Below are 57,671 nucleotides of genomic sequence, written 5' to 3'. Positions count from 1 at the left end.
GGGAGTAGGATTTTCTAATTTTACAACTAATGTCTCTGGATCTACTGCAATGATCCCTACCTCATCAATAGAACATTTACCTTCACGAGCTTGCTTAGCATTTTTTATTGGATAAAGTATGTAAGAATAATCTGTTCGGAAATTAGGGTCCAAGACGCTTTTCCATGCATATATAAAATCATAAGCAGTTACAGGTTCTCCATTTGTCCAATAGGTTTTATTAAGATAAAATGTATAAGTCATAAGATCATCTGAAATCTCTACCTGTTTAGCTAATGCAGGTTGTGGTATTCCATTGGCGTCAACACGCATTAATCCATCAAAAAGATGCTTCACTATTGTAATATCTTTTATGCTTCTTACAATTCGAGGATCAAGTGAGATAGGATCATCTACTATATTTAAGCGCAAAATCTTCTCATTAGAATGACATTCTTCTTTATGCTTACAACTTGCTAAGCTAAGTAAGACAAGAAAAATCAAGATAAATCTCATGATATACAACTCCTTTCTTAAAACACGAGATGAGCAGTTAAAGAGATGCGCCAGGATTTGCTTTCATATCTTTTGATTGACCATGCTTAAGAAAGACATGGTAACCAAGACCTGCAATCATTGCTCCATTATCTAGGCAAAGATCTTGTGAAGGCCACAAGATGGGGAGCGATGATTTTTGTTCAAGAAGATCACGAAAACAGTGGTTGATACTGACTCCACCTCCTACTAAAATACTTTTGCAAGAATACAGTTTTGCACTAGAACAGATTTTTTTTACAAGATCAGAAAAAGCTACATATTGAAAACTTGCAGCTGCATCTTGCCTATCTTTCTCAGAAAGAAGCAAGGGAGAATTCTGGTTTGCATTCTGCCCCTTAGCAAGGTAAAGAAGGGCTGTTTTTAATCCACTAAAAGAAAAGTCAAAAGGACGTCCTTTGATTTTACCAGCTTTAAAACGAAATCGATGTGGGTCGCCCTGCAGAGCAAGTTTTTCAATATGTGCACCCCCTGGATAAGGGAGACCGAGAATTTTAGCGACTTTATCAAAAGCTTCTCCTATTGCATCATCTTGAGTTTGCCCAATAAGAGTATAAGTACCTATCTTTTCAATAAATGCTAATAAGGTATGTCCTCCAGATATGACTACGCCAAGAGAGGGAAGTGGTGGAGACAACCCCATCAGAGCTGAATAGAGATGAGCTTCAACATGATTCACTCCTACAAGGGGCTTGTTTGATGAAAAAGCCAATCCTTTTGCAAAGTTAATCCCAATTAAAAGTGGGCCAATTAAACCTGGCCCATTTGCTACAGCTATCAAATCAATTGCATCAAAAGAATCAAAAAGGGCTTTTTCAAGCAAAGGTAGAAGTACATCAATATGACGTCTTGATGCAATTTCTGGAACAACTCCTCCATAGCTACTATGGAGTTCATCCTGAGTGGCTACTACATTTGATAAAATCTCATGACCTTTTGAAACAAGAGCTATTCCTGTCTCATCACATGTTGTTTCAATTCCAAGTACTAACATTTGTAAATAAATTATGATCGAAAGAGAGAATTTCGTCGATTGATTTATCTAAATCTGTTTTCTAAAAAATCATGAGTTTTATTCAAATTTAGTGTCTTTTAATAAATTAGCTTTTTGTTTAATACAAATAGATTTTTTTACTTGCCTCTTTATCTAAAATCCATAGGGAAGGGTTAAGTTTCGTTCCGATATTTTGTGCTGGATAATTTTTATAATTGTAGTCAGAGGTTAAAATTTTCTCTATGATTTTAATTTTTTTTGATCCTAAAACATACATACAAGTATGGCGTGCGCTATTAATACATTTATATGTCATGGTCATTCTCCACGTATTTTTTTGTGGAATGTAATTTGCCACGATCAGTTGGTCTTTAGCTATTAAACCTTGAGTATTTGGAAAAAGTGAAGCTGTATGTCCATCATCTCCTAGTCCAAGCATAATCAGATCAAATGGATGCGTTCCAAGTACTCTTTGAATGATCTTTTCATAATTAGTCGCATTTCTTTCAATATCAGATTCAGCCACCATTCTATATATTTGATTTTTAGGAATAGGTAATTTTTCCAATCCACTTTCTTCCATTGCCATTCGGTAATTGCTTTCAGGATGACAGGGTAATACACTACGTTCATCACTCCAAAAAACATAAATTTTTGACCAGTCAATAAGATGAGCTTGGTTTACAAGCTTTTGAAAGATTGCTTTTGGAGTTGTTCCTCCTGATAGCGCAACAGAGAAAAAATTATGATCTTTAATTGATTCGTTTGCATATTCAATCCATTTATCTACAGCAAAGAGAATGGTTTGATCGTAGTTTCCAGGAATCTGAATCAAGCGGCGTTCATCGCATACAATGTTTTTTTTCATATTAACTTTCCCAAGAAATTGATTGTAAAAGCTGCAGGATTTCGTAGTAGTGAAAATCTACTGAAGGATGAAAAATTTCTTCAATAATTTCTTGACCTTCAGAAACTTCTGGAAGATACATACAAATAGGAATATCACAGTAGTTTTGATCAGCATATTCGATAAAAACTTGGCGAGTCTCAGGATGATGTTTAAAGATATAACGAGATTGATTCTTTACAGATTCTATCTCAATTTTAGTAATCATTCCAGGAGCAAGTACAGGAAGATACTCAGGAATCATGATGATTGTGACTATCTTTCCCTGATTAAAATAAGTAAGGTAAATTTGATTCTTTTTTATTTCAATTGCTTGAAATTTCCAGTTAAGCCTTGTGGCTATCCAGGCTTGTAAATAGGCGGCTTCGATTTCCGTATGTTCTTGATATTCAGATTTTTTTTTATTATAAAAAATCTGAATAACTTTACTTTCTAAAAGCTTTTTTAAAGCATCTGAGTGATCAAAAACTTGTACAAAAAGATGTCGCCAACCTGAAATTTTACTCCATTTGAGATCACCGATTCTACAATGAAATTGGTTTAAAAAAGATGAGACTACTTGAGCATATCTTTGCAGATGATAAGTTGATTCAGGATCAAATATAATTCGATCAGCAATCCGTTCTAGAGCAGGAAGGATGAGATTTTCTATGGCTGGGTTGTATCTCCATAAAAGATAAACAGGCAAATCAGGAAGAATCTGTGGAGTAATAATAAAAGCCACCCTTTCTATTAAAGGCCCAGCAACTTCAATCTTAATGATTTCACAAAAAATTTGAAATTCACCTTGACTGACTGTTTCTGAAGCAATGCTTGTACGTAGATAGGTTTCTTTTTGATCATCACTTCTTATGACTAGGATAATACGACAAGGAAATTTACTAATTACAGATTTAATTAAAGTCTCAGAAGAATTTAATTTTGTATTTTTTGAAACATAGACAATTAAGGTAAATAATGAGGCACGAGTGGTATTTTTACCTTGTTCCTTATCCCAAAGTTGATTGAGTTCTTGATTGATATCGGTAAGCTCAATTGGATTTTTGCTCACTACCATATTAGATCAATCTCCACCTATGACCATCATGTGTCATCATCTCATCAGATTCTTTTGGCCCCCAAGATCCTGATGGATAATTTGGAAAATCTGTCGGTGGATTTTCGCTCCATCTTTCAAGTATAGGAGTGATCCATTTCCATGACGTAAGGACTTCATCTCCCCTTGCAAAAAGGGTACCATCTCCTAGCATACAGTCACAAATCAAGCGTTCGTATGCTTCAGGAGGGGTTAAACCAAAATAAGAGCCGTAGCGAAAATCCATTTTTACTGGTTGAATTGGGCTGCTTGGTCCAGGCACTTTGCAATTTATCCTAAGAGCAATTCCTTCATTAGGCTGAATACGAATAATTAAGACATTATTAGTATTTATTGATCCTTCCTGTGAGAAAAGAATTCTTGGTACCTTTTTAAAATTCACAGCAATTTCAGTTGTACGTTTTGGTAATCTTTTTCCTGCTCTTAGGTAAAAAGGCACTCCTCCCCATCGCCAATTATCGATATAAAGTTTCAAAGCCACATAAGTTTCAATATGAGATTTAGGACTGACATTATTTTCTTCGCGGTATCCTGGAGCACAAATACCATTGATATAACCTGACCCATATTGTCCACGAACGACATAGTTGTTAAAATTATTCATGTCAATAGGACGTAGAGCCTTCAATATTTTTACTTTTTCATCTCTAATTGCTTCTGTACTGAGAACAGCAGGAGGTTCCATTGCTGTTAAACAAATTAACTGCATGAGATGGTTTTGTACAATATCTCTTAAAATTCCCGCTTCTTCATAAAATGCTCCACGCGATCCAATTCCAATTTCTTCAGCGACGGTAATTTGAACATGATCAATATAATGATTATTCCAAAGAGCTTCGAAAATAGAATTAGCAAATCGAAACACTAGGATATTTTGTACAGTTTCTTTTCCAAGATAATGATCAATACGATAGATTTGATCTTCTACTAAATGGTTTAGAATAAACTCTTGAAGTGCAATACCTGATTTATAGTCATGACCAAATGGTTTTTCAATAATGACGCGAGAGAACTTTTCCTTTTCTTTATTAGAATCATAAATTAAGCGATGGAGGCTCAAATTTTTAATGATTTTTGGAAAAAAACTTGGTTGAGTAGAGAGATAAAAAACACGATTTCCTTGTGTTCCTAATTTTTTATCAAGATGCAGAAGTAGTTGACTTAATGATTCGTATCCAGCCTCTTCGTCAAAATTAGATGTAAGATAAAAAATCTGATTCATAAATGAAGACCACAGGTCTTCATCCAATGGTTTGACACGTGAGAATTGGCTTACTGCATCGTGCATCTCTTTACGAAATGTTTCGTTGCTCTTTTTTCTTCTAGCAAAACCTACACATGCAAAGTGCATAGGAAGTTGTCCTTCTCTTTTAAGATTATAAAGGGCAGGGAAAAGTTTGCGAGCTGTTAAATCACCCGTTGCACCAAAAATCACTATAATACAGGGATCAATAATCCTTTCAGATTTTGTTTCTGATAATAAAGGATTTGTAAATATTAACTCTTTATTTTGATTAAATAAGAGAGGTCTCGTTTGTGAAATAATTGAAGAATCTTTTGCCATAATTACCTAGAAATCCCTAATGATGATAGTGATAAAATCTTTTTCGTTTACTATTCATCACCATATAAAAAAAAATGCATTTAAATATAATATTTTTTTATTCAACCCTTAAAAGCTCTTTATTTTTTGATATGAGCAACCTAATTGAATAAGAAATTTAAACTAATAAAAATAATCCATACTAAAAACAGATCTTTTTATTTATTTTTCTTTTTGAAAGAAAAGAAAGAATTCACTTTCCTCGTCATTGATTTTGATCGCTTAACCAATTATATAAAGAGTAAAGCTATATATCAATATAGATATAAATGAAAAAATTGTTCTTACTAATACCCCAGATGACTTTGAAGTAAGACAGCAGCAGACATGGCATCTATGATTTTGACTCTTTTTTTCCGACTCATCCCTCTGTCTTTCATCAAACGCTCTGCCTGTAGAGTTGATAAGCGCTCATCTATTCTGGTAACCGGAGAATTAACTACTTCTTTAAGTAAAACGATAAAAAGATTCACTTGATCAGTTAAGGTGCTACTTTTACCATTGAGATGAAGGGGGTAACCAACTAAAAATTTTTCGATTTCATAGCTCTTCAATTTTTCTAAGATCCTATCAATGGTTTCTCTAATATCACTAGTCGCGAGAATCAGGCCAATTGGCATAGCAATAATTTGATTTTCATCTGAAATTGCTAATCCAATGCGTTTGAGGCCATAGTCAATGCTTACTATGCGTTTTTTCATGATACTTAATCATTGATTTCATAAAATCTAGAAATAAAGGATGAGGTTTTGTTGGTCGAGATTTGAATTCTGGATGAAATTGAACACCAATCATCCATGGGTGATTTTGAATTTCAACAGCTTCGCAAAGATTTTCTTTTTCAAAAATTCCAGAAACAAGTAGACCATGTTTTTCCGCTAGGTTTTTATACTGATTATTAAATTCATAACGATGACGATGTCTTTCGAAGATTTTTTTTTCTCCATAAGCCTGATAGGTTTTTGATCCTTCTTTAAGAGAGCATGGGTAGGATCCCAAACGCATCGTCCCTCCTAAATGGTCTTTAGTCTTCTGTTCATTTAATAGAGAAATAATAGGATCTTTTGTCAAGGGGTCTATTTCAACTGAATTTGCTTCAATTAACCCAAGAACATGACGAGCAAATTCAACAACAAGAACTTGCATACCAAAACAAATTCCAAAAAAGGGAATGTTTTTCTCTCGACAGTATTTTGCAGCCAAGATTTTTCCTTCCCAACCCCTCGGACCAAACCCACCAGGGACAAGATAACCATCACATCCTTCAAATTCAGTAATTCTATCTGCTTCAATTGTTTGGATTTTTAAATTATATTCCACTGCGATTGCTGCATGATGAAGTGCTTCAAAAAGAGATTTATAGGCATCTTGATGCTGTAAATATTTACCAACGATGCCTACAGTGAGAGTTTCTTTTGTTTTTTTGACTTTTTTAATAATTTTTTCCCAATCACAAAGATCGATTTTAGGGGATTCTAAGTTTAGCTTCCGACATATAATTTCTGTAACTCCTTGTTTATGAAGCATAATAGGAACTTCATAGATAGTGTTTTTTACATCTACTTCGTCAAAAACTGCTCCATAAGGAATATTACAGAACAAACTGATTTTTTCTTTAATTTCGGATGAAAGTGGATTTTCACAACGACAGAGAATAAGATCCGGTAAAATTCCAATACCACGGAGTGTTTGAACTGAATGTTGAGTTGGTTTAGTTTTTACTTCTCCAGCTGCTTTAAGATAGGGGACATAAGTCATATGAATATTAAGACAATCATTTTGATAATCATACCGAAATTGTCTTATTGCTTCTAGAAAAGGCAGAGATTCAATATCTCCAACTGTGCCTCCAATTTCTATAAGTACAACTTGAGCACCAGCGACTTGTCCGCAATTTTTAATACGTTTTTTGATTTCTTCTGTAATATGAGGAATCACTTGAACTGTTCTACCAAGATAGTCCCCCTGTCTTTCTTGTTTGATCACTGTGTCATAAATCTGCCCGGTGGTTGCAGTCGAATCACGTGAAAGTAAAGCATTAGTATAACGGTAGTAGTGGCCCAAATCAAGATCAGCTTCCGTCCCATCATCTGTGACATAGACTTCACCATGCTCAAAAGGATTCATGGTGCCTGGGTCAACATTAAGATAGGGGTCTAGTTTAAGCATAGCAATTTGAAGACCTTTTTTCTCTAAAAGCATAGCAATTGAAGCCAGTGTTAAACCTTTCCCTAAAGAGGAAACAACACCACCTGTTATAAAGATATATTTGCGCATAAAATTTCTTTAATCCTTTTTAAGTCTTTCGGGGTATCAACTCCAATTCCCTGGTCTTTAACTATTGAAACATAAATTTGGTGTCCCATTTCAAGAATTTTTAGTTGCTCTAAATCCTCAATGTTTTGAAGACGAGAATTTTTTATCTTCACATAGTGCTCTAGAAAAGAGCCTCTAAAACAATAAATCCCAATATGACGATAATAGTTATCGACTGTTCTCGATTTTACTGAGAAAGGAATTGGTGCTCGACTAAAATAAAGTGCTCGATTTAAGTAGTCAAACACACATTTCACTATTCCTGAATTCAAGATGTCATGCGGATTAGTAATTTTCGTAACTGGCGTAGTTACCACAGCATCATCAGTTTTTTGCATTTGTTCGATAAGAGTATCAATAGTTGTAGGATCGAAACAAGGCTCATCTCCTTGAATGCTTACAACAATGGAAGGATTAGACTGAGATATTTTAATAGCTTCGCTTACTCTATCCGTCCCTGTAGGACAAGATATAGAAGTCATACAGACATTCCCTCCAAAATCTTTTACATGGTCATAAATTCTATGATCATCAGTGGCTACAAGCAAACTGTTAAGTCGACTACTTTTTAACGCCTTTTCATAAGTTCTTTTAATTAAAGATTTTCCTAAAATATCAATCAGAGGTTTGCCTGGAAATCGAGTACTATTCCATCGTGCAGGAATTATTCCAACTACTTGATTACTAGTCATATACTTCCTTTTTTTTGTGAAGAAAGTATTTTATATAAAAATATTATTCATCGCAAGGAGAAGAGTTTTTATTTTTAATAAAAGTATTTTTTTAAAAAACTTTTTAAAGTAGAATTATTTATATAATAAAAATCATATTCTAAGGATTAATATGAGTATTTTTTTAAACAAGTTGTTATTAGCTATATTTGTGCTTGGATTATTTTTTTCATCTCCTCTTCAAGGAGCTCATCTAATTCCAATTAATGATCTCAAAAATGAATCTTTAAAGGAAGAGTGGGTAAAGTTTGATTCAAAAAAAGATGGTTTTTCGGTTAATTTACCGAAAAAACCTGAACATGTTGAACAAACAATCGATGTTCCAAATACTGATTTGAAAATTAGCTATGATACTTATCTAAGTGAGCCAAACGAAAATATTGTTTATGTCATTTCTGTTTGGCACTATCCGGTTCAAGTCGATATGTCAAAGCCTGAAGTGAATTTGCAAGATGGGTTTACTGGAATGCTCTCAGCTCTTCCTGGCTCTGAAATACTTAATATAAAAATGTCAGAACTGCAGGGGTATAAATCACTTGAGTTTTTAGTAGAAAATGAAGACGTGTATTTTCAAGGCATGCTAATTTTAGTGCACAATACTCTTTATCAAGTATTTACTGTTTATAAAAACACTATTGATGTAAAGAATGATTGCATGCATTTTATTGAGTCATTCAATTTAGTAAATCCAGAACAGCAAAAATTGAACGGACAAAGAAATGGAGAAGTGAATTTCTGAAGATATTCAATAATTAAAATTTAAAAGACTTAGGATTGATTGATTGATTTTATCTTTCCTGGCTTTTTTTCGATCCAATAATCGATCGAAATAAAGCCAGGGCCAAAACAGCATATAATTAGTGTAGAATAAAGATAAAGGAATGGTTCTTCGTGAATAAAAAGGCTTGGATTAGAAAAGATTGTCATTAGGGCCTCTTGATAGGCAACAAGATATATTCCAATAAAGAGAAAGATCATAAAAATAGCAGAAATTCGACTAAAGCAACCAATAAATAAAGAAATTCCTCCAATGATCTCGAAACTTGCAATAAGATAAGCAATAAATAGAGGAGCTGGAATAGAAAATAAACTAAGAAAATCTGCAAATATCACAGGATTTGTGAATTTTCCAAATCCCATTAATGTTAGTAAACCGCCCCAGTAGAAGCGGATAATAAACAATAACAAATGACCAAGAAAATTTTCTGCTTGAATGATTCCATAATAAAGATGTTTAAACCATATTTTTTTAGTTTTTTTTCCCATAGACTTTAGATATATTTATTGTAATTTTATCCCAAAAGATAGAAGAATTCTCTCTTCTTCTTAAGAAAAAATGAGAGATTTGTTAATCTAATAACCACTGTTGTTAATTTACTATATTTCTATATTTTGTCTATTGAATTCATTAAACAAGCAGCTGCTTTATTGCTAGAAGATCAACTTGTTGCTTTTCCAACAGAAACTGTCTATGGACTTGGAGCTCGCCTATTTTCTCCTAAAGCTATCCAAAGAATTTTTGAGATAAAAAAGCGCCCACAAGATAATCCTCTTATTGTTCATATATCAAGTTTTGATCAAATAGATAGGGTAGTTGATGATTTTCCTGAAAAATTAGCTGCTCATTTTTGGCCAGGTCCTTTGACATTGATTCTTCCGAAAAAAAAATATGTTCCTGATGCTGCTTCAGCAGGATTAGATAAGATTGGAATACGCATGCCCTCTCATCCCTTGGCATTAGAATTAATAGAAACTGTAGGAGAGCCTCTTGTAGCTCCTTCAGCGAATTTATCTGGACGTCCCAGTAGTACAACCGCAGAACATGTTCGTGATGATTTTGGAGATAAAATTATGGTCCTGGAAGGAGGAGCATCTCCTCAAGGAATTGAGTCAACAATTCTTGCATTTGATCCACCGACTATTTTAAGACCAGGTAATATCTCCAAAGAGGAAATTGAAGCGGTCATCGGACAAAAAGTATTGACGGTATATGAAAAAACAAGCAAACCTCTTGCTCCCGGTATGAAATATAAACACTATGCTCCTCAAGCCAAAATACATCTTACTGAAACATATCCATCTATTTCCTGTTCCTCTAAACAACTATTCCTTGAATCGATTAAACCAGAAGAGTTGTATGCTGTTTTACGTGAAGCAGATAAAAAAGGAATTGAAGAGATTATTATTTATTGTAGTCCTGCAGTTAAGGCGAATGCTGCTCTTTTTAATAGGTTATTTCGTGCTGCAGAATAATGTATATTTTGCTACCTTCTGCTTTTCGTAAGGAGGATAAGAATGGGTTTGAATGTTGCGCAGAAATTGATTAAAAATCACCTTATAGAAGGGGAGATGAAAGTAGGAGAAGAGATCGGCTTAAAAATAGACCAAACCTTAATGCAAGATGCAACAGGCACAATGGTGATGTTAGAACTCGAAGCCATGAACATCACTACTGCTAAAACTGAAGTTTCTGTTCAATATATTGACCATAATACTCTTCAAAATGATTTCAGAAATGCTGAAGATCATTTATTTTTGAGAAGTGCCTGTCAGCGTTTTGGTATTCATTATAGTCGAGCTGGAAATGGAGTCAGTCATCCTATTCACATGGAGCGTTTTGGTATTCCAGGAAAAACATTGCTTGGATCAGATAGCCATACTTGTGCTGCTGGTTGTATGGGGATGTTAGCCATAGGTGCTGGTGGACTTGAGGTGGCATTTGCAATTGCAGGAGAGGTGTTTCATATTCAGATGCCAAAAATATGGGGAGTTAAACTTATTGGTAAACTACCTAATTGGGTGAGTGCAAAGGATGTAATTTTAGAAATGCTACGTCGTCATGATGTCACAGGAGGGGTGGGAAAGATTATCGAATATTATGGACCTGGATTAGATTGTCTTTCAGCGATGGATAGACATGTGATTGCAAATATGGGTGCAGAACTAGGTGCCTCAACAACTGTTTTCCCTTCTGATAAAGCGATATACCGCTTTATGCGTAGTCAGCGTCGTGAAAGCCAGTGGATAGAAATTCTTCCAGATAAAGATTGCTCTTATGATTTACATGAAGAAATTAATCTTTCTGAATTAGAGCCATTGATTGCTTGCCCTAGTAGCCCTGGAAATGTGGTACCCGTGAGCCAAGTTGAAGGAAAAGATGTTTATCAGGTGATGGTAGGTTCTTCAGCGAATCCTGGTTATCGAGACTTCGCAATTGTTGCTGAAATTATGGAGGGGAAAAAAGCACATAATCAAGTATCTTTTGATATCAATCCAACTTCACGACAAATTTTAGAAAATCTTGCACGCAACGGTCATCTAGAAAAACTGATTTTCTCAGGTGCTCGCATTCATCAAGCTGGATGTAATGGGTGCATTGGTATGGGACAAGCCCCTGCAAATGGGAGACCTTCCTTGCGGACTGTTCCTCGAAATTTCCCAGGTCGCTCGGGAACAAAAGAAGATTCTGTCTATCTCTGTAGCCCAGAAACTGCTGCAGCAGCTGCTATTACAGGAAAAATTACTGACCCGCGAAAACTTGAAATTGAATACCCAGTTGTTGCTGAACCTGATCAACTTCTTATTGATGCTGAAGCAGTTTTTCCCCCTCGTTTAGATGGCAGAGAAACTCCACTTGATAAAGGAAAAAATATTCAACCATTGCCTAATTTTCATGAGCTTCCTATCAAGCTTCAAGGCCCCGTTTTAATTAAAGTTAAAGATAACATATCGACTGATGAAATTATGCCAGCAGGTTCAAAAGTTCTTCCTTTTCGAAGTAATATTCCAGCAATTAGTCAATTTGTTTTTGACCAAATTGATGAAACTTATTCGGATCGAGCAAAAGTATATCAGGATTCTGGACATTTTATTGTTGGAGGGAAAAATTATGGTCAAGGATCGAGTCGAGAACATGCTGCACTTGCACCGCGTTATTTAGGAGTAAAAGCTGTTATAGTACAAAGTTTTGCTCGCATTCATCGAGCAAATTTATGCAATTTTGGTATTGTTCCTTTAATATTTTGTGAATCAGGGGACTGGGAAAGGATTCATCAAGAGGATCTATGCTCTTTTCCTGATATTCATCAGGAGATTCAAAGAGGCAATCAAGTCACTGTAAAAAATCTAACTCAAAACTATGTCTTTTTTGTGAAGCACGATATGAGTCAGCGTGAGGTTCAAAGTGTTTTAGCAGGAGGAATGATTGGACGTTATCGTAAGCTAGGTAATAGATGATTCCTATCATTGATTTTCATTGTGACTTGCTATACTACTTAGCACAAAATAAAAAAAGAGTTGCTGAAAATGATGAATCACGCTGTTCTCTTCAACAGCTTTCTAAAGGTCACGTTCTACTTCAGACTTTAGCTATTTTTACTATGACTAAGAAACAGTCGGTAGATTTAGCTAAAAAAGAAATCGAAATTTTTTATTATTTACCTAATCTTTATCCTAGATCTATTGAACATCTAAAAGCTTTTGAAATCTCTAAATCAAATAATAAGATCTATATTGTTGCGGGAATTGAAAATGCATCTGGTTTATGTGAGGAAGATGAAGATCTGGAACAGACTTTTTTGCGTTTAGATGAGTATTCTAAAACTATTGGACCAATTCTCTATATTAGTTTGACATGGAATGATGAAAATCGGTTTGGTGGAGGGAATAACTCAAAAACTGGCTTAAAGCGTGATGGGGCACTTTTGTTAGAATATCTTAGTGGTAAGAAAATTGCGATTGATTTAAGTCATACATCAGATCGGCTTGCATATGATATTCTCGAATATTTAGATGCTAAAAACTTAGACATTCTTCCTATTGCTAGCCATTCCAATTTCAGATTCATTGCTAATCACCCACGTAATTTACCTGATGAAATTGCAAAGGAGATTATTCGTCGAAAAGGTTTAATTGGTTTGAATTTTGTAAAAGATTTTATAGGAAAAACATTTCCTGATGATTTTATTAAGCAAGTTTCTCACGCTATTTCCATAGGTGGATTAGATACTCTTTGTTTTGGAGCTGATTTTTTCTACGAGGGCGATTTCGATAAGAAACTTCCAACATCTTTTTACTCATCTTTTGATAATTCAGCTTCTTATCCAAAACTGATTGACTATTTAAGTAGAGTGTTTACAAAACAAGAGATTGAAAAAATTGCTCATATAAATTTTAGAAATTTTTTATCACGGATAAATCGATGATTTTAGCTGGTGATGTTGGGGGCACAAAAGTAAACCTTGCTTTTTTTAAACAACCCCTCCTTGAATATGAAGGTATAAACCTTGCAACATTTTCTAGTCAGAAATATGAAAATTTAAATCTCATTATTCGAGATTATTTAAATAATACAAAAGAAAATTTTAAAATAGAAGCAGCTTGTTTCGCTGTTGCAGGTCCTATTGAAGAGAAAAAATGCTATGCTACAAATCTACCTTGGATTATTGATACCAAAGCTCTTGTTAATGAATTAAATATTCCAAATGTCTATCTCATTAATGATTTAGAAGCAAATGCCTATTCGATTCAAATCTTACCTACTGATAGTATTTTACAAATTCACTCTAAAGTAATACATCCCGAAGGAAATCGTTGTATTGTCTCTCCAGGGACAGGTTTAGGAGAAGCTGGATTATATTGGGATGGAAAATCCTATTACCCATTTGCAAGTGAAGGTGGGCATTGTGATTTTGCTCCTTGTAATCAATTACAAATGGACTTTTTGTCTTATCTCTATGATCATTTTAATCATATATCCTATGAGCGTATCCTATCTGGACCTGGTTTACTCAATATTTATCATTTTTTTCGTGATAAAATATGTCTTAATGAGCCTCTTTGGTTATCTGAAAAGATCCAAAAAGGGGATCCAGCTGAAATAATTACGATCCATGCTTTAGAAAAAAAATCTATACTTTGTGAAAAAACTCTCGATTTATTTGTTTCAATACTTGGAGCGGAATGTAGTAATTCTGTTTTAAAGTATATGGCTATAGGAGGTGTTTATCTTGGAGGAGGCATTCCTCCTAAAATCCTACCTAAGCTAAAAGAAAGGATCTTCTATGAGGCATTTCTCAATAAAGGGCGTTTTCGTCAATTGTTAAAAGAAGTCCCAGTCCAAATTATTTTAGATGATAAAGCTAGTTTAAAAGGGGCTGCTTATTATTGCTTGCTTCATTCAAAAAAAAATTAAATACTGTTTCTTTGTCTTAGTCCTTTTATAAAGCGATAACAGAATAAACCAGCCATGTAAATCAATACACCAAGAATACCAAGAGTGACAACACTTAGGAGAGCTGAGGCAATAAGTACCTCACCTGCGATTACCATACATGATATAGCCAAAAATTTGATAGATAGAATATTATACAAACCTAAAAACCCTATTGATATCAATCCAATTGAAAATATCAATTCAACTTTTGATCCATTATTGGACATTTGTATCATGGTGTTAAGACACGATAGGGCAATCATTGAATAGGAAAGTGTAGAAAGAGAAACTGATCCAGAAAGAGCAAGAATTGAGATTACAACAAATGTAATTTTGGTTAGGAATTTCATGAATAAAAAATTTCGTTTGATTTCCTCCCAATTCCTAGGAAGGAAGCTAGAAGAATTCCTAGGAAGGAAGCTAGAAGAAGAGGCAATAGAATGAATCATAAGTAGCGATCTTAATAGAAATAAAATTCTATGTCAAGTTGGATATAAATATTTACATGAAATCACAACATAAGATAAATTATCAGACGTTGAATTAACTACTCTCAAGCACTCTTAAAGCCCCTATTTGACTCAAGTACCCATTGAATGGATTGTCAGAACTTAACATGGGGGCTTTATGCTTTATCATTTAATCTCTCTTTCCATTTTGTCTTTGGTTTTATCAGGATGCTCTCAAATGCTTCCCGGGCTTTTTACGGCTATCGAGGATATCGAGACGCAGGAAGCAATCAGCCTGACTGTAGACAAAGAGGCGTTTCAAAAAGACACCGACGTTAAGATTTCCGTCGAGGTCATCAATAAGGATCCAGCGCTTCCTGCGCCGGCTCCTTTGTCTCCTGCAAAATAGCTTAAGCGGTTTGCCGTCAAGCTTTCGGAGGGCGCGGACAAGGCTGCTGCAATTGAATGAGTCGGCCTATGACCTGAACGCTTTAATGACCTTATGATATAAAGATCTTATTTCAAAGGATTTATTAGATGTTTTCCGAGATGAAAATGTAATAGAAAAACCCAGTTGCGCTTAATGGGTTTTTCTGTTACATTATGGGTATGATAAGATCAAAGTATTCAGAAGCTTTCAGGGCGCTTTCTAAGAAGGCGGTTTTCTCCTCCGCGGAAGGCAGGGAGGCTGGAATCCCTCCCCGCATGCTGGCTTATTTCTGCCAAAAAGGACAGATCGAGAAAGTCAGCCGGGGGATGTATAAAATCAAGGACATTGATTTCCATTCGGCATTTGAATGGGAGGATTTGGCAATAACCGCTTTAAGCATTCCGAATGGCGTCATCTGCCTTATCTCCGCCCTTTGCTATTACGGGCTGACGGATGAAATCATGAGGGAGTTTTGGATCGCCATTCCGCACGCCACCACCTCGCCTTCAAGAGAAAACGCCCGCATTGTCCGGATGCGGAATATTTCTTTCGGCCAGACAACCGTCAAAATCGGCAGCAGAAAGATCAAGATCTTTGATCGGGAAAGGACCGTTGTAGATTCTTTCCGCTATCTAGACAAGGAAACCGCTTTGAAGGCTCTGCAAGCTTATTTGAAAGCAAGCAAGGATAGAAAACCAGACATCGACAAGCTCCTCAAGTATGCAAAGAAGCTTAGAGTTGACTTAACCCCTTATATATCGGCATTTACATTATGAAATCTGCAATTGAACAATCAATCAAAGAAAAAATCAAAGCATTGGCGAAGGAGCGTGAAACCACCTTTGCAGAACTTTGGAGGAATCTGATCCTGGAGAGATTTCTTACGCGCTTAGCAAAGTCTTCATACAAAGAAAAATTCATCTTAAAAGGAGGAACGCTTCTGGCGAAGTACATTCATCTTGGAAGAGAAACGCAGGATCTTGATTTCTTTATTCAAAAGCTGTCGAACACCGAACAGTCTTTAAGATCAGTTCTGCAAGCGATTTGCGATGTCGATGCCGATGACAGCTTTTCTTTCGAAGTGGCTAAAATCAAAATTCTCGACCACTCGCAGCTTGCATACACAGGGGCTGAGATCACCTTGCAGGCGCTATTCGGGGCCACAAAAACGGTCATCCGCATGGATTTGGGATTCGGAGACCGCGTCGAGCCGATCGAGTATCCGATAGATTTGACAGCCACTTCGAAAGGCCTGCTCTTTGAAAGCCGAATTTCTTTGCATTGCTATCCAAAGGAATTCATTTTCGCAGAGAAGCTTGAAACAATTGTTTTCCGAGGAGGAGGCAATACCAGAATGAAGGATTTCCATGATCTTTACTCTTTGGTCCGTTTGGATGTTTTAGACAGCGCTTTAGCGAAAAAAGCGGTCGAGCTTGTTTTCCATCATAGAAAGACTCCCCTCAAGAAGCTGCCAGCCTCAGTCGTCGTGCCATCGGTTCCTGCTTCTATGAACTCAGGCGACTCGATTGTCATAAATACGAACGCATCGATGGCAACGCAATGGGTCTATATGACTTACGAGGAAAAATTTCAGCCTTAGCAATTACAACTATGCTTTTTTTCTTTATTTTTGGGAAAATTAACCTTTGGATTGTATTTCTTCCAATTCCATTTATTTATTTTGGCATATTTCTAGTTTTTAATAATGCATCGAGTTTTGCTATGGATTGTATGGAAGATAAGTCAAATGGTTCTGCAATTATGAGCTTTATCAATATGATAGTTGGAGCTACAGCTGTGCTTATAGCTCAGTCTATCAATTCACTAATGCCAATTCTTATGCCCTTAGGTTTTCTAATTTCTATATTGTTTATATTATTTTTACAAAAAAATCTCAAAGTTATAAATTAATTTTTTTTCATATTGCTTCAGAGACTTTTGTTGCTATAACATCTTTTAACTCATTGAGTTTTGCTTTTTCAGATATAGAAGCTCTTGAATTTAGTTTTATTTTTTCTTCTTTAAATCAAAAAGAAGGCAAAATGGATCCCCTATACTTTTCTTCAATAAATAAGCGAAGTTTATCTGTATTAAGGGCTTGTTTTAATTTTTGAAAATTTTCCTTATTTAAGTCTTTTGGTTTTATCACAACAATATTTGCATACCGATGATCAATACATTCTACAGCGATCGGATCTCGAAGCGGATTTAATTTCCCTTGCAAAGCAAAATTAGAAGGAATAATTGATAGATCAACGTCTGATAATCCTCTTACTAAATAAGAAGCATCTAATTCTTCAAATTTTAAGTGTTGAGGATTTTCGATAATATCTAATGGTGTTATGCAGTTTAAGTTTGCGATACTCTTTCGTATTTTAATTAAACCAATATCTTGTAATAGAAGCAAAGCACGTGCCTCATTTGTTGGATCTTGAGGAATAGCGACTTTACTTCCATTTTTGATGGCATCGATAGATCTATAGACAAGAGAATAGATGCCTAAGGGTTCTATATGAACTGCTGTCAAAGGCATCAAGTCGTAACCATGCATGCGAATTTCTTCATCAAGAAAGGATTGATGTTGAAAAAAATTTGCATCAACATCCCCCTCTTGAACCATTCGGTTAGGAAGTGTGTAGTCATCGACTTCAATAATTTTAAGATTAACTCCCTGATGAATCAAATCTTCCTGAATAAATCTAAGTAATTCAGCATGAGGTATAGTAGTTGCTGCAATTTTCAAAGTTGTATCAGGAGTTCTACATGAGTAAGCTAGTAAAATTAACCCTATTCCTAAAACCCATTTTCTCATCCTAGTCCTCTTTTTTTTAGTATAGTTCTTGAAATCTTATTTCCAGTCCATTGGATCGTTTCAACAAGCAAGAGGATGATGAATAGGGTAAAAACCATTAAAAATCCATTAAAACGCTGGTAACCATATTGTATGGCAATTTTTCCTAACCCCCCTCCTCCAACTAAACCAGCCATAGCACTATACCCTATCAAATTGACAATAGTAAGCGTAATCCCATTAATAATAGATGGAAGTGCTTCTGGAATAAAAATTTTACTTACTATTTGTAAAGTTGTTGAACCCATGACTAAAGAGGCTTCAATCACTGCTTTTTCAATTTCTTTAAATGCTCCTTCAATCATGCGTGCTAAAAAAGGAGCTGCAGCTAATGTTAAAGGAACGATAGAAGCTGTTGTACCAATACTAGTACCCACAATCCAGCGTGTAAGAGGAAAAATCGTAATAATTAAAATAGCAAAGGGAATTGAACGCCCAATATTCACGATTGTTCCTAAAGTCTGATAAATGAGTTTATTTTCTTTAAGTCCTTTATAATCAGTTAAACGTAATATAATTGCTATAGGTAATCCAAGGAAAAGTGCAAAAAAAGTTGATACTCCAACCATATAGACAGTGTGCCAAAGTTCTATAGGGATCAATTTCCAGATGAGAAGGAAGTTCTCAGTGAATCTCATCACAAAATACCCCTTGAGATTCTAAAAAATTGCGAGCCAAAGAACATTCTTCTTGCTCTCCTGATAAATTGATAATAAGGTTACCAATCATTTCAGTTTTTAAAATATCAATACCACCAAGAAGAATATTGATTTCAACTTTATATTTCTGCAAAAGACGTGAAATAATAGGTTCTCCAACTGTTTTTTGATTAAAAGAAAGGCGAAGTAAAATAGCTCCTTTCTTTTTAAAATTTGGTGGAAGATCATGATGGATATTTTGCAATAACCTTTGTGTCATAGGATGTTGAGGTTTAGCAAAGAGATCTGCTACCCTACCCTGTTCTATTATTTCCCCATTTTCAAGCACTGCCACGTGTGTGCAAATTTGTTTAATGACTTCCATTTCGTGGGTGATAAGAAAAATTGTTAAACCAAGCTCTTCATTTAGCTTATTTAGAAGACTTAAAATCTCATAAGTTGTTTTTGGATCAAGAGCAGATGTTGCTTCATCACAAAACAAAATATCTGGATTGTTAGCTAAAGCACGAGCTATAGCGACTCTTTGTCGCTCTCCTCCACTGATTTGGGCTGGATAAGCATGTGCTTTATCTATTAATCCTACAAGCTCTAAAAGCTCACGAGCTTTTCTCATACGTTTTTCATAAGACATACCTTCTAAAAGAAGTGGGTAGGCAATGTTATTTAAAACAGTATATGAAGAAAATAAGTTAAAATTCTGAAAGATCATACCAATTTTTCTACGAGCCAAACGTATTTGGGTATGATCAAAAAGAGTAATTTCTGCGTCTCCAATTCTTATCACCCCATGAGTCGGACGCTCTAAACCAACTAGGCAACGGATTAAAGTTGTTTTCCCTGCTCCGCTAGGTCCGATCATTCCAAAGATCTCTCGCTTATTTATCACCAAATTAATATTTTTAATTGCAGAGTAAGGAGATTTATTAGTTTGAGTCTTATAGGTTTTTGTTAAATTTTTGATACAAACAATTTTTTCTTTCACGTAGACACTCAAGATAAAAACAGAATCTTATAATAAATTGGAAAATATTTGTAAAAAATTTATCAGTATGAAATGGTTTAGTTTAGGTTCACGATTATTTTTTTATCATTAACTTGAGTTTTCTTTTTTTAAGTAGGTACGCTAGGGAGGTATAAATGGGAGTGGGAAATCTAGATCTAAAAGCATCGCAAATTGAGGAGATACTTGGTGACGAAGCAGATTTCTTACTCAACCATATCTGTCAAACTATCCCAAAAGAAAAACTACATCTACCTAGTAAAGATTGGGTGGATCGAATCTTTAGTCAATCTGATAGAAATAATAGAGTATTGCGTAACCTGCAAACTATTTTTAATTCAGGGACGCTTGCCCGATCGGGGTATCTTTCTATTCTTCCTGTGGATCAAGGAGTTGAACATTCTGCAGGGGGGTCTTTTTCATTAAATCCGGAATATTTTGATCCGGAAAATATCATTTTGCTTGCAATTGAAGGAGGGTGCAATGCTGTTGCATCAACGTACGGAGTATTGAGTATATTAGCTAGACGCTATGCTCATAAAATTCCTTTTATTTTAAAGCTCAATCATAATGAACTTTTGAGTTACCCAAATACATTTGACCAAATCTTTTTTGCTAATATTCATCAGGCATATGAAATGGGTGCAGTCGCTGTAGGAGCTACCATTTATTTTGGTTCTTCTGAAAGCTCTCGACAAATTATTGAAGTTAGCAAAGCCTTTTCCTATGCTCATGAACTCGGAATGGCAACAATACTTTGGTGTTATTTACGTAATCCTGCTTTTAAAACAACGAATATAGATTTCCATAGTGCCGCTGACTTAACCGGTCAAGCGAATCACCTTGGTGCAACACTTGGTGCAGATATTGTCAAACAAAAACTTCCAACAAATAATGGTGGTTTTCAAACTCTTAATTTTGGACACACTAATGATCAAGTGTATTCTAAATTATCTTCAGATCATCCCATTGACTTATGTCGTTATCAAGTTGTCAATAGCTATATGGGGCGAATTGGTTTAATCAATTCTGGAGGACCATCGGGAAAAGAAGATTTTGCTGCTGCTGCTCGCACAGCTGTGATTAATAAACGAGCAGGAGGGATGGGTTTAATTTCAGGCAGAAAAGCCTTTCAACGTTCAATGAAAAGTGGAATACAACTTCTGAATATGATTCAATCTATTTATCTAAATTCTAGAATAACAATAGCATAAAATCCATGAATTTAAAACCTCTTAAACCACGCCGAACGCTTAATGTATTTCTATTAGGAATGCTTTCTCTTGCTGTTGTCATTAGTTTACGCAATCTTCCATTCACAGCGGCTTATGGATTTAGTTCTATCTTTTTTTATTCTGCCGCTGCTTTATTTTTCATGATTCCTTATGCCCTGATATCAGCAGAGCTTGCTTCTGGATGGCCAAAAGAAGGAGGAATTTATGTATGGGTGAAGACAGCCTTAGGTAATCGATGGGGGTTTTTTGCTATTTGGATGCAGTGGTTTCATAATATGACTTGGTATCCTGCTATGCTAGCTTTCGTTGGAGCCATTCTTGCTCAATTTATTGATCCAGAGCTTGCTAAAAGTAAATTTTTTCTTTTATCAGTGATAATAATTGGATTTTGGGGAATTACATTTACAAATTTTCTAGGCATAAAAACCTCTGCCTTGGTAAGTGCAATTTGTGTAATTTTTGGCGCTATTTTACCTGGATTAATTCTAATTGGGATGGCCCTACACTGGGTGATCACCAAAGGCATGGTGGCTTTTGAATCCATGCAATTTGTCCCTGACTTAAATCCAACTAATCTGGTTTTTCTCAGTGGAGTTTTTCTTGCACTGAGTGGATTAGAAGCCAATGCGAACTTAGCTCGAGAAGTTAAAGACCCCCAAAAAAATTATCCGCGTGCAATGTTGATGGCAACCTTTCTTATCCTTGCAATCTTGATTCTAGGTTCTTTGGCCATTGCTATAGTCATTCCCCCTGAAAAAATTAGTCTAGTCTCTGGCCTTTTAGATGCTTTTCGCTTTTTTTTCGATCTCTATCATCTACAGTGGATTATACCGATTGTCTTTTTAATGACTATTTTAGGAAGTATTGGAGAGATAAATGCTTGGGTGATTGCAGGTGTAAAAGGGTTATTTGTCACCACTGAATATGGCTGCCTTCCTCCTATTTTCCATAGAACTAATGATCGACATATACCGGTTAACTTGATGCTTTTTCAGGCGATTGCTGTCACAATCTCTGCTTTTATTTTTTTGTACATCCCTAATGTAAGCATCGCTTATTGGTTACTAAGTGCTTTAAGTGCACAAATGTATTTGCTAATGTATATTTTGTTATTTATTTCTGGGATTGTTTTGCGCTATCGCTACCCAAATGTGCGACGCGTTTACAAAATTCCTTTCAAAAATTTAGGAATCTGGATTGCAGGATTGATGGGAATTGGTAGCGCTCTTTTGGCTCTTTTTCTTAGTTTTACCCCTCCAGTTAAATATTTTAAGATGGAAATATTACCTTTTGAAATCGTCGTGATTACTGGGTTTTTAATTAATTTTTCTATTCCTCTAATTATATTTTCAATGCGCAAACCCCATTGGAAACTTTTAGTCCTTAAAGAAATTAAAGAAGAAATTTACAAAAATACCCACGAATAGATTTCAAAAAAAAACCATATCTGTATAGTCCTCTCCATTAACAAATTCTTAAAGGAGCTAGAGGACATGTCTAGTGAGTATTTATCTAATCAACTTTTTCAATATCAACGGCCTAAACTTCAACCTTTACCTTATTCGCATCAAAGACAAAAGAGTCATTCTCAAAAAAAAACTTACTTTACTTATCTCTCAAAATGGCGAGTATATTTAAGTGGTCTATTTTTTATTGCATCTAAAGTTTCTCTTATCTGGTCTGTGTTTGTTAATAACTATCCTTTTATTGTTTTTTTTGGATTAAGCTCTATTAGTTCATGCTACATGATTTATATCAGCTATAAATTTCAGCATTTAAAAAAATTTGAAACAAATAATATAGAACTTCAGCAATCTATCAAAAAAATACAAAAAAGTGAGACTCATCTAAAAAATGAAGTAGTAGCTATGAAACATAACAATGGGCAAATGAAGCAATCAATCTTGACATTTAAAAGCTTATTAGAAAAAACAACACAAGATAATAAAGAATACGAAACTCTCATTGAGAGAATGAGTTCAGAAATCACGAACTTAAAAAATATGAAAAGCAATATTGAATCAATGATTCATGATTTTCAATCTGCCAATAAAAGTCTTTTGTCTACTTCTCAAGCTACAAATAAGAGTTATGAAGTGTTTGAAAAACACTTGGCTTGTTTTGAAAAACATTTAGTCGATCTAAATACTGAGAAAAATCAATTGCAAGGTGAAGTAACTAATCTATTCAATTCATGGAAAATAAGCATGTATACTGTAAAAAATCTTTTTGATGATATCAAAGAATTAAAATTTTCAGAGTGCAGTAAACACCTAATGTCACTTATAGCTACATTGAAAGAAGAAAAATGCAGCTTATTGTTAGAAGTTGCCAAGTTAGAAGGACAGTTGAAAATTAACGATGAGAACATGACCCTTCAAAAAGAAACATTAAAAAAAATTACTGATGAGGTCAAAGGCCTCGAGGAGATTAAAAATCAAATATCGATTCAGTTGCGTTCTATAACAGAAGAATTTTCTGATTTTAAAGAAGATAATGGAAGGTTTAACAAGCTCGTGGAAAAGATGTCTAAATTATCTAAAGACTTTAAAAAATACCACCGTATTCAACAAAAAATTTAGAAAGATATAGTCATAGTAATGCGATGTCTTTCTATTTCTGATTTTTTAAGATGATTATAAATTCAAAATATTATATATTTAAATATATAATATCTATTGGTAATCAATATCATTAATTAATGATATTGATTACCAATGAAATAAACTAGTTTTAAGATCAACAAAAAATCACATATGGATATATGGTCGATTCGAACACTGACAAAAAAGATATGGTCTACCGATCTAAAATCTCTTTCAAAAATACAGGCTCATTGGATGCGTTTTGTGCGTATTCTATTACTAAGTATTGAAGGATTTACAAAAAAACAGATTCAACAAGGTGCTTCTGCTCTTACATATTATTCTTGTCTTGGGATTGTTCCAATTTTTGCTGTCCTTATAGAAATAGCACGTGGATTAAAATTTGAATCAGCTTTTAAAAGCTGGTTATTTAATCGATTCATTGAACAAAAAATTGTGATTGAAAAGATTTTTCAATTTGCAAATACCTCTTTAGAAAAGACTCATCGAGGATTAATTACTGGAATTGGTATCTTAATTTTGCTTTGGACAGGATTTAAAATTTTTCTTTATCTTGAAACAAGCTTGAATACTATCTGGGAAGCAAAAGAAAAAAAACTCTTGATAAGAAGAATCACAGATTACTTTTTTATGATTTTTCTTTGCCCTATAACTGTATTGATATCTAGTGGGATAACTTTACACTTATCTACTGCATTTGAAATTTTTATCCAAGAACATTTTTTTAAAAATTTGACAGTTTATTTTCTTCCTTTTTTAAATTTCACCCCTTTTTTCCTTAATTCCTTTATATTTACTTTTATCTATATTTTTATTCCTAATACACGCGTGGCGCTGATTCCTGCTCTTATAGCAGGGATCATTGTTAGTGGTATATATCAACTGATCCAATGGATCTATTTTCATTTTCAGATCGGTGTCACTAATTACAATGCGATTTATGGAACATTTGCAGCGTTTCCTTTATTCCTTATCTGGATCCATATTAGCTGGATTATTATCCTCTTAGGTGCCAAATTATCATTTGCTATTCAACATGTAAATTCGTCAATGTTTTTCATAAAAGAAAGTGATCTTAGTTATCATTTTCGCATGGTTCTTTTGATTAGGATCACCCACTTATCAGTTAAATTTTTTTTAGAAAAAAAATCTCCTATACCTATTACTCAAATAACTAATAAACTTACCATTCCCCTATCGTTAACAAAAAGTCTGCTTAATCAATTAATCGAAGCAAAAATTCTTTCTAAAGTGATTGGAAATAAATATAGTACAATTGGTTTTCAACCAGCTGATAATATCGATAAACTAACAATTAAATCAGTGATTGATAAGGTCAATGCAAGAGGTGAGCAGATGGAATTAACCTCTTCTCTAGAGGTTAATTCCATCTTAAATAGTTTAAAAAAATTTGACAGGATTATGGAGGAATCAGATGCGAACATTCTCTTAAAAAAGATCAACTAATCCTCTTTTATGTCTTATTTTTTTAAAAACATTCTCTGGACCTTTACTTTTTTATTGATTCTTGGACTCTTTTTTATTCTTTTATTACCTACATTTATTTCTAGCTCATATGGAATGAAAAAAGGACTTGAATGGTTTAATACCTATAATTCTGGAACTCTTTCTATTGATAAGATCCATCTAAGCTGGTTTGGATCTCAGCAAATCAATAATTTTTCATACAAGGATAAAGATTTCATTTTTACAATAAAAGAATTAGAGACAAAAACTCCGCTTTTTTATCTCATTTTTGGCGGGAAAAAAATAGGATTTACAACGGTTAATGAACCAATTTTATCTTTTAAAAGAGAGGAGGAAACACTAAAAAAAGACGAAAGATGCAGAAAAAAGAAATGGAGAGATTATAGATTTTTAATTAATGAAAATTTCTCCATTTTCAATGGAAGAATAGATTTTCAAATAAATCAAGAAGAAATGATTACTATATCGGAAATTCATAGTGAGTATTTTAGACAATCAAACTTATATTCTATTAAAGCTCATACAAAACAAGGAATGGTAGAAGGAATTTCTGAAATCCAGATCTCCTATGATCTGAAAACTCAAGCAGAAGGCCAATTAAAGAATTTTCCTTCACGAATAATTAATTGGATTAACAATTGGACAGATTATACTGAACTCCTCGGGAAAACAATAGATGTTAGTTTTAATTGTACAGAATTTAAAAAAAATGAATTTTGTTTTGCATCTGAAATTCATTCTCAAAATCTTAATGGGGTGATTAAAGGAGAAATTAAAGAAAAAAAATTCTTTATTGATACCCCTATTCAATTCAGCCTCATGGTTTCTCCTAAATTTTTTCATTCTATTTTACCAGAGAATAAGAAAGAGAGCTATTCTCTAGCACATCATGTCAATATTCAATTAGAAATACAAAAAGGAGTTTTCCCTCTTAGTTTTCAACAATCTATCTATTCTAACATGATATTAGAAGCGAATGGAAAAATTGATCAAGCTGAGATTAAGATTGAAAATTCTAAGCATTACTTATTTAAAGACTTATCTATTTTCATTACTCATTCAAATCAGACAGAAGTATCTTATCAAGGAAAAATTGAAAGAAATAATCAGTCGGGATCATTATCCGGTAATATTGTCATCAAAGGGAAAGAGAGTATTGGATTTAGCTCAAATTTTCAAAATATTCCATTTGCATTTATAAATGATCTCTCCAATGCAATTGAAAAAAATATGCAAATGGTGATTGATAATCATTTAGACTTGGAAATAGAGGGAGCCTATGAACAGGGAAAATTGTCTTCAGTTATTAAAGTAACTATTCCTAGTTTAGAGATCAAAGGGATCCTTAAAGGAAAATTAAATCATCTCAATTTTGATATTTCAGGTTATAGCCATTCAGAAGAGAACTTAGCTATTTATTTAGGTGAAATCATTGAATTTAAGATATCAGGTCTTATTGAGACTGTGAATGGGAGTACTACAATTTCTATGTTAAACGGCACAATTTCAAATTCTGATTATCAAATTAAAATCCAAGGAATAGAGAATAAGAAATTTAGTAAAGAAAATACGGATGATTTAGAATTTGTAATTATAGGTGAAGTCATTCAGTGTTTGGATAGAAAAGAATTGATAGATCTAAAAAAAGGGCATTGTCTTATTAAAATAGATCGATCAATGAATAAGATTTATGGAGAATTATCGATTGAAACAGAGTTGCTTGAACAAGAGACTATAGACACACCAACTTTTTTTGCAAATTTTGAAATTACTAACTACTTGGATAAAAACATCATCAATTTAAAAAAAGCTTCTGTCTATTTTGATGCAAATTTTTATCAGTTTTCTATAAGTTTATTGAATCAATTAATTTTCCAGAAAACTCATATTAAAAATCTTATTGAAGGTAAATTCGATACCAGCTTACAAGGTAAATATAATTCAAATCACGATTCTCAATTTTGTCTTAATTTGCAGACAGAAGGAGAAGATTTAAAAGCAGATTTATCAATTATCTTAGATGATCATCGTATCATCTTTCAAAATGGATCATCTCTTGATTGGAATCTAACTCCCCAAAAATACAGTATGATGATCGACTATTTCTATCCAGAAGAAAAGCCACTACTCAACCTAGTAAATCCAGCTAGGCTAAGATTCAACATTAAGGAATTGATCTCTCCTGTAAAACCAAAAAGTTTTAGAGAATTTTTTACACATACTAAATTTTTAGGAGATTTTACTCTTGGAACATTAGTATTTTCTAATCCAAATACGGAGAATTATCTAACTATTAACAATACTATTGGTTTTGCTCGAGAGGACCATTTTTCTAAAGAGATTGTCCTCCATTTACAAGGGGATATTTTCGCTGAAAATGTGCCTTTGAATGAAAAATCTACCTTTGAATTTAATGGGAAAATGGTCAATTGGATACTTGATGGCAATGTTAATGATCAAAATCTGATGCTAGATGGTGAGTTAAACTTAAAATCTATTCCAGTCAAGCTAATTACAGAAATCTATCCTATGGATAAGGAAACTAAGGGATTAATCCAAGCAATATTGGGTGAAATAGCCAATATTCGTGTCTATGGTACTATTTCTAAATTTACAGGTCCTCTTAATATTGCAATAGACTCATCAAACCTCAAAGCTAACTTACTAGTTTCTATTGATCCACATGCTATCTATTTAAGAGATTCTATTAATACAGAAATTACTCTTACCTCTGAACTCAGCCCTATGCTCATAAAAGACATTCATCCCCTATTGATCACAGGAATTTCTTCTAATCAATCTATTAATATTTTCATTGATGCAAAGAACTTTATCTTTCCTATCAGACCTTATGCTTTCGATAAAATAGAAATTGAAAGAGGGGTAATAAATATTGGTAAAATAGAGATAAATAATGGTGAAAAAATCCAACAATTAATGCGTTTTTTAAAAGTGACTGATATCACAAGTGAAAAAGAAATGAGCGGTTGGTTCACGCCTATTTTTATGCATCTGAAAGAGGGTATCTTGACTTGTCAACGGTTTGATATATTGCTTGCAAATGAATTTCACATTGCTCTTTGGGGCTCGATTAATTTAATGAATAAGGAAATAAAGATGACTCTAGGTATTGCTCCAAGTACATTGAAAAAAAGGTTTAATATATCTGGATTATCTAAAAATGATATGTTTCAAGTAAAAATAAGAGGGTCAACTGATCAGCTTGAATTAGACTGGAGCTCTGCTGCTAAAAGAATTGGGATTTTGATTGCAAAAACAGCTGGTGGACACATTGGAGCAATTATTGGAACAATTGTTGAACAAATAATCTGGACTCTTGGTGAAGGGCGAACCCCTCCTCCTACAAGCTATCCATTTCCTTGGGAAGAAGAATAAGTTTTTCTAAAAAAATAAAGAATTAATAACTCCAGAGATTAAAAAAAACATGACCATTGATACCATATCATTGAATGCAGTAATTATAGGTCCTGAAGCAAGTGCTGGGTCTACGCCAATTTTGACAAAAAAGAAGGGAGAAGTCACACCTAAAGTCGTAGCTGTAAGTGAAGCACCAAAAATTCCAGCAGCAACCATCACTCCAGTCTGCAAAGAGTTACCATAGAATTCGCCAATGTGATAACTGCTTAGTAGATAAATCATTAAACCACATAAGCACCCAAAAATAATTCCTGTCATCATTCCAATCAATATTTCTTTTAAGACAGCTTCTCCTTTTTTTCCTGAAGAAAGCACTCCAATTGCCATACTTCTCACAAGGACAGTACTACATTGCACACCCACATTTCCTGACATGCCGTTAATTAAAGGAATAAAGAAAACAATTAAACCTAATAAATCAGCTGCAATTCCTTGAAAATAAGACATGATTGAAGCACTAATCAACCCTGCGAATAGCGTGATAAGTAACCAAGGTGCGCGAGCTAAGAAGCGTTTGAAGACATGGTCATATTCACTCACATCTTCTGCAGTACCAGCTATCCAACCTATTGTTTCATCAGCAATATCCTCTATAAGCTCAACAATCTCTTCATAAGTAATCACTCCAAGAAGAAGATCTTCTTCATTCAAAACAGGAAGTACAGGAATTTTATAGCGCTCAACTAAATCCACTACCTCTTCCCGTGAAGTGTCTGCATGAACAAAATGATCAATCTGCCGCATGACTTGTTTTAGAGGTAGATGAGGAGGATTGACAATCAAATTCCTTGCAGGCACAAACCCTTGCAACTCCCCTTTATAATCAATCACAAAGATGCGACGTGTCATATCAATACCAGGATTATCTCGAATAAAAGCCGCAGCTTCCAGAATAGTTGTTTCCATAGGAAAAGCAAAAAATTCATTCGTCATTAACCCTCCAGCACTATTACGACTATGCTTTTGTAATTCACGAATTTGTATTGCTTTCTTTGTTTCGATAAGTTCTAAAATACGCCCACGTCTTCTTTCAAGAAGATCATCTAACACCCATACAGCCTCATCAGAAGGCATTTTATCAATGACTTTTCTAATTTTTTCATCACTTTGTGAACGAAAAATAGCCTTGCGTGTTGGTCCATCAGTGTTAATAAGAAACGTGATTTGTGCTGGGAGATCAGGAAGGTTGTCATAAAGAATGGAACGAGCGTGGTGAGGAAGACGAGTTGCAGCATAAGCTAAATCGATTGGATGATATTCACTTGCAATTTTTGTCACCTCTTGTAAATGAATGTTAAAAGTAGTTTTATGAAGAGCTTGTTCCAGACGTTCATTAAGCTGATCATCTAAATGACTTGTTCGTGAATCCATCAAATTTCCAGTACTGAAATGTTGTTCTTCAGCTTCTTCTTCAACCATCAGATTGTCCTTTCATAAATTCTTTAAAAATATCAGTCTTACGAAGATTGTCTAGCCAAGCATTATGAATCAAATCATCTTCATTAGGTAGAACTTTAAAAGCATGAGCTCGCTTAAGAAAAAAGATAGAAGATTCAAATAAACGAGCTAGAGAATATAAACTAGCTAAGTGATAATTCGCCTCTCGATTTCCCATTCGCACTGCATGATGAAGTCGTTTTTCAGCTTGTTGTCTAAGATCTTCTCTTTTAAAAGGATGATTTTCATCAGAAATGAGTTCTGAAAGAGTTAACAAAATATATCCTAAATCTCCCCAAACCACTTCATCTTCAATATGACTATTAGCAAGAGGTTCTAATAATTTAATCGATTCATACAGATAATCTGTTTTTTTTAATAACTTTCCTAAGCGAAATAGCACAATGGCAAGTTCATAAGAAACATTGGATTTCTCAGGATTCATCCGATAAGCAGAGGAGAGAATATCAAGAGCCTTCTCATAATCTTCTATTGCTTCAGAAAGACTCCCTAAGCAGCTAAGAGCATGCCCCCAGTTATATAGAGTTTCAGAACGACTATCGATAGCATAGGATCTTGTAAAATGTAAAATAGCCTCCTCTAAGAGAGAAGATTGGGTGTTTTTGCAATTTTCAAACTGATTTAACTGAAGAAGACAAAGGCCTAAATCATTTAAATAAATTGCTGATTGAGGCCGCATTTTACAAACTCTTTTAATTGCTGTTAAGCCCTTATGAGTGAAAAAAAGATTTTTTTCTAAAAATCCTAAACCTAAATAACTTTGAAAAAGTCCATGCCAATTACAAACTGAAGTAGAGTCTATTCCTATTCCTTTTTTAAACCAATAGATAGCATTAGCATAGTGCTTTTTGCTAGAAAAATAGATTCCATAAGTCAATTCAGCCATTCCTGCACTATTTAATAGATCCAGATCTTCTGGGCTGCTTTCTAAAGTAGCTAGTATACGTTCTCTACCTTGACTCATCGGTTTTAGATCATCAAGGTATAATCCTAATATAACTAAACCTTTCCCTAACAAAGCTGTTAGTCGAGTAGAAGTCACTTCTTTCAATGTTAAGGAAGTGAGTTTGTCTATCCCCATCTCTATCATTTTTAAATCGCAGTCAATCCAACCAGCATGTAAATAAAGTTCTCCCCATTCTAGCCAAAGGTCTGACTGTGAGGGAAACAGAAGCGTGACTTCACGTAAAGAAATATCAGCGTCTTCTAATGTTTTTTTTAAATGAGTGTTATAATAATATTTCTTCAAAGCATGTGCATAAATTTTGTAAGCATGTCCATAAATAGAATTGTTTACACCTTTCATATCATAATTTTCTCTGATTACTTTCTTTAATAAAAAACACGATTCGTTTAAGTATAATGAGTTACCTGTATAAGAACTACAAATTATATAAGCAATGGCCCAATCAATATAGAAAAGAGATGAATCACAGCCTAATCTAGCTGCAGCAGAAAAACTGCTTAATGCTTGCGTCAAATCAGCTTTTTCACCTGATTGTATAGCTATGAAAGTCCAAAATTGAGCATAGTCCCATACTAAATTCTTATCTTGATGATGTAACTCATTTATCTCTGCATAAGGTTTAAAAGATTTTCCTAAAAAGCTATAGTTTTGAAAGCAGTAGCCTAGATAAAAAAGAATTTGACCTCGAAGCTGATGCCATATTACTTCTTCTACAAAAAGAAGAGGATCTATTTCTTTTGCTCTTATCAATTTATCAAAAGCAAGTAATAGGGGGAATTCTTTCTTTTTTGCTACCCCATATTGAAATAAAACCTCAGCTTCTTTGCATAATCTTTGAGCAGATTGGTCATTGGAGTCTTTATTAGATACAACAGATTCAGTGTCTAAGTCTCTTCCAGACTTAACAGTTGTTTCATGAACAAGAAGGGGATTTTTTTCCATAAAAAACACTTCCTTGAATTACTTTAGATAAGTGTTGCTCTTAATTCAAAAGAAGCAATAATTTAAATTCTATCCTTAAATAGGAAACTCATTGAACCCTAAGGAAGATCTTTCAAGTACGATCTTCCGTTCCTTTGATGACTTTTGTATTTAATAGAGATTTTAAATCTCCAGAAATTTTTCAGATTTTTCAATAGCAGTTACTAATTGCATTTCTTGATCAATTACTTCTTTTATCTTTCTAGAATACATAGATATTCGTTCTGAGATAAAAGTTTTATTTTCCCCTTGTTCCATTTCCTTTAAAATTAAATCATAATTGTCTTTTACTTCTTTTTTTATTGTATCCATCTCTTTCCTATAATTTTCTATTAAACTAACTGGTGGATGAGAATTAGAGTCAATTTTTTCAAAAATCTTTTCAGCAAGTTTTCTTCTTGCAAGGTTTAGATTTTTCTTTAGATACCTTAGATTGTTTTGAAGCAAATCCCAAGGAAGAACACTTTCACGATACTGGCACGTTTCGAACACATTTTTAGTAAGAGCCAGATTAGATTTTGCTGATGCAATAGCTTCTTTTTGTTGTTCTATTGCAATAATAATTTCACTGATTTTTTCTTCTCGCTTAAGATTTTTTAGAATTATTTCTAAGCTTTCTGTTAATTTGTGTGCTAAATTACTTACTGTTTCTTTTAGATTATTCACATCATTTTGCTTCGTTGAGAAATCAAACCCTGGAATCGCATTGTAATCAATTCGCATAATTGAAAATTCCCATTGCTGAATATTGTGTTGACACTCATAGAGTTTTTGGATCATGTTTTTAAAAGGATCTAACTTTTTTAGATCATAGACACTTTGAAAATCAGCAAAGTTTTCAGATGCCTTTTCTAAGCTCTGAATTGCTTCTTGATACTTAGGCAGGAAAAGAGCAGTCTCTTGTACTTTGAGTAAGTATCCATATGAATCAATGAGTTTTGGATTTAATCTAGGATGGTTAGATAAATATTCTAAATAATCATTAGCTTGCTGATACCCAAATAAATCAATTTCACTACTGCTCTTTGGATCCGCATCTTTCTGCTCTTTAAGTCGATGTTTTTTCTCTTCTATTCGATTGATTTGGTTTCTAAAATGATTTAGTTGTCTTTCTCGCTCTTGAAGACCCATTTTCTGCTCATAGGCTTCATCAAGGATTTTTTCCATTTCAATTCGATTTGTAACATTGTTATCCCTTAATATATAATGACTTGCAATTCGTTGCTCTTCTTCTTTTTCAGCTTTTTTAGTCGAAGTGTCAATTTTATTTTCCTTCAGTTTCTCTATCTCTAGTAGATTAATTTGCGATTTAATCTCGCGAATTTTCTCTTTAACTTCTTCTGTTTCTTGTCTTTTTTGCATTAATCTAAGATCTCTTTTCAAAGCTAAGCAACGTTTATTTATAAAGGTAGTCGCTTTCTCTCTACTTTCATTTAGCAATTTTCTGCAGAATATTTTTCCTTCTTCTAGAGACTGGGGAATAAAAAGAGCATCGTTTTCTTGAGTAAGAGATTTTGCCCATGTTAAATTTACATTTTCTAAATGATATTTGAATTGAACATTCTTGAGTTGTTGAAGACTTGAGCAGGATCCAGGAATGCGTTTTAAATCCACATAATCTTTTAAAAGCACTTGCATTTTCAAATTTAACTGATTTGTTTTGATTTTTTTTAAACGATAATCTAAGTAGCGTCCAATACCTTCGATTAAGGGAAACGAAATAGTCATTCCTAAAGTCACCCATAGAGATGACGAAAAAACTGATTCAACAATCATTAGTACAATGACTGCAACCCATTGAAGACCAACCTCTTTAATTATTTTTTTCCTAAATTCTATGCGGTGAATTGTCTTTAAAGCTGCATTAATATTGATTTCTTGAATTCTCCTAAATTTTTCAAATTCAGTTGTTTGACTACTTAAAGGAGTAAATTCAAAATATTGAACAGGTTCTTTATGAAAAATTTCTTTCCAAAAACGTTTCAAAAATGAGTGAAAATAGTGACGCATCTGCCTTCTTAAAGGTTTCATCTGATTTTTTTCAAATTGAGACACTTGAGCAGATAGTTCTTTAAAAGAAGTTTCTTGATTGATGTTATTGATTTCTTCTTTTGCTCTTTGATAGAGAGCACATCTTAGGGTATTTTGTTCATAGATCTTTGTTAAAGATGTCTCACCAGTATCTTGATAGGCTTGTATCCAATCAAAAATAGTTGAATCTTGACGAAAATCATCTGATATTTGAATTACCGAACCTGTTGGATGATTATCAATCCAGTCCTTCACTTTTTCGCTATCAGAAGCACTAAGGATCCTTGATTGAAGTTGTTCAAGTTCATTATGATATGATTCAATCAATTTCAAAGGATGATTTTCTATTTTTTTCTTAAGTTCTGAATTTAAATTACGTGCTTTTTCAAATACTTTTTCAAGTGACACAGCCAAATCATGTTTCTGGATAAAAAAAGCTGCATCTACCCATGTTTTCTGATTTTTAAGTATTTCTAAAAATTCATCGACGTGAGTATTGAATCTCTCATCTTCTTTCTGATAACTTTTCCATCTTGTATCAAAAGATTCTCCAAAATTCTCTAATTCTTCTTTAAATAAATCTGATGCTAAACAATAACTCTCCTTAGCATAATTTGCGTGAGTCACATAAGAGTTATATCGCCAAACAAACTTGCATACTTGATTTTCTACAGAAGGGATTTGTTGATGAAGATAAGGATCTTTTCTAACAAATCCCGCAAAAAAACCTATTTGATTTCCTTCTACTATCTTTTTTTTGTAACTTTCTACATTAGTGCTATCTAAATACTTTTTTGCTTCAATGACTTTCTGACGTGCTTTTGTCCAATGTGTATCGTAATTAAAGCTCTTAGTAATCTGCTGCGCAGCGTAAAAATCCATCGTAGGTTGATCATCTAAATTCAAATGAAATCTCAGCCGATCGATTTGACTAAGAGAGTGCTCATCATTTTCTTTTAAATGCTCCATCAAGCTATTGATCTTTAAAACTGACTCTTTAGGAGGTAAATTCCAAACCCCTAATGGTAATAAAAAATTTTTAAATGAATGGTTTTCTAGCATTTTGCGCGCTAAAATTAAAACCTGATGGTGTTGCTCTTTAATCGTGATATTGCCATGAATTTTTGCTTCTATAACACCAAGAATTAGGAGGATTGGAAGAGCCATTCCCCATGAAACCCATGAGGGACAATAAAACATAGATAAAGGAATAAGAAGAGAAAGGATAAATTTAAAAACAGAAATTATTTTTTTAACTGTTTTCAGTCGTTTTAAGGAATATCTTGTTGCTTCAAATTGCTCAAGATTTTCATCAATATCCCTAATAGATACCGCATTATGATTAAATTTAGCATCTATGTATTTAAGATAATTCTCATTATTTATTTCTATAATATTAGTATCATTTTTAATTAATTGTGGATTTTCTTTTATAATTCCATCAAGATTAATATGAATATTATTCATGCAATTGTGTATACCATAAACTCATAATATTTTGCTAATTAAATCATTAAATTGATCGCTTTATTTAATGAATTTCCTATCTGGGTAGAGATTCATTTTTCTTGAAGAATAAATAGCTTTTCTTTAAAATTTTTCTTCCTTATAAAGGATTAATTTTAACTGAGGATTTCAACAATGGCGAAACGTAAAAACCGTGAAATTATCAAATTGAAAAGTACAGAAAGTACAGAGACAATTTGGACTACAAAAAATAAAAAAAAGGTGACTGGACGTTTAGAATTAAGAAAGTATGATCCTTTATTACGTCGTCATGTGATTTTTAAAGAGGCAAAATAATCGGTGCGTTTTTTATTGACTGTCGCTTTAAAATATCTAGTTCCCAGATCGCGACAGCTTTCAGGCTCGATTATTTCTCTTGTCTCTGTTCTCGTGATCTCTTTAGTTGTTTGGTTAGTAATTCTTTTTCTTTCTGTGACCGAAGGGATTGAAAAAAAATGGGTGGAGCAATTAGTGGCTTTTAATGCGCCGATTCGAATGACTCCAACAGATGCTTACTATCGTTCTTATTACTATCAGATTGATGAAATCAGTCTCGATTCAAATTATAATTCTAAAACAATTGGTGAAAAACTTATTGCTCATCAGAGCAATCCTTATGATCCCACAGTTGATATTGAACTGCCTTATGATTTTCCTCCTCCTGAGCGTCATCTTGATGGGTCACTGAAAGATCCAGTTAAAGAAGGATGGGAAGCAATTAAAATACTCAATCCATTAAATGAAATTCGTCCTCAAGAATATGAGGTGTCTTTTGGTAACTTGCGTCTAAATTTAATTAGAGAAAAATTTGGTCACAACGATCATTATCAAGCTTTTGTTAATCAAGCTTCATATGTCGTTTCTCACGATGCTTCTAATACGAGGTTAAAGCAAATGCTTATTCCTTTTAGAAACGAAGATTACAATAACCTGCTTAATAAGTTATCCTATGCACAAAGTCCTTTAATTGATGACACTGCTCTATATCATGACAGAAATTCCGCTTTTTTAACTAAGAACTTAAAAAAATTTTTTTCACATATTGTTATCACAAAATTATCTACAAATGAAGATGGATTTATTCTCTATCCAGCTTTTTTCCCAGAAGATGGATTCTTTGAAGGAGTTGGGATTATTCATCACAATGAAATCCGAAAAGTAGTCATCCCAGAAAATAAACAAGAGATTGAAATGCTTAATGCTCGTTTAAAAGCATTTGGTTTCGAAACGATGGAAGCAAGGGTGATTTTTGATCAAAAACAAATGCATATTGCTAGTGATTTAATTGCCTCCCCATCTGTTCAGTTAGTTTTGAATGATCACATCCCTTTTCATGCTAAACTTGTACCCACTTCAATCGAAAAAGCAAATTCTCTTTCTTCTCTAAAATTTGAAATTACTGGAAATATTCAAGGAACAGTGCTTAAAGGCACCACTTTCTATAATAATCTTGAAATCAGTGAAGCTTATCTTGAGGAGAATTTGGATCTGTCTCCTCCTCTATGGTTGCATAGCGATAAAAATGGAAAGATTCTTATTCCAAAAGACGATTTTTTTGGAGATGGTATCCTTATAGCGAAACAATTCCAAAATAGTGGTGTGTGTATTGGTGACCAAGGTCACCTTTGTTATTACACACCAACAGCAACTTCTGTCCAAGAACAGAGAATCCCAGTTTTTGTTGCTGGTTTTTATGATCCAGGAATGACACCAATAGGTAATAAACTACTTTTTGCTGATCCTAACCTCGTGCCTCTTCTAAGAGGAAACTTATCTGTATCTGATACAATGTTAGGAAATGGAATTAACATTTGGTTAAACGATATTTCAAAAGCAAAATCAGTGAAAAATCAACTGATCCATAATCTAGAATCAAGAGAAATTGAAAAATATTGGAATGTACAATCTTTTGAGGACTATGACTTTGCAAAACCTATTCTTCAGCAATTAGAAAGTGACAAAAATCTTTTTACGTTAATTGCGATTATTATCTTAGTAGTCGCTTGTTCTAATATCATTTCAATGCTCATTCTTTTAGTAAATGATAAGAAACATGAAATTGGAATTTTACAATCCCTAGGAACCTCTCCTAAGCGTATTGCAGCAATTTTTGGAATGTGTGGATTTTTCATGGGACTCATCAGCTGTGTAATTGGTAGTATTGCAGCAATTATTACACTCCATTACTTACAGTCACTTGTGAATTTTTTAAGTCTGTTACAAGGACACGAAGCCTTTCAATCGATTTTTTACGGAGCACAGCTACCAAATGAGCTAAGTTTTGCTTCACTTCTATTTGTGATCCTTGCAACAATGGTAATTTCTCTTTTAGCAGGCATTACTCCTGCGATTAAAGCCGCTCGTATTCGTCCTTCAGAAATTTTAAAAGCTGAGTAAATTGACACCGATATTGTATGCAAAAAAAATCCGTAAGACTTTCTACCATCCAACTAAAATAGACTTATTAAAAAATGTCTCTTTAATTGTAAATCCTGGTGAAAGTATAGCAATTATGGGTGCCTCGGGAGAAGGCAAAAGCACTTTGCTCCAAATCCTTGGTACATTAGAAGCTCCAACCTCTGGAGAATTAATGATTGCTGGCAAATCCGTTGCTAACTACCCTCTTTCCATTTTACGTAATCGTCATATTGGATTTGTTTTTCAGAGTTTTCACTTACTAGAGGATTACACTGTCTTACAAAACATTTTAATGCCCCCTTTGATTGGGGGCGATCCAATTCATAAAAAAAGTGTAGCCTACGAATATGCATATTTTTTAATGGAAAAAATGCAAATCACTCATCGTGCAGAATTTACAACAAAATTGCTTTCAGGAGGAGAGAAGCAACGTGTTGCTCTTGCTCGTGCACTTTGCAATAATCCAGAAATTGTACTTGCTGATGAACCTTCAGGCAATCTTGACTATAAAACATCAAATCGAATTCATGAAATTCTTCTTGATTCTGTCAAAACATTACAAAAATCCTTAGTTGTTGTTACTCATGACAAACTACTTGCCGATTTATGCGATAGAACACTTATTCTATGTGATGGAAATTTATTAGAAACAAAGGATATTTGAAATGGAACAATCTTATTTAGATTTTTTAAAACAAAAATTAGGTGAATTAAGTCATCAAAATCTCTATAAGCATGAACAAATCATTACTTCTCCCCAAGAGAACATTATTCATTTAATAGATCATAACCAAATACTTAACTTTTGTTCTAACAACTATCTTGGTCTAGCTAACCATCCAAAAATTATTAAAGCAGCTAAAGAAAGTTTAGATAGATATGGCTTTGGTTTAGCTTCTGTTCGCTTTATCTGCGGCACACAAACCGTCCATATCGAACTTGAAAAAAAGATAAGCGATTTTCTCAAAACAGAAGCGACTATTTTATATAGCTCATGTTTTGATGCGAATGGTGGGTTATTTGAAACGCTGCTTGGTCCTGAAGATGCTGTCATTAGCGACATGTTAAATCATGCCAGTATTATTGATGGGATACGTCTTTGCAAAGCCAAACGTTTTAGATACAAAAATAACGACATGGATGATTTAGAAAAGCAGTTAAAAGAAGCTAAAAATTGCCGCTTTCGCATGATTGCAACTGATGGAGTCTTCTCTATGGATGGGATTATTGCGAATTTGAAAACAATTTGCCAGTTAGCTGATCAATATCAGGCTTTAATCATGGTCGATGACTGTCATGCAACTGGATTACTCGGGAACAATGGTTGTGGAACCCAGGAATATGCTGATGTCATGAATAGAATTGATATCATGACAGGCACACTTGGAAAGGCTCTTGGAGGAGCTTCGGGGGGGTATGTAAGTGGAAAAAAAGAAATTATCGATTGGTTAAGACAATGTTCTCGTCCTTATCTTTTTTCTAATACTCTTTGTCCGAATATTGCTGCTGCCAGCCTAAAAGGCTTTGAAATACTAGAAGAAGAAGGATTAACACTTCGTCAAAAATTATGGAAAAATGTAAACTATTTTCGTAAAAAAATGGATTGTCTTGGATTTAAATTAGTAGGTAAAGATCACCCAATCATTCCTATCCTCTTGGGTGATACAGGACTAACTCAAATTTTTGCAAAAAAAATGCTTGAGCAAGGAATTTATGTTGTAGGCTTCTGTTATCCTGTTGTTCCTCAACAAATGGCAAGAGTTAGAGTTCAAATATCTGCTACCCATACTACTAAAGATCTTGATCGAGCGATTCAAGCTTTTGAAATAGTGGGTCAAGAATTGAATATTCTTAAATAAGGCAAACTGATGAAAGCAATTTTAAAAAAAGAACCCCGAGAAGGATTATGGATAGAAGAAGTCCCTATGCCAAATTTTGGGGAGAACGACCTATTAATTAAAACACTTAAAACCTCTATTTGTGGTACGGATATTCATCTCTACCTTTGGGATGAATGGGCTAAAAAGGTCTTGCCAGTTCCTTCGATTATTGGCCATGAATTTGTTGGTAAAGTGGTGGCTGTAGGTAAACATGTGCAAGGATTTAAAATTGGGGATCGTGTTTCAGGTGAGGGTCATTTGACTTGTGGACGATGTTATATGTGTCAAACAGGTCGCCGTGTCTTATGCCCTCAAACTATTGGAGTAGGAGTGAATCGGAATGGTTGTTTTGCTGAATATCTAGTCATTCCTGCTGAAAATGCTTTTCTTGTTCCAGATTCAATTCCAAATGAGATTGCATCACTTTTTGATCCTCTTGGTAATGCTGTTCACACAGCTCTTTTTTGCAATCTGGTCAGCCAAGATGTTTTAATCACAGGAGCGGGTCCAATTGGATTAATGGCAGTGGCGATTGCAAAAAAAGCAGGCGCTCGTCATGTTGTGATTTCAGATTTAAATCCCTATCGTCTTGCTCTTGCTGAGAAAATAGGGGCTACTGCTGCAGTCAATATAAAAGAAGAATCTCTTCAAAAAGTGATGAAAAAACTTGGGATGCGAGCAGGTTTTGATGTCTGTCTTGAAATGTCAGGTAACTCAGAAGCGTTTGCTTCTTTACCAGATGTGTGTACCCATGGAGGGCATCTTGTTTTACTCGGTATCCTACCTTCTCACGCCACGCTTGACTGGCATCAAGTAATATTTAAAATGCTTACTATTAAAGGGATTTATGGTCGTGAGATTTTTAAAACTTGGTACCAAGTGACTTCTCTTCTTGAAAGTGGTCTGAATATTTCTCCTGTGATCACCCATCATATTCTTGCAGAGGAATTTCAAAAAGGATTTGAGATTATGCTTTCTGGGAATTCTGGTAAGGTGATTTTAGATTGGTCATATTTATGATTGATTTAATTGAAACTGAGCTAGAAAAACTTATTCCTTTATCCTCGCCTTTTTACCCATCTCTTCTAGAAGGAGCTCGCTATGCACTTCTTGCTCCTGGTAAAAGAATTCGTCCCTTGTTAACCCTCTACACAGCAACAATCCTTGATAAAAAAAGCGTTCATAAAGCTATTAAACCAGCCTGTGCAATTGAATTAGTCCATTGTTATTCCTTAATTCATGATGACCTACCTTGCATGGATAATCAAGATTTTCGTCGAGGGCGTCTTACTCTCCATAAAACCCATAATGAAGCAACTGCCATCCTTATTGGCAACTATCTTCTCACACTTGCTTTTGATCTACTCACTTCCATCCCCGATCTTTCATGCGAAAAAAGAATGGCTCTGTTAGCGGCCCTCACACATGCTGCAGGTAAAGATGGAATCATCGGTGGACAAATTATGGACATCGAAAATCATCAAAACCTTTCTGAGTTAAATAGAAGAAAAACAGCAGCCCTTTTTCGCTGCGCTGTTAACTTCGGTGGAATAATAGCTAATGCACCTCAATCCATTCTTATAAAGCTAGATCAATTTGGAGAATTATTTGGCGAGCTTTTTCAAATTGTAGATGATATCCTTGATCAAGACTATCCTTTAGGAGAAGATAAAGCGCGAGAAAGGCAAAACACTTTAACAATAGACGTTTTAAAGGCACTAAAAGCCCTTCCAGGGGATACTTCATCACTTAGACAACTAATCGAGTCTGTTTTAAGTCAGATCAAAAAATCCTCACAACCAGATTTTGAAGATGCAAATTCGAATCTGAAATCATAATTAGCTTCTTAATTGTTTCTAGATTCACTAAGAAAAAAGTTACCATTCATACTTTTAAATTAGTACTTTTGCAAAAAAAAAAAAAATAATAAATTTGTCCTAAAAAATATTCTGTTTGTACTGCAGAGTGGAAAAATATCTCTTAATCATTGAAATAAAAAGCGGTCTTTTTTCTAAACTATGAGCAAACGTATCTTTGACATTCTATTTAGTTTAGGTGCGACTCTATTTTTTTTCCCTTTAGGGGTGATTATTGGTTTTTTAATCATGATGACTTCTCCGGGTCCTATTTTTTACTCATGTCAAAGAGTTGGAAAAGATGGTCAACCTATTCGATGTAGAAAATTTCGTACAATGCATTTTAATGCTGATCTTACACTCGAACAAATTCTTGATAAATCTCCTATTTTAAGACAAGAATGGGAAACTTATCGCAAATTAAAAAATGATCCTCGAATTACATCTATTGGAAAGTTTTTAAGAAAAACATCCCTTGATGAACTTCCTCAACTTTTTGATGTATTTTTAGGTCAACTAAGTATAGTGGGTCCTCGACCTATTACTCAAAAAGAAGTCAACAAATATTATAAGGAAAAAGCAGAAAAAATTTTATCAATGAAGCCTGGACTTACAGGACTTTGGCAAACTTCAGGAAGGAATAAGCTTATTTTTCACCAAAGGGTTTTACTAGAAGAAAGCTATATAGAGAAATCTTCATTTGTATTTGATTTAAAGATTATCTTTAAAACAATTTATCAAATGCTCTTTCTTCAAAATGGTTATTAAGTTGAGATTTGCAAAGAACTGAATGGAAGATAGATCTCTTTCCTAAAAGATTTAAAAATGGAAAAATAACTCTTTCTTCATAAAATCCTAAATCAACCTAAACACTCAATCTCACTAATCACATGGTTTGCAAAAATGACACCCAATGCCTATCAAATCAATAATCGCTTTGTCTTCATCCTTGCTCTTGTTGGAATCATTTTTTTTCCAGGATTTCATTTGAGCTATTTTGCTCCTTATCTAGTCATTGCTTTTTATCGATACACTCGATTTGCTCTCTTATGGCGAGCGATCGGATGTGGAACAATTATCGATATTTTTTCTGCTACACCTTATTTTGGATTAAATGCTTTGAATTATTTTATAATTTCTTGGATCCTATATGGTCAAAAACAAAACTTTTTTGAAGACAAACAATCGACTATTCCCCTCATGACTCTGTTTTTTTCGATCCTATCGACTATAACTTCATATATTCTTTTTTTGTTTTTTACTAAAACGACTACTCTTACTTTTAAATGGTTTTTAACTGACATTATTATTATGCCATTCATAGATGCTACCTATGCATATGGAATCTCGCTTTTCTTTCAAATAACCAATTATTTTCGTAAATTCATTCAGCAAAGGAGAATGAGATGATATTATTAGGAAAAATAGTTGCTGAGGAGATCGAAAAAAAAATTAAGCAAGACATTGAAAGATTGGGGCATCCTCCAGGACTTGCCGTACTCCTTATTGGAAATAACCCTAACTCAAAAACATATGTCAAAATGAAGCATTTAGCCTGTCAAAAAGTTGGGATCCATTTTTTTCTTCACCATCTTCCTGACACAATTACTGAACAGGAAGTGATAGCAATTGTAAACCAATTAAATCAAACGTTAGATATTCATGGCATTTTAATACAACTTCCTCTCCCAAGACATATCGACCCAATACGTATTCTAGAAACCGTAGATCCATTAAAAGATGTTGATGGTCTTCATCCTACTAATTTAGGTAAAATGATTTCAGGAAGGAAACAAGGATTTATTCCTTGTACTCCTCTTGGGATTAAATATCTTTTAGATTATTACAAGATCTCTATTGAAAAAAAACATGTCGTAATTATAGGAAGGAGTACAATTGTAGGTAAGCCACTAGCTGCCCTTTTAATGCAGAATGCTCCAGGATACAATGCTACTGTTACTGTTGTACATAGCTATACTCCTAACCTGATATTTTTTACTCAACAAGCAGATATCTTAATTGTAGCTGTTGGAATTCCAAGATTTGTTAAAGCAGATATGATTAAAGAAGGAGCCATCATCATTGATGTCGGCATTAATCACGAAGAAGGATCTCTTGTAGGGGATGTGGATTTTGAAAATGTAGAGAAAAAATGCAAAGCAATTACTCCAGTACCAAAAGGAGTTGGCCCTATGACTGTTGCCATGCTTCTTTACAATACGCTACTCGCTTATCTTCAAGCCTCTTGTTAAGCTTATTTTTGCTTATCACTGGATGTGCAACCCCCTGTTCTGCTCCCCAACATCTCAATGGCATCGCTATGACAATGACCTACACTGTGCAAATTGGAGATCCAAACCCTGATCTTTTACTTGTTAAAGAAATTATAACATCCACTTTTTCTGAAATCGATAAAATCTACAATAATTGGAATCCTCAATCTGAAGTCTCACAACTCAATTGTCTTTCTGCAAATGAAAAATATTGGCTTTCTCCTGAACTAGCCAATTTTTTACAGCTTGTGGAGCAGATTGTTGAACTAACTGAAGGGCGATTTGATCCAACAATTGGATCAATAAAGGAAGATCTTTTTAAAAAACACCTCCAATCTGAACAAAATTTCATTGGATGGAAGACAATCCATTTAGAAGGTAACTGTTTTTGGAAGGAACATTGCGAAACTCTTCTGGATTTAGGAGGGATTGCGAAAGGTTACGCTGTTGATTTACTCATTGAACGTTTACAGGATGCAGGTTTTCAAAATCTTTTTGTTGAATGGGGAGGTGAAATTCGAGTGACGGGTCAACATCCTCAACAACGCCCTTGGAGAGTCGCAATCTTTGGTGGTGAGATCGTCGAGCTCAATGAAGAAGCAATTGCGACTAGTGGGAATTATTTTCAAAAATGGACAATAGAAGGTAAAACATACACTCATATTATTGATCCAAAAACCACCCTTCCTTTAACAGAAGGATCGATTGAAAGTGCGAGTGTCGTCATGAAAACCTGTTGTGAAGCTGATGCAGTTGCAACAGCTTTAATGCTTTTTTCTTCAGAAGAAGAAGCATACTTATGGGCAAAATCAAAAAATCTTAAAATTTGGCTCTTTTAATCGATCGATCCATCTCTCGCTTTTTTTCTCTTTCAATGATTGTCCTTCTTTTATCATGGTGCTTTTTTCCACGAGCAAGACCAATTTTAATTTTTAGTCTTCCAGATTTAAAATAGAGAGAAATAGGAATAATTGTGACTCCTTTTGTCTGAACAGTTTTTTTCAACTTCATAATCTCTTGCTTATGCATCAAGAGTTTCCGATCTCGACGTTCTTCGTGGTTATAGACACCTCCATAGCGATATGGAGCAATAGAAGCGCCAATCAACCACAATTCTTCACCATAAATCTTAACATAAGCTTCAGCTAAATTGCCCCCATGATTTCGAATAGATTTGACCTCAGTCCCCTCTAGAATCATTCCTGCTTCATAAGTGTCATAAATTTCATAATCATGATAAGCTCGTTTGTTTAGTACTAACTCGCGTTGTCCCATAATAACCAAATATGATAGCATGATGAACGTTTAAAGGGAGAATATAACATGCAATTCTCAATTTCAAGAAATGAACTAAGTGACTTAATTCGAAAAATTCAAAATGTAGTCCCACAGAATGCCCCTATTCCTATCCTTTCTCATTTCTTACTTGAAGTTAAAAATGACCAACTTGTTCTTACTGGTACGGATTTAACTGTTGGAATACGTTGCTCAATTCCCGCAAAAATTTATAAAACTGGTTCCCTATCGATTCCCTCAAAGCGATTTTTTCAACTGATTCGAGAATTAACGGATCCGAATATTGAGTTAATGGCGGCAGATAGTGAAATGGCTGAAATTAAAGCAGGATCATCTCGTTTTCGTCTTAATACCATGAACCAAGAAGATTACCCTGCTCTTCCTGATCTTAAAGCAGCCACGCAGTTTACTCTTCCTAGCATAGAGCTTAAAGAAGTCTTTTACCGTACTGCTTTTGCAGTCTCAAAAGAGGATAATCGTTATGTTTTGACAGGGGTCTTGATGCGGATTAGAAATGGGGAAGCAATTTTTGTGGGGACTGATGGAAAGCGACTAGCTAAAACTAAGATTTCAGTTCCTACCCCTCCTGATTTCTCAGGAGAATTTATTCTTCCTTTAAAAGCAGTTGATGAGATGATGAAAATTCTTGGTAATGATGAAAAAGTAACAATTTATTTGACTGATGATAAAACTGCGATTGAATCAGGCAATACACTATTGGTCACAAAACTCCTTTCAGGAGAGTATCCTAATTTTGAGCAAGTCATTATCTCGCAAAGTGAGATAAGCATGATGCTTCATCGTGAGGAGCTAATCACCCTTCTACGTCAAATCTCTTTATTTACGAATAGTTCTTCTTATTCAGTTCGGTTTACATTTCTTCCAGGTGAATTAGTTTTAACTGCAAATTGTGCTGAGGTTGGAGAAGGAAAGGTCAGCATGCCTGTAAATTACCAAGGAGAGAAGATCGAAATTGCCTTCAACCCATTTTATTTCCTTGATATTTTGCGCCATAGTAAAGATGAAACTGTTAACCTTGGAATTTCTGATTCTTATAATCCTGGCATTATTACAGATTCGAGTAATAGTCTATTTATCATTATGCCGATGCGGCTCAATGATGATTAATGAAATTAAAATCCCTCTATTTACGTACTTTCCGTAACTATCAAGAAGCACTTATTCATTTCTCTCCTGGTTTAAATGTGATTTATGGAGAAAATGGACAAGGGAAAACAAATCTCCTTGAAGCTATCTATCTTCTTATTCATGGCCGTTCTTTTCGTACCCATCATATGCGTGAATTGATTCAATTTAAAAAATCTTCTTTCTATCTTGAAGCACTTTTTGAAAAAAACGGAGTTGAGCAGATTCTAAAATTAAATTTCAATCATCAGGGCCGATCTCTTATTCATAATGCTGCCTCTCTTCCCTCTTTGAGTTCTCTTCTGGGTATCTTAAATGGTGTGGTCATTTCTCCTCAAGACTATGAACTGGTGAGAGGTGGTCCTGCGATTCGCCGGCAATTTCTTGATATGCAAATTGCCTCCCAAAACCCCCTCTATTTTCACTATTTAAGTCGCTATACACGTGCAATGAAACAACGTAATTTTCTCCTCCGAAGCAAAAAGAGAGAGACAATGGAGATTTGGGAGGCACAAATGGCCGAATCGGCAGCTTATCTGATTTCTCAACGACTAAAAACAATCAAAGAACTAGAAGAAGAACAATCCTTAAAAAGAGAGATTCCTCCTATCTCTCTTGCCTATCAAACAAACCCTCCGTATCATGAAGAAATCGATCAATTAAGAAATTATTTTATTCAACAGTATCCCCATTATCGGCTAAGGGAAATAGAACAAGGTAGTACATTAATTGGTCCTCATCGTGATGATCTACTTATCCAGATATCGGGACAGGAAGCACGTTTTTTTTCAAGTGATGGAGAAGCACGTTCATGCGCTACAAGCCTAAGACTTGCTGAATGGGCAAGATTAAAAACAATTACAGGAGAAACACCTATTTTATGTATTGATGAATTAGGAATTTCCCTCGACTCTAATCGTGAAAATTCACTTTATCAAAAACTTAAACAACTTGGTCAAGTTTTTGTGACTTCACCAAAAAAAATCGACACTCTTCCTTTAGATGCCCACTGCATTCGAGTCAAAAATGGGATTTTTATAAATTAATCCGATAAAAAACTTTGATTGATAGAAAGGAGGCCGGCTTGGTAAAAATCGCGTTAGGTCAATCTAAAACTTTCCTAAAGTGATTTGGATCATCAAAGATGAAAATAAAAATCAAAATATATTAGCAAGACGCGACCTAGCTTACGCTATTAAAACATCAGATGAATTCAAACCCAATCTATCTATTGTCATCCTCTGTGTTTTTATAGGCTTATGTAAATAAGAATCTATCTTATAAAAAGATTTTTGAGAGACAGTTTTTTCAAAAATGACATAACCAATACTTAGAGTGCTCGTCGTAATGTTTAGAATCCTTCCGATATTAGCATATTGATTTTGAATGAGTAAAATACCAGCTGTTAGGGTCATAAGTGCCATAAGAATAAAAAGGGCATGATAGCAGATTTTTCTATGCATTTCACTTCGTGTAAGTCCAATAATTTCCTTTCTTTCAGCAGTAATTTCCTTTCTAAACTCTTTTAATTTTTTAATGCTTTCTTTCACTTCTTGAAAGTTCCCATTATCTAAAGGATTGATATCTTTATTTAAATTTTCTAATGAAGTTTCGTATTCGTCTAAAAACATCCCAATGGATTGAAAATCAGTTAGGTCATTCAAATCCTCTTCATCCGATGGTTGAATATCCTTTTTGATTGATGGGGAAAATGACTTGTTTGTCTTAAAGAAATGAATTTCTTTCTTTTTTAATTCACAAATACGATCTTGAATTACCTTTCTACGGTCAGTATTGGTAAAATGATTTTCGTTGAATAGAGTTAAAGAAAGATTAGTCTTTTTAAGATCTTTTTTGACTAAATCTTCGCCAAGAAGATGTCCTAGTACTTTATTCAATGCTTCGAATGAACTATCTTCTAGTTTGGATATATCATTAAATTGTCTTAATACTTTCTGAGTGCGAATCATCGACCATCCTTTACAAATCCCCCCAATGGTACCAAAAACGATCAAAATAATCGGAAGGATCAGGGTAAAACATATTCCTAAAACTAGGTGTTGTGAAGTTAAGCCTGCTAAATAAAACCCATTCGCAAAAGGTTTTGTAACATCACTAATTGCAGTTCCAGTCGAGTCAATACCTTGTCCAAATAGAAAAACAGCGTCAGAAATTTGCGCTGTTTTTGCAGCCCTCCACATTAGTTGAAAGCGTTCCTTTGAATTTTTCAAAGCATGGTAAAGGTAAAATGGAGAGCTTGCAATACTTAAGTAAGGAGCATACCCTGCTGCTACGTTTCCAATTAAATCCAAAGATTGGGTAGAAATTCCAAAAAGATCGACAATGAATGACATATACCCTTCATCTTTAAAAAAATTCAGGCATCTTGTCGGGAGATTTGTTGTCCTATTATTTATCTGTATTGGATGGGAACTTTCTTGAACACTTCTCTCTGATTCGGAGAAAACTTTATGAGCTATAATGGTTTCTTTTTTTTCCAAATGAGATTTTTGGGATGAATAAACAATACTCTCATCTGTTGTATATTGAAATGGAGAATTAATTTTTGCTTCCATATTAATAGCATATTAAAATTCATAGATAATACTATTTTAATTAAAAAATATTAATATTAGATTAAGATGGAATATACTTTATAATTAAAAATTAGATAGATAATAATTATTTGTAATAATAGTTTTAAAAAATTAATTTTTTAAAACTATTATTTATAAAATCTTAATATATTTTAGACAATTCTATTGCCTCACAATGATGTTTTGTGGAAAATGTTTTTCTATGTTTATGCTTGAAGTCGAGTCAATGAGCTTTGCTTATGACGCAAATCCTGTTTTGAAAAATATTTCATTTGTTGTCCCTCAGGAAGAAATTGTAGCTCTAATTGGAATTTCTGGTTCAGGTAAGACCACACTTTTTCGTTTAATTACAGGATTGACTCAACCAATACAAGGTCAAATTAAAATTGGAGGAAAACTAGCCTCTCAAAACGGAGGTTTAATGACAACATATATGAGACAGGAAGATCTATTGCTTCCTTGGCGCACTGTCCTTCAAAATCTACTTCTGACTACCGAGCTTGGAAAGAATCAGAAACAAGCAAAAGAAGTATATTTAAATGAAGCTCATACTCTGCTGAAACGTGTTGGACTAGAAAAATATTCTGACCATTATCCTAATACTCTGTCTGGAGGAATGCGTCAAAGAGTTGCATTAGCCCGTGCATTAATTGGTAACCGACCCCTTATGTTGCTTGATGAACCTTTTGCTTCTCTGGATCTAGTGATTCGAGAGCAACTCTATAAACTTATCCAAGACATTCGGGAACAATATAAAAAAACAATTCTCATGGTCACTCATGATTTCCGTGATGCAATGACTCTTGCAGATCGCATTCTTATTCTTTCTGAAGGATCTATTTCAGGCAATTTTCCTCTGACATCTCAATTAAAAAGCGATCCTATTGCTTCAAATCAAATGATTGAGAAGATTCGAGAACTTCTTTTAAATCCTTTTTAAAGGCAGGATGCACATAAATCTGCATAGGTTTTTCTCCAATCGGAATCGCATGTAGAAAATGAGAGGCTTTTTTAGATGAAATAATATTTCCTTCTTCATCTAAAACAGGAAATTCTCTCTGTTCTTTCTTTAATTGAGATATATCAACAATGACATTTTTCCCAAACTGGGAGAGATCTGGAATGTGATTACAGGGAACGGCTTCATAGGCAGGTTCCATCTTTAGAAGGACTTGTGCATCATAATTTCCTCTTTTTGCCATCTCTACAAGACGTGTTAAAAGAACAAAATCCGTCTGTTCCAAATAAGGAAGATTCTTCTCATAATGTTGTTCCATGAAACGCATCATATGGCATGTATAAGCACGTGATTTTGGATGCTGATAGACTCGAGAATACATCATATAGCGAGCAATCCAAAGCGATTCAACTGATTGGATACCCCCAATGGTTACGCCGAGAAAAAAAGAATTTTTAATAGTTAGCATACGTAGTGTATCGATCAAGTGGTGAGAATCAAATCGATAACCAACACCTGTGTAATATGCATCCCGAATCAGATAATCAATCCGATCTGCACCAAAATTATCTTCTGTAATAATCTGAGATAATAATTTCTCAAAAGAAGAGAGCTGTAGTCCAGATTCACTAATTGCTAATTTAACTATATCATTTTCAGCTTCTGATCCTAAATCTTGCCAAATAAGATGCATTTCTTGACTGCAGATAATTTTATGAGTCATCTTTTCATGACCCCCATGTGGCAAGAAGATCTTCTCAGCTGTATGAGAAAATGGAAGGTGTCCCATATCATGACAAAGAGCTGCTAAACGGACAATTTGCCTCCAGTACTCAATGTTTTCTTTTGGAAAATTTTGAGAAATCATGTTATATATCTTTGTTGCGAGTTCCATCACTCCAAGAGAATGTTCGAAGCGCGTATGATTCGCCCCAGGATAAACTAAATAAGCCACTCCCATTTGACGAATATATCGTAGTCGTTGAAATGGACGCGAATTGATCACTCTTTGCTCTAGAGAATTAAATCGAATCAACCCATGAATAGGATCACAAATTTTAAAAGAGTACTGCATGACTCTCCTATCCTATTCCTAAAAAGAATAGGATGCAATGACTCTGACTTCTATAAGTTATCAAGAAGATAAAAAAGACCTTCTTGATAAGCATAAAGATCTTCTTGATAAGCATATAGCTTTTAGAAAAACTTCTAAACAAACAGGATGTTCCATTGCAACTGCATCACTGCTAGTTATTAGCGCATTAATTGTGATTGTTAGCTCTTCTCTTTGTTTTTACCTACCGGGAGTCAATGTCCTCCATGATATTGTCCTTCGAGGTTTTTTGCCTGGCTCTATAGGAATTCTTCTTAGTATTCCTCTTATTATCTACTCTATTAAGAAAGCAAAGAAAAAAAATGAAGAAAAAAAAGAACTTGTCCGATTGATTTTTAACAAATTTGAAGATTACAAAATTGCTTTTAGGAAAAAAGAGGAATGGTTACCTTTTATCACTGAAATCATTTTTAAAAAAGAGTGGGCTAAAGAATACAAAACTAAATTACTAAGTGAAATGGAAACAACCTATAAATGTGCTAAAGAGCAGAATAAAAACAATGTAACACATAGCAAACAGATAGATCAAACATTAGAAATGTTAAAAGAAGCTAAAATAGAAATAATGAAAAAAAAATAGGTCATGTTAAATTCGCTTTTGTGAAAGGTGAAAGAGCTCGCCTCTTCATCCTACTCTTTACATCTAAGGAATTTTTAGTATCTCAATGAAAATTTTCAATAGAGGATTCTTGGAATTTCTTTAAGAAAGTTTTTAAAGGAAACGAACAAGAAAGTGATTGCGGTTACCAAGACTTGAACTTGGGACCTCGACATTATCAGTGTCGCGCTCTAACCAACTGAGCTATAACCGCTTTTTCAATTGGAGGCTAGGAGAGTCGAACTCCTGACCTTCTGAATGCAAATCAGATGCTCTACCAATTGAGCTAAGCCCCCATAAGATAAAAATCTACTTGCCTTCTTCTAGTTTCTTCTATTTAACTTAAAAGGTAGCAAAAAATAACGAAATAACAATTTTTTAAGCAAATAAAAATGATTTTTATCCTCTTACTTTTTCTATATTCCCCTTTTCTCGCGTTCTCTTCTCCTAACAATTTTGTGAAAGAAGCAAAAGAAAAAACAACAGACACGTTTTCTTCTGCAAATGCTCAGGCGATCTACTGGATCAATCTCATTGATCAGCAGCAATATATGGCTTCTTGGCTTGAAGCTAGCCAAATTGTACATAGTATCACGACTCAAAAACAATGGGCAGCTGCAATGCGCGAAACACGTTTAGGTTACGGGGTAGTGAATTCTCGAAAAATTTCTTCTCATGACACAGTGACTCAATTGCCAGGAGAAATGCATGGTAACTTTATGATACTAAAATACAATACAAATTTTTCTAAAAAGCCTTATCAAGTCGAAACAATTACTCTAATGATTGAAAGTCGTCTTAAAATTTGGAAAGTCATCTCTTACCGGATTGAAGAGTATCAATGATCAGACGTCTGTCTTTTTTTTTCATAATAGTTTCCCTTCTATTTGGGGTCGGATTTTGGTATCTTTCAGATGGATTTTCAGTGAATAAAATCCGCATTCCTTTCTCTTTCAATCCAGACTGGGAAGTGGAAACCACGCTTTCACCTGTGGAAATTCGTAGGCTTCTCTCTCAAACATTCAATTACCTAGGGAAGGGTTCTCATGCTTTTATTTTTGTAAGTGAGGATCAGCAGTATATTCTTAAATTTTTTCGTTTTTCTCGCTACTCTCTTGAACCAATTCAAAAAATATTCCCTTTACCTAAAGATTTAGCAGCAATACAAAGTCAAAATATCAAAGAAAAAGCACTCAGCCAGAACAACTTTTGTATGAGTTGTAAACTCGCCTATGAATACCTTAAAGAAGAATGTCAAATCATCTATCTTCATTTAAATAAAACAACTTATCTTAAACAAAACCTAACTCTTTATGATAATCTTAAACGGTCAATTTCTATCCCAATCGACCATTATGCTTTTGTGGTCCAAAGGCGAGGCAAGCAAATTTATCCCTATCTAGATGAACTGTTAAAAGAAAGAAAAACTCAACAAATACAAAATGCTTTTATTAGTCTCTCGTCATTGCTTAATAAACAAATAGCTAAAGGATTAGTCAATAACTGTACAGACATCGATAAAAATATTGGCTTTTTCAAAGGCAAAGCGATGTTTTTTGATGTTGGTCAATTCAATCAAATGACCGAAGACTATGATGTTAAAAAATCGATAGATAAACTGTTAATATGGCTCAACAAGAGAGATTCTAAACTCGCTTCAGATGCTCGTATGATATTGAATCTATAAATTTGACAAAATATTAATAATATTGAACACAGAAATAAAAAAATCAGTTCTATTATTAAAATTCAAAATAACTCTATTTTAATATGACAAACATGAGTATTTTTATTAGTTTTTTGTTGTGATTATTTTGAATTTATATGATTAAAAAAATAATTAAAAAGTCTACGAGATCAAAAGTGTCTATTGCCTTTTTTCATAAGCATCTTTAAACTCACCTCCTTTATGTATTTGGATTTTGGAGAAAAATTTAGATGACAAAACATGCAAATTATACTTGGTCAGCAAAAAATATTCTGGATGATATTGACTACAAAGATTCTGATGCTGAAACTTTTAAAAAAATTCTTGATGGCATACAGTCTGAAGCAGAAGATCAAACAGAAAAAATGGCTCCGGGGACTATTCTTACTGGCACTATTGTTGAGGTTGGTAAAGATTATGTTGTTGTTGATGTAGGTCTTAAATCAGAGGGACTGATTCCTGTTGCTGAGTTTGCTGAACCAAATGAACTAGCTTTAGGAAACAGCATTGAAGTTTATCTTGATCGTACTGAGGATGAAAATGGACAAATTGTGCTTTCAAGAGAGAAAGCAGCTCGTCAACGTCAGTGGGAATATATTATCAAACATTGTGAAGAAGGTTCTATTGTTAAAGGTAAGATTATTCGTAAAGTCAAAGGTGGTCTTATGGTAGACATTGGAATGGAAGCATTCCTACCTGGCTCACAGATTGACAATAAACGTATTAAAAATCTTTACGACTACCTCGGAAAAACATGTGAATTTAAGATACTCAAAATCAATATTGAGCGCAAAAATGTTGTTGTATCTCGTCGAGAACTGCTTGAAGCAGAAAGAATCTCAAAAAAAGCAGAGTTACTTGAAGAGATTCAAGTCAATGATGTACGTACGGGTGTAGTCAAAAATATTACTGATTTCGGAGTTTTTCTCGATCTAGAAGGTATTGATGGACTATTACATATCACTGATATGGCCTGGAAACGCATTAAACACCCTTCTGATATGGTTAGCCTTGGAGAAGAGCTAGAGGTCATCATTCTTAGTATTGACAAAGATAAAGGACGTGTTGCGCTTGGTTTAAAGCAAAAAGAAGATAATCCTTGGGATGACATTGAAAAGAAATATCCACCAGGAAAGCATGTTCAAGGAAAAGTTGTCAAACTTCTCCCATATGGAGCTTTTGTTGAAATTGAACCAGGGATTGAAGGTTTGATCCATGTGACTGAAATGTCTTGGACAAAAAATGTGACTGATCCGAATGAAGTGGTTAAAAAAGGAGAAGAAGTCAAGGCTATTGTACTTTCTATTCAAAAAGATGAAGGCAAAATATCTCTAGGTATTAAACAAACTGAACATAATCCCTGGAATGATATCAATCAAAAGTATCCTTTGGGTGCTCAGGTAACTGTTGAGGTAAAAAGTCTTACAAACTATGGAGCTTTTGTAGAACTAGAGAAAGGCATTGAAGGATTAATTCATATTTCAGATATGAGTTGGATTAAAAAAGTTTCACATCCATCTGAGCTATTTAAAAAAGGCGATCTTGTGAAGGCCGTCATTCTATCTGTTGATGAAGAAAGTAAGAAAATTACATTAGGTGTCAAGCAACTCACTCAAAATCCCTGGGAAGAAATAGAAAAGACAATTCCTGTAAATACTATTGTAAAAGGAAAGATTACAAAAATCACTGCCTTTGGTGCTTTTGTTGAGTTTGAAAATGGGATTGAAGGTTTGATCCATGTGACTGAACTTTCTGATAAAGCTTTTGGAAAGGTGGAAGATATCATTTCCATAGGAGATGAAATCACTTCTAAAGTTGTAAAGCTAGATCCTGAGCATAAAAAAGTCTCTCTCTCTGTTAAAGAGTATCTTATTGAACATAACCAAGTTAATCATGATGATATTGTGATTGGTCAAAGTAAAAAATATTCTAAAAGAACAAAAGAGAGAGGATGAATTTTAAGCTAAATCCTAATAACCTGTTTAGTCTAGTGATCAAAAACAAGCAATTTTTAGGATAATTTGATGTTTGCCTTTATTTTGGCTCCTAAGAAGCAATCAAGAAGCTAATAAATGCCTTCATAATAAATGCTCATAGTATATTTTTAAGTTTTAAAATTGAGTTATAAAGTTAGATGAATAAAGATCTCATAGCCATTTTTGAATATATGGAACGCGAAAAAGGAATTAAACGCGATGTAGTAATTACTGCTATTGAAACAGCGCTTAAAGCTGCTGCTCGTAAAAGTATTAAAGAAGAAGCAAATGTTTCTGTGCAAATTAATTCTAAATCTGGAGATGTTGAGGTATTTTGTGAAAAAGAAATTGTTAACCATGTTGAGCATTCAGCAAAAGAAATTTCTTTAAATACTGCACAGGGACTAGATCCCGACTGTCAACTTGGGCAATTTATTGATGTTCCAGTCACTCCTGAAAATTTCGGTCGAATTGCAGCACAAACAGCTCGTCAGATTATCTCCCAGAAATTGCGCGGAGCCGAAAGAGATGTCATCTATCAAGAGTATCGATATCGAGTTAATGAAATCATTTCAGGTGTTGCAAAACGGTTTGCAAGAGGTGCCAACCTAATTGTTGATTTAGGAAAAGTTGAGGCGCTTCTTCCAGCCCGTAATTATCCAAAAACTGAGAAATATAGAATTGGTGATCGGATTTATGCTCTTCTTTATGAAGTACAAGATCTTGAAAATGGGGGGGCTGAAGTCATTTTATCACGTAGCCATCCTGAGTTTGTTAATCAACTTTTTAGACAGGAAGTACCTGAGTTAGAAGATGGTACAATTATAATCGAAAAAATTGTCCGTGATGCGGGTTATCGCACTAAATTAACTGTTCGCTCAACAGATCAAAAAGTGGATCCCGTAGGTGCATGTGTAGGTATGCGTGGTAACCGTGTAAAAAATGTGATTCGTGAGTTAAATAACGAGAAAATTGATATTATTCCCTATAGTTCTGACCCTGTTGATCTTCTACAAAATATTCTTTCACCAATTGAAATTCGAAAAATTGGTGTAAATGAGGAAGAAAATGTTATTGCTATTATTGTAGATGACTCAGACTATGCTGCAGTGATTGGGAAACGCGGTATGAATGCACGTCTTACTGGTAAATTAATCGGATATGAGCTCGAAGTCCAAAGAATGAGCGAATATAACAAGCTTCTGGAAATTCAAAGACTCCAGTTATCAGAAAGTGACAATCCTAATCTAGATAAGCCTTTAGTAATAGAAGGAATCAATAAGTTAATCGTAGAAAATTTAGTGCAAGCAGGTTTTGACACAATACGCAAAGTCCTTTCAGCTAGTGTGAGTGAACTAGTTGCTGTTCCAGCAATTAGTTTTGAAATGGCGTATAAAATATTAGAAGAAGTGAGCAAACGAGGCCCGAAGAAACGAGGTGAATGATATTGGCTAAAAACCTAAAAATCAAAATTAAAAACACTCAACTTGCCAAGGCAGTTGGACTAGAAAAGTTTAAAACAAAGCTTTCAGAAAAAAAACAGGGTAAAAAAGAAAAAGATACCTCAAAAAAAGAAAGCCCTTCTAAAGATGTAATTTTAGAAACCCCTTTAGAAAATGAAGGAGCTAAGCCTCGTCGTATTCGAGCTAAGTCAAAATCTGCATTTGTCAAAGAAGAAAATATTGAAACACTTTCTCATCTTTCTAAAGAAAACTACGAAAGTAAACTAGAAGATACACAACAGCCACCTGAAGAAAAGCCTGTACAAGATTTTCAAATTGAAAGACTTGGTCCAACAGGACGGCATGTTAAAGATCTTCTTCCTCTAAAAAAAGAAATTCCAGAAGATCACAAAAATCAAGTACAAGTCAAAAAAGATAAAAGTGAATCGAAAATAGAAACAGACGAAAACAAGAAAGAAAAAAATGAAGAAGATTCTCAGAAAATCTTAAAAAAAGGGAAAAAAGTTAGAGATTTTAAAGATCTAAAACCTATTAAGCGTCAGCAAATCAAATCATTCGATGCTCGTGATAGAAAAGGGCTAAGCGAAGGCGATGAAGGATACTGGAGAAAAAAACATTCTGTTAAACAATCGGTGCGGTTAGAAGAACAAGAAACCATTCGACCAACAGAGCTTAAAATCCGTCTTCCAATAAAACTTAAGGAACTAGCTGCAGAAATGAAATTAAAAGCCTCTGAGTTAATTCAAAAACTTTTTTTACACGGAATAACTTATACTTTGAACGATCTGCTTGAAGACGAAACGATTGTTCAATATATCGGAGAAGAGTTTGGATGTGCAATTTCAATCGACAAATCTGAAGCTGAACGGATACAGGTTACTGCTGAATCGATTC

At 34.1% G+C, this 57,671-nt stretch carries 51 protein-coding genes and 2 tRNA genes (2 of these 53 cut by a window edge); 32 read left to right on the top strand and 21 right to left on the bottom strand.

All coding sequences use genetic code 11. The features are described 5' to 3' along the window. The 8 genes from R3E91_00475 to kdsB all read right to left on the bottom strand — a co-directional run. Window positions 1-495, bottom strand: the 5' end (the start) of a protein-coding gene (locus R3E91_00475; protein MEZ5314681.1) for a peptide ABC transporter substrate-binding protein. Its footprint begins 1,101 nt before the window's first position; 495 of the gene's 1,596 nt are visible here — the first part of the coding sequence; the start codon lies at window positions 493-495; its stop codon lies beyond the left edge, outside the window. Between the two features lie 37 nt (window positions 496-532). Continuing rightward, window positions 533-1,528, bottom strand: a complete 996-nt coding sequence (gene tsaD / locus R3E91_00470) for a tRNA (adenosine(37)-N6)-threonylcarbamoyltransferase complex transferase subunit TsaD (protein ID MEZ5314680.1) — start codon at window positions 1,526-1,528, stop codon at window positions 533-535. Window positions 1,529-1,646: 118 nt separating this feature from the next. Beyond that, on the bottom strand, window positions 1,647-2,396 hold the full coding sequence (pgl, locus tag R3E91_00465) for a 6-phosphogluconolactonase (protein ID MEZ5314679.1): 750 nt from the start codon (window positions 2,394-2,396) through the stop codon (window positions 1,647-1,649). Window position 2,397: 1 nt separating this feature from the next. After that, window positions 2,398-3,492, bottom strand: a complete 1,095-nt coding sequence (locus R3E91_00460) for a glucose-6-phosphate dehydrogenase assembly protein OpcA (GenBank protein ID MEZ5314678.1) — start codon at window positions 3,490-3,492, stop codon at window positions 2,398-2,400. Window position 3,493: 1 nt separating this feature from the next. Next, the gene (gene zwf, locus R3E91_00455) at window positions 3,494-5,095 is read right to left on the bottom strand and encodes a glucose-6-phosphate dehydrogenase (GenBank protein ID MEZ5314677.1); all 1,602 of its coding nucleotides are present in this window, start codon (window positions 5,093-5,095) and stop codon (window positions 3,494-3,496) included. Window positions 5,096-5,421: 326 nt separating this feature from the next. Then, window positions 5,422-5,835 carry a Holliday junction resolvase RuvX gene (gene ruvX, locus R3E91_00450; GenBank protein ID MEZ5314676.1) on the bottom strand — a complete coding sequence of 138 codons (414 nt, stop codon included), beginning with the start codon at window positions 5,833-5,835 and terminating at the stop codon, window positions 5,422-5,424. Further along, the gene (locus R3E91_00445) at window positions 5,810-7,411 is read right to left on the bottom strand and encodes a CTP synthase (GenBank protein MEZ5314675.1); all 1,602 of its coding nucleotides are present in this window, start codon (window positions 7,409-7,411) and stop codon (window positions 5,810-5,812) included. The genes ruvX and R3E91_00445 overlap by 26 nt, the downstream gene beginning before the upstream one ends. Next, on the bottom strand, window positions 7,390-8,142 hold the full coding sequence (gene kdsB / locus R3E91_00440; GenBank protein ID MEZ5314674.1) for a 3-deoxy-manno-octulosonate cytidylyltransferase: 753 nt from the start codon (window positions 8,140-8,142) through the stop codon (window positions 7,390-7,392). The genes R3E91_00445 and kdsB overlap by 22 nt, the downstream gene beginning before the upstream one ends. Before the next feature lie 151 nt (window positions 8,143-8,293). Between kdsB and R3E91_00435 the strand changes: the two genes are divergently transcribed. Beyond that, window positions 8,294-8,920, top strand: a complete 627-nt coding sequence (locus tag R3E91_00435; protein ID MEZ5314673.1) for a hypothetical protein — start codon at window positions 8,294-8,296, stop codon at window positions 8,918-8,920. Window positions 8,921-8,949: 29 nt separating this feature from the next. Here the strand turns inward: R3E91_00435 and R3E91_00430 are convergent, their stop codons facing one another. Beyond that, window positions 8,950-9,447 carry a DoxX family protein gene (locus R3E91_00430; GenBank protein MEZ5314672.1) on the bottom strand — a complete coding sequence of 166 codons (498 nt, stop codon included), beginning with the start codon at window positions 9,445-9,447 and terminating at the stop codon, window positions 8,950-8,952. 126 nt (window positions 9,448-9,573) lie between these two features. On the opposite strand from R3E91_00430, the gene R3E91_00425 reads away from it, so the two are divergent. From R3E91_00425 to glk, 4 genes are read left to right on the top strand one after another with little or no spacing between them, the layout of a single operon-like run. Continuing rightward, window positions 9,574-10,434: an L-threonylcarbamoyladenylate synthase gene (locus R3E91_00425; GenBank protein MEZ5314671.1), complete on the top strand. Its 861-nt coding sequence runs from the start codon at window positions 9,574-9,576 to the stop codon at window positions 10,432-10,434. A gap of 42 nt (window positions 10,435-10,476) precedes the next feature. Next, a complete protein-coding gene (locus tag R3E91_00420) occupies window positions 10,477-12,417 on the top strand; it encodes an aconitate hydratase (protein ID MEZ5314670.1) in 1,941 nt (646 codons plus the stop codon). Then, on the top strand, window positions 12,414-13,385 hold the full coding sequence (locus R3E91_00415; protein MEZ5314669.1) for a membrane dipeptidase: 972 nt from the start codon (window positions 12,414-12,416) through the stop codon (window positions 13,383-13,385). The genes R3E91_00420 and R3E91_00415 overlap by 4 nt, the downstream gene beginning before the upstream one ends. Continuing rightward, complete coding sequence (gene glk / locus R3E91_00410; protein ID MEZ5314668.1) at window positions 13,382-14,374, top strand: glucokinase; 993 nt, start codon at window positions 13,382-13,384, stop codon at window positions 14,372-14,374. Before R3E91_00415 ends, glk begins: the two co-directional genes overlap by 4 nt. On the opposite strand, the gene R3E91_00405 is transcribed toward glk, so the two are convergent. Beyond that, window positions 14,371-14,844 carry a hypothetical protein gene (locus tag R3E91_00405; GenBank protein MEZ5314667.1) on the bottom strand — a complete coding sequence of 158 codons (474 nt, stop codon included), beginning with the start codon at window positions 14,842-14,844 and terminating at the stop codon, window positions 14,371-14,373. The two genes, glk and R3E91_00405, sit on opposite strands and share 4 nt — an antisense overlap. 178 nt (window positions 14,845-15,022) lie before the next feature. Here R3E91_00405 and R3E91_00400 point away from each other — a divergent pair, with 178 nt between their 5' ends. The 3 genes from R3E91_00400 to R3E91_00390 all read left to right on the top strand — a co-directional run bounded on the left by R3E91_00400 (window position 15,023) and on the right by R3E91_00390 (window position 16,874). Beyond that, window positions 15,023-15,253, top strand: a complete 231-nt coding sequence (locus tag R3E91_00400; GenBank protein MEZ5314666.1) for a hypothetical protein — start codon at window positions 15,023-15,025, stop codon at window positions 15,251-15,253. 194 nt (window positions 15,254-15,447) lie between these two features. Beyond that, window positions 15,448-16,050, top strand: coding sequence for a type IV toxin-antitoxin system AbiEi family antitoxin domain-containing protein (locus R3E91_00395; protein MEZ5314665.1), 603 nt, complete (start codon window positions 15,448-15,450; stop codon window positions 16,048-16,050). Then, entirely contained in the window at window positions 16,047-16,874 is an 828-nt protein-coding gene (locus tag R3E91_00390) for a nucleotidyl transferase AbiEii/AbiGii toxin family protein (protein MEZ5314664.1), read from the top strand. The genes R3E91_00395 and R3E91_00390 overlap by 4 nt, the downstream gene beginning before the upstream one ends. Before the next feature lie 426 nt (window positions 16,875-17,300). Here the strand turns inward: R3E91_00390 and R3E91_00385 are convergent, their stop codons facing one another. From R3E91_00385 to R3E91_00375, 3 genes are read right to left on the bottom strand one after another with little or no spacing between them, the layout of a single operon-like run. After that, the gene (locus tag R3E91_00385) at window positions 17,301-18,086 is read right to left on the bottom strand and encodes a MetQ/NlpA family ABC transporter substrate-binding protein (protein ID MEZ5314663.1); all 786 of its coding nucleotides are present in this window, start codon (window positions 18,084-18,086) and stop codon (window positions 17,301-17,303) included. Next, window positions 18,083-18,763, bottom strand: a complete 681-nt coding sequence (locus R3E91_00380) for a methionine ABC transporter permease (GenBank protein MEZ5314662.1) — start codon at window positions 18,761-18,763, stop codon at window positions 18,083-18,085. The genes R3E91_00385 and R3E91_00380 overlap by 4 nt, the downstream gene beginning before the upstream one ends. Then, window positions 18,750-19,766 (bottom strand): ATP-binding cassette domain-containing protein, encoded by a 1,017-nt coding sequence (locus R3E91_00375; GenBank protein MEZ5314661.1) that lies wholly within the window; start codon window positions 19,764-19,766, stop codon window positions 18,750-18,752. Before R3E91_00375 ends, R3E91_00380 begins: the two co-directional genes overlap by 14 nt. A gap of 155 nt (window positions 19,767-19,921) precedes the next feature. Here R3E91_00375 and R3E91_00370 point away from each other — a divergent pair, with 155 nt between their 5' ends. From R3E91_00370 to R3E91_00350, 5 genes are all read left to right on the top strand, one after another. Next, window positions 19,922-20,998: a class I fructose-bisphosphate aldolase gene (locus tag R3E91_00370; protein ID MEZ5314660.1), complete on the top strand. Its 1,077-nt coding sequence runs from the start codon at window positions 19,922-19,924 to the stop codon at window positions 20,996-20,998. Window positions 20,999-21,003: 5 nt separating this feature from the next. Beyond that, entirely contained in the window at window positions 21,004-22,446 is a 1,443-nt protein-coding gene (locus R3E91_00365) for an amino acid permease (protein ID MEZ5314659.1), read from the top strand. A gap of 66 nt (window positions 22,447-22,512) precedes the next feature. Then, on the top strand, window positions 22,513-23,601 hold the full coding sequence (locus tag R3E91_00360) for a hypothetical protein (GenBank protein MEZ5314658.1): 1,089 nt from the start codon (window positions 22,513-22,515) through the stop codon (window positions 23,599-23,601). A gap of 174 nt (window positions 23,602-23,775) precedes the next feature. Next, a complete protein-coding gene (locus R3E91_00355; GenBank protein MEZ5314657.1) occupies window positions 23,776-25,092 on the top strand; it encodes a YihY/virulence factor BrkB family protein in 1,317 nt (438 codons plus the stop codon). Window positions 25,093-25,206: 114 nt separating this feature from the next. Next, entirely contained in the window at window positions 25,207-28,509 is a 3,303-nt protein-coding gene (locus R3E91_00350; protein MEZ5314656.1) for a hypothetical protein, read from the top strand. 6 nt (window positions 28,510-28,515) lie between these two features. Here R3E91_00350 and mgtE read toward each other — a convergent pair whose 3' ends face one another. The 3 genes from mgtE to R3E91_00335 form a co-directional block, all read right to left on the bottom strand. Continuing rightward, on the bottom strand, window positions 28,516-29,922 hold the full coding sequence (gene mgtE / locus R3E91_00345) for a magnesium transporter (protein MEZ5314655.1): 1,407 nt from the start codon (window positions 29,920-29,922) through the stop codon (window positions 28,516-28,518). 40 nt (window positions 29,923-29,962) lie between these two features. Next, window positions 29,963-31,918: a tetratricopeptide repeat protein gene (locus R3E91_00340; GenBank protein MEZ5314654.1), complete on the bottom strand. Its 1,956-nt coding sequence runs from the start codon at window positions 31,916-31,918 to the stop codon at window positions 29,963-29,965. Between the two features lie 162 nt (window positions 31,919-32,080). Next, window positions 32,081-35,455 (bottom strand): hypothetical protein, encoded by a 3,375-nt coding sequence (locus tag R3E91_00335; GenBank protein ID MEZ5314653.1) that lies wholly within the window; start codon window positions 35,453-35,455, stop codon window positions 32,081-32,083. A 174-nt stretch (window positions 35,456-35,629) separates the two neighbouring features. Between R3E91_00335 and rpmG the strand changes: the two genes are divergently transcribed. From rpmG to R3E91_00285, 10 genes are all read left to right on the top strand, one after another. Further along, window positions 35,630-35,791: a 50S ribosomal protein L33 gene (rpmG, locus tag R3E91_00330; GenBank protein ID MEZ5314652.1), complete on the top strand. Its 162-nt coding sequence runs from the start codon at window positions 35,630-35,632 to the stop codon at window positions 35,789-35,791. A 3-nt stretch (window positions 35,792-35,794) separates the two neighbouring features. After that, window positions 35,795-37,891: an FtsX-like permease family protein gene (locus tag R3E91_00325; protein MEZ5314651.1), complete on the top strand. Its 2,097-nt coding sequence runs from the start codon at window positions 35,795-35,797 to the stop codon at window positions 37,889-37,891. A 1-nt stretch (window position 37,892) separates the two neighbouring features. Continuing rightward, window positions 37,893-38,576 carry an ABC transporter ATP-binding protein gene (locus R3E91_00320; protein ID MEZ5314650.1) on the top strand — a complete coding sequence of 228 codons (684 nt, stop codon included), beginning with the start codon at window positions 37,893-37,895 and terminating at the stop codon, window positions 38,574-38,576. A 1-nt stretch (window position 38,577) separates the two neighbouring features. Next, window positions 38,578-39,771, top strand: coding sequence for a glycine C-acetyltransferase (locus tag R3E91_00315; GenBank protein ID MEZ5314649.1), 1,194 nt, complete (start codon window positions 38,578-38,580; stop codon window positions 39,769-39,771). Window positions 39,772-39,780: 9 nt separating this feature from the next. After that, complete coding sequence (tdh, locus tag R3E91_00310) at window positions 39,781-40,812, top strand: L-threonine 3-dehydrogenase (GenBank protein ID MEZ5314648.1); 1,032 nt, start codon at window positions 39,781-39,783, stop codon at window positions 40,810-40,812. Continuing rightward, on the top strand, window positions 40,809-41,630 hold the full coding sequence (locus R3E91_00305; GenBank protein MEZ5314647.1) for a polyprenyl synthetase family protein: 822 nt from the start codon (window positions 40,809-40,811) through the stop codon (window positions 41,628-41,630). The genes tdh and R3E91_00305 overlap by 4 nt, the downstream gene beginning before the upstream one ends. A 180-nt stretch (window positions 41,631-41,810) precedes the next feature. Then, window positions 41,811-42,416 carry a sugar transferase gene (locus tag R3E91_00300; protein ID MEZ5314646.1) on the top strand — a complete coding sequence of 202 codons (606 nt, stop codon included), beginning with the start codon at window positions 41,811-41,813 and terminating at the stop codon, window positions 42,414-42,416. Between the two features lie 135 nt (window positions 42,417-42,551). Continuing rightward, window positions 42,552-43,058 (top strand): rod shape-determining protein MreD, encoded by a 507-nt coding sequence (gene mreD / locus R3E91_00295; GenBank protein ID MEZ5314645.1) that lies wholly within the window; start codon window positions 42,552-42,554, stop codon window positions 43,056-43,058. Then, window positions 43,055-43,900 carry a bifunctional methylenetetrahydrofolate dehydrogenase/methenyltetrahydrofolate cyclohydrolase FolD gene (gene folD / locus R3E91_00290; protein MEZ5314644.1) on the top strand — a complete coding sequence of 282 codons (846 nt, stop codon included), beginning with the start codon at window positions 43,055-43,057 and terminating at the stop codon, window positions 43,898-43,900. Before mreD ends, folD begins: the two co-directional genes overlap by 4 nt. An 8-nt stretch (window positions 43,901-43,908) precedes the next feature. Next, complete coding sequence (locus tag R3E91_00285; GenBank protein MEZ5314643.1) at window positions 43,909-44,760, top strand: FAD:protein FMN transferase; 852 nt, start codon at window positions 43,909-43,911, stop codon at window positions 44,758-44,760. Here R3E91_00285 and smpB read toward each other — a convergent pair. After that, a complete protein-coding gene (gene smpB, locus R3E91_00280; protein ID MEZ5314642.1) occupies window positions 44,741-45,196 on the bottom strand; it encodes an SsrA-binding protein SmpB in 456 nt (151 codons plus the stop codon). The two genes, R3E91_00285 and smpB, sit on opposite strands and share 20 nt — an antisense overlap. A 48-nt stretch (window positions 45,197-45,244) precedes the next feature. Between smpB and dnaN the strand changes: the two genes are divergently transcribed. Beyond that, window positions 45,245-46,345 carry a DNA polymerase III subunit beta gene (gene dnaN / locus R3E91_00275; GenBank protein MEZ5314641.1) on the top strand — a complete coding sequence of 367 codons (1,101 nt, stop codon included), beginning with the start codon at window positions 45,245-45,247 and terminating at the stop codon, window positions 46,343-46,345. Next, a complete protein-coding gene (locus R3E91_00270; GenBank protein ID MEZ5314640.1) occupies window positions 46,345-47,409 on the top strand; it encodes a DNA replication/repair protein RecF in 1,065 nt (354 codons plus the stop codon). The genes dnaN and R3E91_00270 overlap by 1 nt, the downstream gene beginning before the upstream one ends. A 141-nt stretch (window positions 47,410-47,550) precedes the next feature. Here R3E91_00270 and R3E91_00265 read toward each other — a convergent pair whose 3' ends face one another. Continuing rightward, window positions 47,551-48,939: a hypothetical protein gene (locus R3E91_00265; GenBank protein MEZ5314639.1), complete on the bottom strand. Its 1,389-nt coding sequence runs from the start codon at window positions 48,937-48,939 to the stop codon at window positions 47,551-47,553. A 223-nt stretch (window positions 48,940-49,162) separates the two neighbouring features. On the opposite strand from R3E91_00265, the gene R3E91_00260 reads away from it, so the two are divergent. Further along, window positions 49,163-49,900 carry an ABC transporter ATP-binding protein gene (locus tag R3E91_00260; GenBank protein MEZ5314638.1) on the top strand — a complete coding sequence of 246 codons (738 nt, stop codon included), beginning with the start codon at window positions 49,163-49,165 and terminating at the stop codon, window positions 49,898-49,900. Here the strand turns inward: R3E91_00260 and R3E91_00255 are convergent. Then, entirely contained in the window at window positions 49,842-50,993 is a 1,152-nt protein-coding gene (locus tag R3E91_00255) for an HD domain-containing protein (protein MEZ5314637.1), read from the bottom strand. The two genes, R3E91_00260 and R3E91_00255, sit on opposite strands and share 59 nt — an antisense overlap. Before the next feature lie 37 nt (window positions 50,994-51,030). Between R3E91_00255 and R3E91_00250 the strand changes: the two genes are divergently transcribed. Next, a complete protein-coding gene (locus R3E91_00250; GenBank protein MEZ5314636.1) occupies window positions 51,031-51,612 on the top strand; it encodes a hypothetical protein in 582 nt (193 codons plus the stop codon). A 158-nt stretch (window positions 51,613-51,770) separates the two neighbouring features. Here the strand turns inward: R3E91_00250 and R3E91_00245 are convergent. Beyond that, window positions 51,771-51,844: transfer RNA gene (locus R3E91_00245), tRNA-Ile, on the bottom strand. A 9-nt stretch (window positions 51,845-51,853) separates the two neighbouring features. After that, window positions 51,854-51,926, bottom strand: a tRNA-Ala gene (locus R3E91_00240). Window positions 51,927-52,088: 162 nt separating this feature from the next. Between R3E91_00240 and R3E91_00235 the strand changes: the two genes are divergently transcribed. The 5 genes from R3E91_00235 to infB all read left to right on the top strand — a co-directional run. Then, window positions 52,089-52,475, top strand: coding sequence for a DUF4019 domain-containing protein (locus tag R3E91_00235; protein MEZ5314635.1), 387 nt, complete (start codon window positions 52,089-52,091; stop codon window positions 52,473-52,475). Beyond that, window positions 52,472-53,317 carry a hypothetical protein gene (locus R3E91_00230; protein ID MEZ5314634.1) on the top strand — a complete coding sequence of 282 codons (846 nt, stop codon included), beginning with the start codon at window positions 52,472-52,474 and terminating at the stop codon, window positions 53,315-53,317. The genes R3E91_00235 and R3E91_00230 overlap by 4 nt, the downstream gene beginning before the upstream one ends. A 251-nt stretch (window positions 53,318-53,568) precedes the next feature. Further along, window positions 53,569-55,293 (top strand): 30S ribosomal protein S1, encoded by a 1,725-nt coding sequence (rpsA, locus tag R3E91_00225; GenBank protein ID MEZ5314633.1) that lies wholly within the window; start codon window positions 53,569-53,571, stop codon window positions 55,291-55,293. Window positions 55,294-55,472: 179 nt separating this feature from the next. After that, complete coding sequence (nusA, locus tag R3E91_00220; protein MEZ5314632.1) at window positions 55,473-56,759, top strand: transcription termination factor NusA; 1,287 nt, start codon at window positions 55,473-55,475, stop codon at window positions 56,757-56,759. Next, on the top strand, window positions 56,756-57,671 hold the 5' portion of the coding sequence (gene infB / locus R3E91_00215) for a translation initiation factor IF-2 (GenBank protein ID MEZ5314631.1). Its footprint extends 1,541 nt past the window's final position; only the first 916 of its 2,457 coding nucleotides appear in the window; it begins with the start codon at window positions 56,756-56,758; its stop codon lies beyond the right edge, outside the window. Before nusA ends, infB begins: the two co-directional genes overlap by 4 nt.

Source organism: Chlamydiales bacterium (assembly GCA_041395025.1).
GTDB lineage: Bacteria > Chlamydiota > Chlamydiia > Chlamydiales > JAAKFR01 > JAJACP01.
Note: the sequence above shows the minus strand (reverse complement) of the source record. Positions and strands in the feature narration are given on the sequence as shown.

Excerpts from the sequence above, each read along its gene's own strand:
- tsaD (MEZ5314680.1), bottom strand. The coding sequence starts at position 1,528 with ATGTTAGTACTTGGAATTGAAACAACATGTGATGAGACAGGAATAGCT.
- pgl (MEZ5314679.1), bottom strand. The coding sequence starts at position 2,396 with ATGAAAAAAAACATTGTATGCGATGAACGCCGCTTGATTCAGATTCCT.
- R3E91_00460 (MEZ5314678.1), bottom strand. The coding sequence starts at position 3,492 with ATGGTAGTGAGCAAAAATCCAATTGAGCTTACCGATATCAATCAAGAA.
- zwf (MEZ5314677.1), bottom strand. The coding sequence starts at position 5,095 with ATGGCAAAAGATTCTTCAATTATTTCACAAACGAGACCTCTCTTATTT.
- ruvX (MEZ5314676.1), bottom strand. The coding sequence starts at position 5,835 with ATGAAAAAACGCATAGTAAGCATTGACTATGGCCTCAAACGCATTGGA.
- R3E91_00445 (MEZ5314675.1), bottom strand. The coding sequence starts at position 7,411 with ATGCGCAAATATATCTTTATAACAGGTGGTGTTGTTTCCTCTTTAGGG.
- kdsB (MEZ5314674.1), bottom strand. The coding sequence starts at position 8,142 with ATGACTAGTAATCAAGTAGTTGGAATAATTCCTGCACGATGGAATAGT.
- R3E91_00435 (MEZ5314673.1), top strand. The coding sequence starts at position 8,294 with ATGAGTATTTTTTTAAACAAGTTGTTATTAGCTATATTTGTGCTTGGA.
- R3E91_00430 (MEZ5314672.1), bottom strand. The coding sequence starts at position 9,447 with ATGGGAAAAAAAACTAAAAAAATATGGTTTAAACATCTTTATTATGGA.
- R3E91_00420 (MEZ5314670.1), top strand. The coding sequence starts at position 10,477 with ATGGGTTTGAATGTTGCGCAGAAATTGATTAAAAATCACCTTATAGAA.
- R3E91_00415 (MEZ5314669.1), top strand. The coding sequence starts at position 12,414 with ATGATTCCTATCATTGATTTTCATTGTGACTTGCTATACTACTTAGCA.
- glk (MEZ5314668.1), top strand. The coding sequence starts at position 13,382 with ATGATTTTAGCTGGTGATGTTGGGGGCACAAAAGTAAACCTTGCTTTT.
- R3E91_00405 (MEZ5314667.1), bottom strand. The coding sequence starts at position 14,844 with ATGATTCATTCTATTGCCTCTTCTTCTAGCTTCCTTCCTAGGAATTCT.
- R3E91_00400 (MEZ5314666.1), top strand. The coding sequence starts at position 15,023 with ATGCTTTATCATTTAATCTCTCTTTCCATTTTGTCTTTGGTTTTATCA.
- R3E91_00395 (MEZ5314665.1), top strand. The coding sequence starts at position 15,448 with ATGGGTATGATAAGATCAAAGTATTCAGAAGCTTTCAGGGCGCTTTCT.
- R3E91_00390 (MEZ5314664.1), top strand. The coding sequence starts at position 16,047 with ATGAAATCTGCAATTGAACAATCAATCAAAGAAAAAATCAAAGCATTG.
- R3E91_00385 (MEZ5314663.1), bottom strand. The coding sequence starts at position 18,086 with ATGAGAAAATGGGTTTTAGGAATAGGGTTAATTTTACTAGCTTACTCA.
- R3E91_00380 (MEZ5314662.1), bottom strand. The coding sequence starts at position 18,763 with ATGAGATTCACTGAGAACTTCCTTCTCATCTGGAAATTGATCCCTATA.
- R3E91_00370 (MEZ5314660.1), top strand. The coding sequence starts at position 19,922 with ATGGGAGTGGGAAATCTAGATCTAAAAGCATCGCAAATTGAGGAGATA.
- R3E91_00365 (MEZ5314659.1), top strand. The coding sequence starts at position 21,004 with ATGAATTTAAAACCTCTTAAACCACGCCGAACGCTTAATGTATTTCTA.
- R3E91_00360 (MEZ5314658.1), top strand. The coding sequence starts at position 22,513 with ATGTCTAGTGAGTATTTATCTAATCAACTTTTTCAATATCAACGGCCT.
- R3E91_00355 (MEZ5314657.1), top strand. The coding sequence starts at position 23,776 with ATGGATATATGGTCGATTCGAACACTGACAAAAAAGATATGGTCTACC.
- R3E91_00350 (MEZ5314656.1), top strand. The coding sequence starts at position 25,207 with ATGAAAAAAGGACTTGAATGGTTTAATACCTATAATTCTGGAACTCTT.
- mgtE (MEZ5314655.1), bottom strand. The coding sequence starts at position 29,922 with ATGGATTCACGAACAAGTCATTTAGATGATCAGCTTAATGAACGTCTG.
- R3E91_00340 (MEZ5314654.1), bottom strand. The coding sequence starts at position 31,918 with ATGGAAAAAAATCCCCTTCTTGTTCATGAAACAACTGTTAAGTCTGGA.
- R3E91_00335 (MEZ5314653.1), bottom strand. The coding sequence starts at position 35,455 with ATGAATAATATTCATATTAATCTTGATGGAATTATAAAAGAAAATCCA.
- rpmG (MEZ5314652.1), top strand. The coding sequence starts at position 35,630 with ATGGCGAAACGTAAAAACCGTGAAATTATCAAATTGAAAAGTACAGAA.
- R3E91_00315 (MEZ5314649.1), top strand. The coding sequence starts at position 38,578 with ATGGAACAATCTTATTTAGATTTTTTAAAACAAAAATTAGGTGAATTA.
- tdh (MEZ5314648.1), top strand. The coding sequence starts at position 39,781 with ATGAAAGCAATTTTAAAAAAAGAACCCCGAGAAGGATTATGGATAGAA.
- R3E91_00305 (MEZ5314647.1), top strand. The coding sequence starts at position 40,809 with ATGATTGATTTAATTGAAACTGAGCTAGAAAAACTTATTCCTTTATCC.
- R3E91_00300 (MEZ5314646.1), top strand. The coding sequence starts at position 41,811 with ATGAGCAAACGTATCTTTGACATTCTATTTAGTTTAGGTGCGACTCTA.
- mreD (MEZ5314645.1), top strand. The coding sequence starts at position 42,552 with ATGACACCCAATGCCTATCAAATCAATAATCGCTTTGTCTTCATCCTT.
- folD (MEZ5314644.1), top strand. The coding sequence starts at position 43,055 with ATGATATTATTAGGAAAAATAGTTGCTGAGGAGATCGAAAAAAAAATT.
- smpB (MEZ5314642.1), bottom strand. The coding sequence starts at position 45,196 with ATGGGACAACGCGAGTTAGTACTAAACAAACGAGCTTATCATGATTAT.
- dnaN (MEZ5314641.1), top strand. The coding sequence starts at position 45,245 with ATGCAATTCTCAATTTCAAGAAATGAACTAAGTGACTTAATTCGAAAA.
- R3E91_00270 (MEZ5314640.1), top strand. The coding sequence starts at position 46,345 with ATGAAATTAAAATCCCTCTATTTACGTACTTTCCGTAACTATCAAGAA.
- R3E91_00265 (MEZ5314639.1), bottom strand. The coding sequence starts at position 48,939 with ATGGAAGCAAAAATTAATTCTCCATTTCAATATACAACAGATGAGAGT.
- R3E91_00260 (MEZ5314638.1), top strand. The coding sequence starts at position 49,163 with ATGTTTATGCTTGAAGTCGAGTCAATGAGCTTTGCTTATGACGCAAAT.
- R3E91_00255 (MEZ5314637.1), bottom strand. The coding sequence starts at position 50,993 with ATGCAGTACTCTTTTAAAATTTGTGATCCTATTCATGGGTTGATTCGA.
- R3E91_00250 (MEZ5314636.1), top strand. The coding sequence starts at position 51,031 with ATGACTCTGACTTCTATAAGTTATCAAGAAGATAAAAAAGACCTTCTT.
- R3E91_00230 (MEZ5314634.1), top strand. The coding sequence starts at position 52,472 with ATGATCAGACGTCTGTCTTTTTTTTTCATAATAGTTTCCCTTCTATTT.
- rpsA (MEZ5314633.1), top strand. The coding sequence starts at position 53,569 with ATGACAAAACATGCAAATTATACTTGGTCAGCAAAAAATATTCTGGAT.
- nusA (MEZ5314632.1), top strand. The coding sequence starts at position 55,473 with ATGAATAAAGATCTCATAGCCATTTTTGAATATATGGAACGCGAAAAA.